This is a genomic window from Nocardioides sp., from assembly GCF_004803405.1.
GTDB classification, from domain to species: Bacteria; Actinomycetota; Actinomycetes; order Propionibacteriales; family Nocardioidaceae; genus Nocardioides; species Nocardioides vastitatis.
Genome location: NZ_SSXI01000284.1, coordinates 1 through 53962, shown reverse-complemented (window position 1 = coordinate 53962; position 53962 = coordinate 1). Strand labels below are relative to the sequence as shown.

The following is a 53962-nucleotide window of genomic DNA, read 5'->3' as shown; positions in this document are numbered from 1 at the left end:
CCATCGCCGTCCTTCGGTGGTTGCGTGGCGCGCGAGACACGAGCGCGCGTACCGAAGATAGAACGTGTTCTACTACTGCGGCAACCCGCTACTCGACGGGGACGGCCAGTGGACGGACCCCGCCGAGCCGGCGCTGGTAGCGGACCTGGTCGTGATGGGCCTCGAGCAACTGCCACAGCACCTGGTGCGCCGCCCACGGGAGCGGCTCGTCGCCGTCGTACCAGCTCTCGCCGAAGCTGACCCACACCGGCGTCCAGCCGGCGGCGACGTCCCAGGCGCCGCGCTTGGCCATCAGCATCGTTCGCCGGACCTGGAACGCCGTGCGCGGCCCGTCGGTGCAGATCGGGGCCGTCGCGATCGGCCAGACGCGGAGGTCGAGCTCCATCAGCTCCAGCTCGACGTCCGCGAGCGCGCCCGGATCCACCAGGACGGTCGCGACGTTCTCGTGCCGAGGACGCATGTCGAAACGGTAGACGGTGGCAGCGAGGCGCGGAACCGGTTCGGCAGACTCAGGCGAGCAGCTCGGCGACCTGCCGGACCTCCGCGTCACTGCGGCAGCTGAGCAGGAGCGTGGTCACCCCGGTCTCCTCCCACTGCGCGACCCGCTCCTTGACCTCGGCGGCGGTGCCGATGATGTGCATGTCGTCGACGAGCTCGTCGGGGATCAGCGCGGTGGCCTTGTCCTTCTCCCCGCCCAGGTAGAGCTCCTGGACCTCGTCGGCGAGCTCCCCGTAGCCCATCCGCTCGAACACCTGCTTGTGGAAGTTCTGCTCCTTGGCGCCCATGCCACCCATGTAGAGGGACACGAAGGGCTTCATCGCGTCGACGACCCGCTGCCTCTCCTCGGCGTCCGCGACGACCTGCAGGTGGCAGGTCGCGGCGATCTCGAACTGCTCGCGCGTACGACGCGCGCCGGGCCTGGCGAAGCCCTCGTCGAGCCACGGCTGGTACATGCCGGCGCTCTTGGGGGTGTAGAAGATCGGGATCCACCCGTCGGCGATCTCCGCGGTCTGGGCCACGTTCTTGGGCCCCTCGGCGCCCAGCCAGATCGGCAGGTCCGACCGGAACGGGTGCACGATCGGCTTCAGCGACTTGCCCAGCCCGACCGAGCCGGGGCCCCGGTAGGGCAGCGGGTGGTGCGGGCCGTCGTTGGTGACCGGCTCCTCGCGAGCGAGCACCTTCCTGATGATCGAGACCACCTCGCGCGTGCGGGCCAGCGGCTTGGAGAACGGCTGGCCGTACCAGCCCTCCACGACCTGCGGGCCGCTCACCCCCATGCCGAGGATCACCCGGCCGTTCGTCAGATGGTCGAGGGTCAGCGCGTGCATCGCGATCGAGGTCGGGGTGCGGCCGGACATCTGCACGATCGAAGTGCCGAGACGGACCCGGGAGGTCTCGCGGCCCCACCAGGCGAGCGGCGTGAACGCGTCGCTCCCCCATGCCTCGGCCGTGAAGATCGCGTCGAAGCCGGCGTCCTCCGCCGCGGCGACCAGCTCCCCGACGCCCTGCGGAGGCTGCGCGCCCCAGTAGCCCAGCTGAAGACCCAGTTTCATGGTCCGAATCATGCACCCCGTTGCGAACCATTTCTAGAACGTGTTTCACTTTCGCCATGAGTCGCACCCTGTCGGCACCGGTCACGGTCGCCTTCGACTACACCCGATCCGTCGGCCCGGTGCTGGGCCGCTTCCTCACCGGGCTGCGCGATGGCCACTTCATCGGCGCACGTCTGAGCGACGGCCGTGTCGTCGTACCGCCTCCGGAGTTCGACCCGGTCACCCATCAGGCGACCGCCGACTTCGTCGACCTGCCGGAGACCGGGACCGTCACCTCGTGGACCTGGGTGAGCGAGCCGGTCGCGGGCCAGCCCTTCGACCGCCCCTTCGCCTTCGCCCTGGTGACGCTCGACGGCGCGACCTCACCGATCCTGCACGCCGTCGACGTGACCAGCGCGGCCGAGGTCAGCACCGGCATGCGGGTCCGCGCCCGGTGGGCGGCGGAGCGCACCGGCGCGATCACCGACGTGGTCTTCGTCCCGGATGCCCTCGGGGTGCCCACGTCGGAGGTCGAGGCGGCCGCGCAGCCGGCACGCAGCCTCGAGCAGCTCACCGGCATCGTGACGCCGGTCAGCCTCGACTACACCTACGCCGCCTCCCCCGAGGAGTCCGCCTTCTTCCAGGGACTCTCGGAGGGCCGGATCCTCGGCCAGCGGTGCCCGGCGTGCGAGAAGGTCTACGTGCCGCCGCGGCCGGCCTGCCCGGTCGACGGCGTGCCGACGGTGGAGGAGATCGAGCTCCCGGACGTCGGCACCGTCACCACCTTCTGCATCGTCAACGTCCCGTTCCTCGGCCAGAAGATCACGCCGCCGTACGTCTCGGCGTACATCCTGCTCGACGGCGCGGACATCGCCCTGCAGCACCTGATCCTCGAGATCCCGGTCGAGGAGGTCCGGATGGGGCTGCGCGTGAAGGCGGTCTGGAAGCCCCGCGAGGAGTGGGGCACCACCATCGAGAACATCAGCCACTTCGCGCCGACCGGCGAGCCGGACGCGGACTTCGACACCTACAAGCACCACCTCTGACGTGGCGAGCCCCAGCCCAAGCAGCAGAAGGACACACAGACATGCGTGATGTTGCCGTCGTCGGGTTCGCCCAGCGACAGATGCAGGACTTCGACGGATCTCCCACCTGTGCCGAGCTCCTGATCCCGATCTTCGCGGAGTGCTACGAGCAGACCGGGTGGACGAAGAAGGACGTCGGGTTCTGGTGCTCGGGGTCCTCGGACTACCTCGCCGGGCGGTCGTTCTCCTTCGTGAGCGCGATCGACGCCATCGGCGTGCTCCCCCCGGTCAACGAGTCCCACGTCGAGATGGACGCGGCCTGGGCGCTCTACGAGGCGTGGATCAAGATCCAGACCGGCGAGGTCGACACCGCCCTCGTGTTCGGCTTCGGCAAGGCGTCGGCGGGCGTGCTCCGGCGCACTCTCGCCCTCCAGCTCGACCCGTACACGCTGACGCCACTGTGGCCTGACACCGTCTCGATCGCCGCGCTGCAGGCGCGACTGGGCATCGACGCCGGGCTCTGGGACGAGGCCGCGATGGCGGAGGTCGTCAACCGGTCGTTGTCGGACGCGGAGAAGAACGAGTACGCCGTGCGCGCGGGCGGGTCGAGCGTCGAGGACCTCCTCGCGCGGCCGATGTACGCGGATCCGCTGCGCAAGCACGACGCCGCTCCGGTGACCGACGGCGCTGCGGCGCTCGTGCTCGCCGCGGGCGACAGAGCACGGGAGGTGCGCGAGCGCCCCGCCTGGATCACCGGCCTCGCACACCACACCGACGGGCTGCACTTCGGCACGCGCGACCTGACCCGCTCGGAGTCGGCCGCACGCGCGGTCGCGGCCGCCGGCGGTGTCGACGGCGTGGACGTCGCGGAGCTGCACGCTCCGTTCAGCCACCAGGAGCTCATCCTCCGCGCCGAGCTGGGCCTCGACGCCGGCGTACGGATCAACCCGTCCGGCGGCCCCCTGGCCGGCAACCCGATGTTCACCGGCGGCGCGATCCGGATCGGCGAGGCGGCCCGCCGGATCTGGGACGGCACCGCGGACAAGGCGCTCGGCCATGCGACCAGCGGTCCCGCGCTCCAGCAGAACCTGGTGTGCGTGATGGAGACCACCTCGGAAGGGACGGGGAACTGATGGGCAAGATGCCGGCCGCCGTGATCGGCGTGGGCCAGACCCACCACCGGGCGAAACGTGAGGACGTCTCGATGGCGGGCCTGTGCCGGGAGGCGATGGACCGGGCGCTCGAGGACGCCGGGATGACGCTCGAGGAGATCGACGCGATCGTCGTCGGCAAGGCGCCCGACCTGTTCGAGGGCGTGATGATGCCCGAGCTGTACCTCGCCGAGGCGCTCGGCGCGGCAGGCAAGCCGCTGCTGCGGGTGCACACCGCCGGCTCGGTCGGCGGCTCGACCGCGATCGTCGCGTCCTCCCTGGTCCAGGCGGGTGTGCACAAGCGGGTGCTCACGGTGGCCTTCGAGAAGCAGTCGGAGTCCAACGCGATGTGGGCCCTGTCGGTGCCTGTGCCGTTCGTGATGCCGGTGCACGCCGGCGCCGGCGGCTACTTCGCGCCGCACGTGCGCTCCTACATCCGCCGATCGGGGGCGCCCACGCACGTGGGCGCCATCGTCGCCGCGAAGGACCGCACCAACGCGCTGAAGAACCCCTACGCGCACCTGCGCGAGGAGAAGACCGTCGAGATGGTTCTCGCCTCCCAGATGCTGTGGGACCCGATCCGCTACGAGGAGACCTGTCCGTCCTCGGACGGCGCCTGCGCCCTGGTGATCGTGGACGAGGATGTCGCGAAGTCGTCGCCGAACCCGGCGTGGATCCACGGCACGGTCATGCGCTCGGAGCCCACCACGGCCGCCGAGCGCGACCAGGTGAACCCTCAGGCGGGCCGCGAGGCGGCGGCAGCGCTGTGGAAGCAGGCCGGGATCACCAGCCCGATCGACGAGATCGACGCCGCGGAGATCTACGTGCCGTTCTCGTGGTTCGAGCCGATGTGGCTGGAGAACCTCGGCTTCGCCGCCGAGGGCGACGGCTGGAAGCTGACCGAGGCGGGCGAGACGGCGATGGACGGCCGGATCCCGGTGAACTGCTCGGGCGGAGTGCTGTCATCGAACCCGATCGGCGCCTCCGGCATGCTCCGCTTCGGCGAGGCCGCGCTCCAGGTGCGCGGGGCGGCCGGCGAGCACCAGGTCGACGGCGCGCGGCGGGCGCTCGGTCACGCGTACGGCGGCGGGTCGCAGTTCTTCGCCATGTGGGTGGTCGGCGCGGAGAAGCCGACCAGCTAGGGGCGGCCGCCGGCTCACGAGGGTCGATGACGGCGCCGTACGCTTGCCCTGTGATCGAGCTCCGCACCCCGACCCAGATCGAGCAGATGCGTCCCGCCGGACGCTTCGTCGCCTCGGTGATCAAGGCCCTCGCCGAGAAGGCCGACGTCGGGGTCAACCTGCTCGAGCTGGACGAGCTGGCACACCGGATGATCAAGGACGCGGGCGCCGAGTCCTGCTACATCGACTACCACCCGTCGTTCGGCGCGAGCCCGTTCGGCAAGGTGCTCTGCACGTCGGTGAACGATGCCGTGCTGCACGGGCTCCCCCACGACTACGTGCTGCAGGACGGCGACCTGCTGTCGGTGGACTTCGCCGCGTCCGTGGACGGGTGGGTTGCGGACTCCGCGCTGTCGGTGATCGTCGGTACGCCGAACGAGCGGGACCAGCGGCTGATCGACGTCGCCCAGCGCGCGCTGGACGCCGGCATCGACGCGGCCCGGGCCGGCAACCGGCTGGGCGACATCTCCTTCGCCATCGGCTCGGTCGCGCACGGCGAGGGCCTCAAGGTGAACCTCCAGTTCGGCGGCCACGGCGTGGGCCGCACGATGCACGGCGAGCCGCATGTCCCCAACGACGGGCGTCCCGGCCGCGGCCTCAAGCTGCGGCCCGGCCTGGTGATCGCGATCGAGCCGTGGTTCCTGCACACCACCGACGAGATCGTCTTCGACCCCGACGGCTGGACGATCCGCAGTGCTGATGGCTCCCGCGGCGCGCACGTCGAGCACACCATCGCGATCACCGAGGGCGCTCCGGTCGTCCTGACCGCACGCCACTGAGCCGACCTCGCGGACCGACGCCTTCCACACCGTGGCCAAGGGAGGCGTGCGCGGCAAGTACGTCATCCAGCCGTGACCGCCGGCTACGTGTCCCACGCGCGCTCGGGACCACGACGTCCGGCGCGGAGCCGCGGTCAGACAGTGGCCAGTGTCTCGAGCAGGCCCTGACCGTGGCGCCAGGGGCCCAGCCCGCTTGCTGAGTTGACATGTCCGACCTCGCCCACCATGTGCCACTCCGATCCCCAACGGCCGGCCAGGTGTTCCGCGGCGTCGAGATCGCAGTAGGGATCGTCCGCGCTGGCCACGACGATGCTCGGGCAACTCAGCGTGCCGGGTTCGACGCCCAGGAAGGTGGGCGCAGCAGTGCGCGGAAAGGCGCCGCCTCGCGGGTCGGGCGGGGCCACCAGGAACGCGCCCTTGACCTGCGCGCCCGGATTGCGGCGCAACCAGGCCGCCCCGGCCCAACAGCCCAGGCTGTGGGCCACCAGCACCACGTCGCGGTCCCGCGCGGAGGCAACGTCGAACGCGGTCTGCACGGAGTCGATCCAGTCCGCCAGGTCAGGTTCGGACCAGGATCGCGGCGCGATCCGCACGCCGAGAGCGCCCCAGCCGTTCTCCCACAGCGTCTGCCAGTGCTGCTCATCTGACCCGTCGATTCCCGGGATGACGACGTAGGACACCATGCTCCACCATCCAGATCACTTGTGGCCCGGACGATCACGCCGGGCAGGTAGGTCGAAGTGTGATGGAATCCCATGCCGCGGACGGGCGCAGCAAGTGATCTCAAGGAAAGTGGGAGAGAAGTCGATGGAAGCACTCGATCGGATCGACCGGAACATCCTCGAACTTCTTCAACACGAAGGGCGACTGACGGGGGCCGAGGTGGGACGCAGGGTGGGACTCTCCCAGCCCGCCGCAAGCGCCCGGATCCAGCGCCTCGAGAAGGCAGGCGTCATCACCGGCTACCGTGCGGTCGTGGACCCTTCGGCACTGGGGCTCAACATCCACGCCGTCATCCGACTGCGCACGACCCACGCCCAGCTGACGCCCGCACTGGAACTGGCGGCCCAGACGAAGGAAGTCGTATCCACGCTCAGGGTCACCGGCGAGGACTGCCTGATCTTCGACACCCACTGCTCCGACGCAGCACGGCTCGAAGAAGTCGTCGACTCCATCGCGCGCTTCGGTCCCGTCACGACTGCCCTGGTGCTGCGCACCTACTCGCAGAAGCCGATCACGGGTGGCCCAGGGAGCGCGTCCGCTTCCGCCCGACCAGGGTGACGGTGACGATCTTGCGACGCCTGTCCTCGGCGGCGCGATGCGCGGTGACCGCAGCATGCGGCAAGGCCATGTCGAGATCCCGGCCCTGGCTCCGTCCGAGCATCGAATCGGCAAACCACCCGCTGGAGGGAAGAGCACATGTCACACGTACAACGTTTCGACCACATCGGCATCACCGTCGGGGACCTCGACTCCGCGACGGCGTTCTTCGTCGGCCTGGGTCTCGAGGTCGAGGGCACCGGATACGTGGAGGGCGAGTTCGTGGAGACCGTGTGCGGCCTCCCGGGTGCGCGTTGTGAGATCGCGATGCTGCGGCCGCCCGACGGAGGGGCCCGCTTGGAGCTCGCGAGCTTCGTCACGCCCGACCACGTCCCCGGATCACCCGGAGCGATGGCCAACGAGCTCGGCCTGCGCAACGTGTCCTTCGAGGTCGCCGACCTTGAGGCGGCGGTGGATGCGGTGGCTGCGGACGGGTACGGGCTCGTTGGCGGCATCGGCGAGTACGAGAACAGTGTGCGGATGGCCTACGTGCGGGGTCCGGAGGGAATCATCGTCTCCCTGTTCGAGCGGGTCGGATGACGCGCGCCCTGCGCGGGCGTGCCATTCCGCCGCTGCGCCGGACCTAGCTGCCCACGCTCGACGCGTGTGCCAGGGCCGATGGCGTCAGGCGGCCGACGATGGCCGGCGCCTCCCGCACAAGCGACTCGTCGTCGATGGCGTGCACCATGAACAGCGCATAGTCGACGCGGCGGGTCAGGTTGCTGGCGAGCACGGGGTCGCCGACATGGCGGCTCCAGACCGGGAGACCCTGGCTCTCGCCCTCCTCCAGGTCGCTCCCCCGGACCACGGTCCAGCGTCGGTCGCTCGCGAAGATGCGGTTGGTCGCCTCCACTTGGTCGTCGATATCGACCATTCGGGTCAGCCGGGCGAGCCAGGTCGCGACGGCGACGAAGACCTTGAAGCGGCGCGAGTAGACGTCCTTGCCGTCCCGGGTGATGTGCCAACCGCAGGAGAAGACGAGCCGGGCGTCGAGTGGCGACAGATCCAGGACAGCCTGGGCGGTGCCCGACGCGTAGGTGGTGCATTCCCCACGGCACCAGCACGGTGAGGACGGCGTCGCAGTCGACGACGGCACGCTCGACGACCGCGCGGTCGTCGGTCATGCCCGGGACCACCGTGATCAGGCCCTCGAACCGTGCGAGCTTGTCGACGCTCTTCTCGCGACAGACCCCGACGACGTCGTAGCCGCGGTCCAAGCAGTGCTGGACCATGTAGCGCCCCAGCTTGCCCGATGCTCCGATGATGCAGACCTTCGTCACGGCTCCTCGGGAAACGCGTTGATCCGCCGCGATCCGCGTGCTCCGAGATCTTCTTTCCGCCGCCTGCGGGGCGCCCCGATCGTCACGATGAGCGAGCACTGCTCAGGAGACCCGCTAGGCCGAGTTGAGCACCGCGTAACCGACGAACAGAGCACATCCGCAGACCACGGCAAGGGTTCATCCGGCGGCGACGGCCACGGCTACCACCCACCGGCGCGAAGCCACGCCGGAGACGCCGCCGACGAGCGTCGTGCACAGCAGGCTCACCGCTAACCACTGTCCGAAGTCGGTGTTCGACCAAGCGCCGCCTTCGGGCGACTCGTCGTTGACCAGAAGCCATGCGAGGAGAGATCCGAGCGCCTGCGCGACGAACGCCGCAGGCATTAGCTTCGGAGTAGCGGAAGTCTGCGGACGCCCGATCCTGCGGACTTCTGCACACCTGTCCGCCCCGGGAGTGGTGATACCGGCGCCGTGAGTTCGGTGGCGACCTATGCGCCGAACGACCTTCTGATGTTGTCGCCGGGGTACCGCCACAGGTAGTAGCGCCATTCAGGGTGCTCCTTGTGACAGCGGAGGCACGCCTTGTAGCGCCCGCCGTCTTCGGTGTGGAACATGTGCCAGTCGTGGTGGAGGTTGAGTCGGCAGGTGGCTGGGCGTGCGGTGATCTGCTCGGACCGGTCGATGTCGCACGCGAGCACCCTACGAAGCCGCGGGGCGCTCGCGACGACCCCGAAGACATACCTCGCCGCCTGCCACCGGGTCATCGCATACAGCTCTGCCAGGAACTCCTGTTCGTAGCGTTCGCGGATCGGCCCCGCGGGAAGTCCGCGCGCGGCGAGGGCTGCCCCCTTGCTGGCCCACCACGGCGGTTTGCGCATCAGTGCTCCTCCCTCAGGGGCCGGAGCGGGAACGCACCGAGTCGAGTCGGACGGTAGGCCCGCGCGAGGGCGTCTCGCGCCTGCTCCGCACCGGCTCGGGTGACCCGGTAGAAGCGTCTCGCCGGCCGGCCCTCGGTACGGGGGTCGATGTCCTCCCACCGGGACTCCAGCCACCCCACGCTCTCCAAACGAGCCAGGATCGGATGCACAGTGCCGGTGGGCAGTCCGGCGGTCTCGGCGATCTGCATTCCGTACAGCTCCACTGCGCTGTCGTCGAGCAGTGCCCGCAGCACCCGCTGGGTGGGAAGGGTCATCCGAGGGTTGGCCATACTCGTACTCTAGTTAGCCCCATGCTAGAGATCAAGCGAGGGCCGGTTGAAGCACCCCACGGGCCGAAGGCGCGATCGGCCGGTGCTGGGCTCCTCAGCGGGTCGCGGAGTGTCAGGGCTCGCCGGTCAGCCCGGCGGGCCACGCCGCGTCCTACTGCGGCTTGGCGTAGGCCGCAACGCCGGTGTCATAGAGCACGCAGGGTTCGTCGCCGACGACCCAGGCGTCGTGTCCGGGCTCGATGAGAACGACATCGCCCGGGCCGACCGTCCCCTCGGCGCCGTCGTCCATACGAACGGTCATGCGGCCCGAGACACAGATTCCGGTGTGCCGGGTCTGGCATGAATCTGTCCCGGCGATCGGCTTGACGTCCTCCGACCAGCGCCAGCCCGGCTCGAATGTTCCCCTGCCGAGCGTGAAGTCGCCCAGGGTGACGACATCCATATGCCCGTGGTCACGGAAAGGCCTTGTCTCGTGGGGTGTGTCGATGTTCTGTGAGTCCAGCGACGGCATGATTCCTCCAGTTGTGTAGGGCGGCCCCCGAGCGCAACCTCCGGCGTCAAACAATGTAGGCCCGCTGCGCCTCCCACGGACCTGTTCTGCCAAGGAGAGCCGCCGCCCGAGCCTCGAAGGCCCATGCTCGTCGAGCAGTTCGAACGCCCGGGCCTCACCGCGTGCCCCTGAACTGGCGCGTCCTTCCGCCGCCAACCGGACGCACGCAGCTGACGACGGCGCCGATCAGCCCTTCCTGTGGATCGCGTCAACCAGTACCGTGACCTGCATGGGCGCCATTCGAGGATTGTTGGCCGGACTGGCAGTGCTGGCCGTCGTGGGTGGTTCGGCACCGGCCTTCGCCGATGATGCCGATGTGAACCTGGCTGCCGGTCTCAACGGACAGCGAGAGCGCCCGAACGCGGGCGATCCGAACGGCAGCGGCATCGCGCATATCACCGTCGACCCGGCGACCGGACTCATCTGCTACGAGCTGACCGTCCGGAACATCGACCCGGCCACGGCGGCCCACATCCACAGGGGCTCCCGCGATGTGGCCGGCCCAGTCGTGCAGGGTCTGGCGCCGCCCACCGACGGGACCTCCTCCGGCTGCGTCACGAATTCAGTCGTTGCTGCCGCCCTCGCCGAGGACCCGGCCGGCTACTACGTCAACGTGCACAACCCTGCGTATCCCGCCGGTGCGGTGCGCGGGCAGCTCGCAGGCGGCTGACCAGCCGCACCTCGTCCGCGGGGATGCGTCGCGTCGTCCAGCTGACCAGGTCGCGCGGCTGCCGTTGACGGTCAATGGGTACCGAGAGCCCATGTCCGTGCATCCCGAGGCGTCGCGCCCCCCATTGATGCCCTCGAGGGCGTCCGGCCTGCTGTACGGGCTCGGTCTCGGCGGGTTCCTCGACGGCATCGTGCTCCACCAGATCCTCCAGTGGCACCACATGGTGAGCCATGTCGAGGACTACCCGACGAACACCGTGGCAGGACTCGAGGTGAACACCCTGGCCGACGGCTTCTTCCACCTGGCCTCGTGGCTGTTCGTCGTGGCCGCCTCCGTCGCCGCCATCAAGTCGTGGCGCGATGACCGCCTGGCTCCGAGCTGGACGTTCCACGTCGGTCTGGTCCTCGCCGGGTGGGGCATCTTCAACGTGGTCGAAGGTGTCGTCGACCATCACATCCTGGGCCTCCACCACGTCCGCGACGACGTGGGATCGCCGTTGGCGTGGGACATCGGCTTCCTGATGTTCGGCGCACTGCTGATCCTGGGCGGGTGGATGCTGCACAGACGCGGCATCGCCGCGATGGAGAACCGGGAGGCGGGCATCGCGACTTCCTGGTAGATCAGAGGCATGGATCTCGTGGACGTGCTGCACGTTCTCGACGCCGTGCACTCGACCGGATGTCGGTTCTGGCTGGAGGGAGGATGGGGCGTCGACGCGTTGGTCGGCCGGCAGACCCGGCCGCACCGGGACGTCGATATCGACTTCGACGCGGACTACGAGACCGACGTACTCGATGTCCTCGCCGACGCGGGCTACACCATCGAGACCGACTGGCGGCCGAACCGGGTGGAGCTGTCGGCGCCGGGGGCCCGATGGGTCGACCTGCATCCGCTGGTCATCGACCACACCGGCGACGCTAGGCAAGCCGCCCTCGGCGGAGGCTGGCACACCTTCGACAGGTCCTTCTTCACGACGGGAGTCCTGGGCGGGGTGACCGTTCCCTGCGTCTCGGCGGAAGCGCAGCGCCTCTTCCACTCCGGCTACGAGCTGCGCGCTGTCGACCATCTCGACCTCGCTCAGCTCGATCGCTGTGAGACGAGGAGTTCACCTCTCCGCGGTCGGCCCGTTCACCCTGAGGGCGGGCTGCGGCCTCGATAGCGTGCGGGCATGCCGCTCTCGCCCGAGGACTTCTATGCCCACGCCCTTGCCGCTGCCGACGACCAGCAGCGACTGCCGCTGGCGCGCATGACCGGCTGGGACATCACCCCGTTCGAACCCGATGGCCTCCGGGTCTCGCGACTTCGACCGCCGGTGATCCCAGAGCCGCCGCGCCACGGCGAGGATCCCGCGGACTGCGAGTCGTGCGATCGCCGCGACGAGGGTCTGTGGCTGGACGACCGCTGGCGCCTGACCAAGGTCACCGGCGTGGGGGTGCCGCTTGCCCTCATGCTGCATCCCCGTGACCACCACGACCTCCACGACCTCACCGATGAGCTCGCGGCGGAGCTGGGCGTACTGAGCACCCATCTCGTGCGGCATGTCGAGGCCCTCCCGCACATCAGCCGGTGCCACCTGTACCGGATCGGCGACGGCGGGGCCTACCTCCACGTCTGGTTCTTCGCTCGACCCGAGGGACAGTCCCAGCTCTTCGGGTCGTGGCTGGTGGTCTGGGACGACCTCCTGCCCCAGTACCCCACCGCTCCCGCCCGCGAGGACGCCGCAGCAGTGGCAGACGCTCTGGTCGCCTCCTACGGCGGCCAGCTGGGTCCAGCGGCCCGCTGACCGCCGCCAGCGCCGCTGGCGAGGGAGATGCGCGCGATCCGCCGACCTTCTAGCGTGGAGCCATGGCATGGCTGCACGCCGTGATTGACGTCCCGAGTCACCAGCACACCGTCACCGCCGGATTCTGGGAGAGGACGCTCGGGTGGCAGGTCGGTACCTCGTGGTCCGGCCATCCCGAGCTGAGGAGTTTCGAGCCGCCGGCCGGCACGGCGTACGTCCATCTCCAGGAGATCGACGGCCCGCCCCGAGTGCACCTGGACGTCGAGGCCGAGGACGTTCGTACGACCGCCGGCCGCGCTGTCGAGCTGGGCGCGCTGCACGTGGGCGAGCAGGACCGCTGGGTGACGTTGCGCTCGCCGGGTGGGCTCCCCTTCTGCGTGGTCGCGGCTGCGGAGCGCGAGCTGCCCGAGCCCGTGACGTGGCCCGACGGACACCGGAGCCGGATGGTCCAGGTCTGCATCGACTCGCCCACCGCCGTCCACGACGACGAGGTGGCGTTCTGGCGGGCGTTGCTTCCCGGCGGATGGGCGAGCTCGGAGGCCCCCGAGTTCGCCGGCAGGTGGCACACGGACGGATCCCCGCTCCAACTGCTGTTCCAGCGGCTCGACGAGCGGTACGGCTCGGTCCGGGCCCACCTCGACCACGCCGCCGACGACCGTGCCGCGGAGGTCCGCCGGCTCCTGGCGCTCGGCGCCGATGACATCGCGCGGGGCCGTGGCTGGCACGTCCTGCGCGACCCGGCCGGACTACTGTTCTGCGTCACCCGGAACTCCCCGGCGAGCACCCGAACCCGCGACGTGACCTGAGGGCCCCCGAGACGGATCTGCGCCTAGGTCGTTGGAGCGCCGAACCACGTCGTCAGCGCCTCCCGCAGTCCGGACGAGGCGGCCTCGTCGGGTTCGTCGACCGTGGCCGCCCACGCGATGCAGGCATCCGGCCGGATCAGGAGCGCATCGGCCGGTCGCTCGTCGATCGCCGCGCCGAGGACGGCGACGCGGCCAGCCCAGGCATCCGCAAGCTCGCGCAGGTGCCCCCTGTCAGCGAGGTCGAGGAGCACCGGGTGGCCGCCACGCAGCAGCCCCGCGAACCGAGGATCCTCATGATCGACGCGCAGGGCTCGGTCGGTCGCGAACGAACCGACGAGGGGATGCGCGTCGGACGTCGAGGACCCCACGTCGGTGCCGGCCATCAGCGCCCCGAGGCGCCGGAGCGGCTGCTCGTCGGCGGTCAGCTCGAGGAAGAGCGCCCGGAGGGCGTCGCCGCCCGGACCGTGCCCGCGGCGCAGAGCCACCTGAGCACGCGTGTGGAGCAGAGTGCGCTCGGCGGCGGCCCGGCGCTCGTCGGAGTACGTATCGAGCAGACCGGGCGGCGCCCAGCCCTGGACGCTTCCGGCGACCTTCCATGCCAGGTTGGCGGCATCGAGCATGCCCGCGTTGATCGCGACCCCGCCCGCGGGGAACAGGTGGGCTGCATCGCCCGCCAGGAAGACGCGTCCGACGCGGTACGTGTCCGCCTGCTTCGCCGAGTACCCGAACCGCGTCATCCGGAGCGGCGCGCCCAAGGGCAGGTCGATGCCCAGCACCCGGGTCACGCTCGCGCTCAGCTCCGCGACGGTCATGGGCACGTCGTCGCCGTACTCCGTCTCCTCCACCTCGGCGGTGTAGACGCCCATCGTGTCGCCCATGCCCGAGCAGGCGAACACGCCGCGTTCGGTCGCGGTGTAGCCGAACGGGATCCTGCCGGTTCCGGCGATCTCGAGGCCTCCGTCGTCGAGCACCGTCACCGCGTCAGGCACGGTGAGCGAGGCCAGCCGTTCGACCTCAGGAAAGGACGTACCTGGGAAGGGGATACCGGCGAGCTCCCGGATCCGACTGCGGCCGCCGTCGCAGCCGACCAGGAACCTCGCAGACACCGCATCCGGTCCGTCCGGACCGCGAAGCTCCACCGTCACCGCGTCCTCGTCCTGACGCAGGCCGACTGCCTCGTGTCCACGGCGTACCTCGACACCACGCTCGATCGCACGTTCGGCGAGGAGGCCTTCGAGCTGCGGCTGCGGGAGCAGCATCGCGCCCATCGGAGGATCCTCGAGCCGGGTGAAGTCAAGGTGCAGGCCTCCGAACGGGAACCGCGCCGGCGGCGCGGGACCAGTGCTCGCCTCGCGGAAACCCGCCAACTCCCCGCGATAGTGCAACAGCTGCAGGATCTGCCCCGCCAGCCCGCCCGCCTTCGCCGTCCCGGACGGCTCCGGCCGCCGTTCCAGCACCATCGTTCGCACTCCCGACTGGCCGAGCTCACCGGCCAGCATGAGCCCGGTCGGCCCGGCGCCCACCACGACCACGTCCACGTCCGTCAACTGCTGTCCCCCGTAGCGCTCGATCCGGTCCGACCTCGGGCGCCGATTGTGCGGGAGGACAGGGGTCTTGCCGCAAGACCCCCAGTGCCGTATACGTTGGCAACGGAGGGGCATCCTTCGCAGCTGCGCACGAGTCTCCGACCGGATCGGCGCCGACCGACTGGCCGGAGCGTTCGGCCTATGCCACTCCCCTCGTCTCCGGCGGGCCCGCCAGGAGCCGGTAGCGCAGCAGCATCGCCCCTCCGGGATATGACCTGGGTGGTTCGACCTGCTGGAACCGGCTGGCGACTGTGCCGTCGGGAAAGAGCTTCTTGCCCTGACCGATCACGATCGGATACACCCACAGGTTCAGCTGGTCGACGAGGGACTCGCGGAGCAGGGTCTGCAATAGATCGGCGCTGCCCCATGTATGGATCTGCTCGTGTCGCTCACGAAGGCCACGAACCTCGGTTCCGACGTCGGTGATCTGGATGCTCGTGTCCCACGACAGTGTCGGCGTGCCGCGAGACGCGACGTACTTGGGGACCCTGTCGAAAGCCTGCCCGATCTCGTCGGACCTGCCCGGCCAGTAGCTCCGGAAGATGTCGTACGTCGTGCGGCCCAGGAGCAGCGCGTCCGAGGCCTGCACGTCCGCGACGATCCGGGCGCCGGACTCGGCGTCCCCGAACGGGGTCTCCCAGCCGGCGTACTCGAAGCCCGCGTCCGGCTCGGTCGGGCCACCGTTGGCCTGGATCACGCCGTCGAGCGTGACGTGCATGTTGACATGTAGCTCACCCACCGGCGTCCTCCTCCTCCCTTGTGTGGTCCCGTCTGGGATCACACCAGGGTCGACTCCCGCTGGCTGGCGGTCTCATCGCTCGCGCTGGGTCCGTGCTGCGTACGCAGCGGCCTCGGCGCGGGAACGCAGCGCGAGCTTGGTGAGAATGCTGCTCACATGATGAGCCACGGTCCTGCGACTGAGGAACAGCCGCTCCGCGATCTCCGGGTTGGTCAGCCCGTCGGCGACCAGGGCAAGGACGTCCTGCTCGCGCCGGGTGAGCACGCCGGGATCGCGGGGCGCGGGCCTGGGAGTCACCCCGAGCGCGCGGAGCAGCGCTGCCGCCGCGGCCGCCTGGTCCGCCGCCCCCAGGCGCCTCAACTCGTCCAGCGCTCCCGCGGCGTGGCCGGCAGCAGCCTCAGGATCCAGGGCTGCGATCGTCCTGGCCAGGTCCAGTCGGGTCCGTGCGGCCTCGAACGGCAGGTCGTGTCGCTCGAATGCGGCGAGGGCATCGGCAAGCTCTCGCACCGCGCTCGTCACGTCACCCGCGGACGCCGCGACCAGCCCAGTGGCGCGTGCCAGATGGGCGCTACCGCGGGGCAACGCCGTCCGCGGCAGGTCACCTCGACGGCCGATGAGGACTGCCTTGGCGCCGGTCACGTCGCCGGCGGCCAGACACGCCTCGCTGAGGATGGCGACGAGCAGGTCGCCTCTCGGGTCGTTCGCGTCGAGCAGGGCCAGTGCCGCGCGCAGCAGCGCCCCGGCCTCGTCCGGACGGTTCTCGGCCAGACGCACCTCCGCGGCGACGAGGGCGGCATCCGGGACGCTCGTGTCGAGCCCCTCGACCAGCTCGGCGGCCTCGGTCATCCGGCCCTGCCGGAGCCGAAGGGCAGCCAGCGCGGTTCTCGCCTCGACCAGGGGCTGATGCCCAACGTCCTCCGACATCGACAGTGCCCGCCGAAGCTCGGGCTCCGCGAGTCCCCACCGCCCCGCGGCGACCAGGACCGAGCCGTAGTGGGCTCGGCACCGCGCCTGGAGGAACGGGCAGCCGTAGGTCTGCGTGAACTCCTCCGCCGCCCGGCACCACTGCGTCGCCCGTCGCAGGTCGTCGACCAGGCTGCACGCGGCGAGCATGGTGCAGCTCGACCAGACCACCACCTCCAGCCGACCGTCGTAGCCCCCGAGCGTGGTCGCCATCGCCTCGTCCAGGAGCGCCATGCCGTCCACCACCTCCCCGGCGGCCACCAGCAGCAGCCCCAGGTCAGCCAGCGCCATCGCGTAGAGCCCGTCATCGGACGCTTCGAGCGCCAGCCGGCGCGCCTCCTCGAGCCGCTGGCGCTGCTCCCGGAGGTCGGTCGACAGGTACGCCCCGATCAGCACCAGCCAGCCCCGGACATCCGGGGTCGTGGTGTGCTCGGCTGCCCGGGCGGCGCGAGCGAACCATCCCCGGGCCGCCGCGTCGTTCTCGAGGTTCGTCAGGTGCCAGACGCAGAGGTCGAGGGCGACCATCGCTGCCTCGTCGTCCCGTCCGGCCTGGCGCAGCAGCGTGAACGCCCGTCCCCGATGGCGGATCGCCGAGCGGACGTCGCCCAGCCACCAGCACGCCCGGCCGAGGCCGTCGAGCGCATCGGCGGACTCGTCCACGGCAGCCGACGCCGCGAAGGCCGCTCGGGCCTCGTCCCAGTGGCCGACCTCGGCGGCAGCCCGCCCCGACGCGAGGTGGTCGATCGTCGCCATCCGTCCATGATCGCCACGGAATCGCGTCGGTGGATAGGTCAGGTGACCGATGTCCCGATCGCGCGCCCGGTCGACCCTGGAGAGGTTCCCCAATCCAGGAGGCAGACGATGACCGAGACCTTCCAGATCACCCGCGAGCAGGCGCAGACCTACGACGACCAGTTCGTACCGGCCCTGTTCGCGCAGTGGGCGCCGCAGTTGGTGGACTGCGCTCGGGTGCGCCCCGGCCAGTCCGTGCTCGACGTGGCCTGCGGCACCGGGGTGGTGGCCAAGGCGGCCCGCGCCGTCGTCGGGTCAGCCGGCCGCGTCGTGGGGGCCGACCTCAACCCGGCGATGCTCGAGGTCGCACGCGACGCCAGGCCCGACCTCGAGTGGGCGCAGGGCGACGCCGAGGACCTCCCGTTCGCGGACGCCGAATTCGACGTCGCGCTCTGCCAGTCCGGCCTCTTCTTCTTCGCTGACCCGGGCCGGGCCGTGGCCGAGATGGCGCGCGTGGTCGCCCCCGGTGGGCTGGTCGGGCTGCAGACCTACGCCTCCCTCGCCGAGCAGCCCGCCTATGGTCCGTTCGTCGATCTGATCGCCCGACACACCGGCCCCGAGGCCCGAGCGCTGCTCGGCACGTACTGGTCCCACGGCGACCTGGACGACCTGCTCCGGCTCACCTCGGCTGCCGGACTCTCGCTGGTGGAGTCGCGTTCGAGCCTCGGCGTCGCGGTCTTCCCGACCGCGGGCGCAGTCGCCGACACCGAGATCCAGGCCACCCCCCTGGCCGATCGGATCACGCCCGAGACGCATGCGCTGATCGTCGCCGACACCGAGAAGCTCCTCGGCCAGTACGCCGACGAGTCCGGCCGGGTGCAGGTCCCGATCCGGGCCACGCTGGTCGCGGCACGCAAGCAGTAGAGCAAGACCCGGACATGTCCGCGCGGCACCGGAGATGGGTAGCCGAAGCCGTTGCCTGGGCCCAGGTCGAGGGTGAGAATCAGGTGGTGGGTGGTGACCCGGTTCCGACCTATTGTCCGCTGTGCGTCTCGCGCTGCGGAGCGCGCGCCGAGGTGCACGACGGAACCTTCCTGGCGCTGCTTCCGGACCCGTCCCACCCGACCGGCAAGGCCCTCTGCTTGAAGGGCAAGGCGGCGCCGGAGATCGTCTACCACCCGAAGCGGCTCCTGCACCCGCTCAGACGAACGACGCCCAAGGATGCCGCTGACCCCGGGTGGGAACGGGTCACCTGGGACGAGGCACTGGACACCGTCGCCGAGCGACTCAGAACGGCAGCATCGGTCGACGGGCCCCAGTCGGTCGGGTTCAGCTCGAGCTCGCCCTCGACCTCGGCGATCAGCGACGCCGTCGACTGGATCCAGCGGCTCATCCGTGCGTTCGGCAGCCCGAACTACTGCAACTACATGGAGCTGTGCGGGTGGGGCCGGTACCTGGCCCCCCTCTACACGTACGGCGCCTCGGTGCCCGGCGTGTACCTACCCGACCTCGACAACGCGGGGTGCATCCTGTTCTGGGGGTACAACCCGTCGGTGGCCCGGCTCGCGCACGCGACCAGCACCGTCGCTGCAGTGGCGCGCGGCGCGAAGCTGGTCGTGGTCGACCCACGCAAGGCAGGACTCGCCGCCAGGGCGCATCACTGGTTGCGGGTGAGGCCCGGCACCGACGCCGCGCTCGCCCTGTCCCTGGCGCACGTGATGATCGAGAACGGCTGGTACGACGCCGACTTCGTCCGCGACTGGACCAATGCGACCGACGAGGTCGACGGCGAGAGCGTCTGGAACCTCCTCGCGGCGCACTGCGCGCAGTTCCCGCCTGACGTGGCCGAGAGGATCACCGGGGTGCCCGCGACCACGATCGTCGACACCGCACGGACGCTCTGGGAGGCCCGGCCGGTCGCGTTCTACACCTGGAGCGGGCTGGAGCAGCACAGCGGTACGACGCAGGCCGTCCGCGCCATCGACGTCCTCTACGCCCTGACCGGCAGCCTGGACGTCCCCGGTGGGAACGTGCTGTTCGAAGCAGTGCCGTCGAACCCGGTCGACGGCATGGAGTTCCTGTCCGACACGCGCCCGCCCGCGGTCGGGGTCGACCATCGGCCGCTCGGACCGGCCCGGTTCGAGTTCGTCACCGGTGAGGACTTCTACACCGCAGCCCTCGACGGGCGGATCAAGGCGCTGGTGAGTTTCGGGGGCAACATGGTGATGGCCCACGCCGACACCGCTCGCGGTCGCGAGGCGCTGCGCGGTCTGGACTTCTTCGTCCAGGCCGACCTGTTCATGACCCCCTCGGCCGAGCTCGCCGACATCGTGCTGCCCGTCGCCACGCCCTTCGAGTCCGAGGCCCTCAAGATCGGCTTCGAGTACAGCCAGGAGGCACAGTCGCTCGTCCAGCTGCGACAACCGTTGGTCCCGCCGCGTGGCGAGGCCCGCTCGGACCTGCAGATCGTCTTCGACCTCGCGACGCGACTCGGCCTCGGGGCGCACTTCTGGGACGGCGACATCGAGGCCGCCTTCCGCCACCAGCTGGCGCCGAGCGGGATCACCCTGGAGGACCTGCGTGCTCATCCCGAGGGGGTCCGAGTGCCGCTGACCACCCGCTACCGCAAGTACGCCGAGACCGGGTTCGCCACGCCCTCGCGGAAGGTGGAGCTCTACTCGACCACGCTGGCCGCCCACGGCTATCCACCGCTGCCGACCTTCGAGGAGCCACTCACCAGTCCCCGGTCCCGGCCCGACCTCGCCGTCAGGTACCCGCTCGTACTCAGCTGCGCGAAGTCGCTGTTCTTCTGCGAGACCCAACACCGCCAGGTCGCCGCCCTCCGCAAGAGCGCCCCCGACCCCCAGGTCGAGATGCACCCCAGCACCGCCGCCGACCGCGGCATCGCCGCCGGGGACTGGGTCTCCATCGATACCCCGCACGGGAGCGTCCGGGCCCGCGCGAAGCTCAGCGCCAGCCTCGACCCGCAGGTCGTCTTCGGCCAGCACGGCTGGTGGGAGGCCTGCGACGAGCTGGGACTGCCCGGCTACCCGCCGTACGGGCCGGACAGTGCGAACCTCAACCTGGTGCTGCGCCAGACGCCGAGCGATCCGATCAGCGGCAGCTCACCCATGCGAGCGTCCGTCTGCGAGGTCTCGCTGCTCAGCGCAGCGGCCCACGGGGCTTGAATCGACCCTGGAGGGCGAACGGCTCCCGACGAGACGTGATGCGGGCGGCGGCGTCTACTGCTCGGGAAGGTCGTCGCCGTCCCGCTGCTGCTCCCCCCGACGCGTCCGCTCGCGGACCCGACGGCCGACCACGCGGGTGAAGGCCACGCTGGCGACCACGCCGGCGATCACCGCTCCCGCCGCGACCGCACCCATCAACGCTGGGTCCTCCGAGCTCTTCGGGACGACACCACTCAGGTAGAGCACCAACCCGAGGGTCAGGAGTAGGAAGCCGACCCGCTTCTCAGCGAGCAGCTGGGCATGTGTGGAGAGCGCGTCGGGCTCCCCCAGCGCCGCACCCTCCTCGCCGATCTCCTCGCGCAGCTCGACGATCGACTCCGCGTTGTGGGCATGCGCGAGGACGCCGGCACCGACCAGGTCCAGGGCCACGCCGCTGACGAGAAGCACCTCGACGACCACCGACACGAGCGCCCTCCCCCTGTCGGCGCGATCCAGGGGGACAGTCTGTCAGCCTGATCCGCGCCTCGTGGCCGTTCAGGTACGACGCCGGCGACTGCTCCCCGAGCGTCGTCAGCCGATCGCGGGCGACGGATCGGGCTCCGGCTGCGCGGCAGACAGGCGGGCGAGAACTGCCCTGATGAGGACGGCGGTGTCGGCCTCATCGTGTCCGAAGCTACGGAGATAGGCCGTCATCCCGTGGCGGGCGATCTCCAGCTCAGCGTCTGTGAGATGGATGGTGTACATGCCCCCAGCGTAGGTCGGCCGCAGGCAAGAGGTTGTCGTACGCAAGCATCGTTGTCGGCCACGCCGATCTTCGCTAGACCTGAGTCCTACGAGGCGCCCGGAGGAACTCCCTCACGCAGCCGAGTCCCTCCGAGCGCCTCGTCACACCGCTGCAGTTGCCCTTCCGTGGGTATGGCGCCTTCGAGTTAACCGGAGTAAGCAGGAAGCTACCGGCGGTACCGACCGGGCACCGCCCTGTCGCAGAGAGGAGTGGGCCGTGTACGCACGTTCCACCACGTTCCACGGGAGGCCCGAGAACATCGACGCGGGCATCAAGTTCGTCAAGGACGAGGTCGCGCCCATGCTCGAACAGATCGAGGGCTGTCGCGGCCTCTCGCTTCTGATCGACCGCGACACAGGGCGCTGCATCGCCACAACCTCCTGGGAGAGCGAGGAGACCATGCACGCCAGCGAGGACCGGCTCCGCCCGATGCGCGATCGCGGGCGGGACATCCTCGGCGCCACCATGCAGGTCGACGAGTGGGAGATCGTCGCCATGCACCGCACCCAGCACGGCGAGTGCTGCCGAGTCAGCTGGCTACAGGGAGACCTCGACGCCCTGACCGAGACGTTCCGGGTGGGCATCCTTCCCCAGCTCGACCAGACGGCTGGGTTCTGCGGCACCAGCCTGTTGGCCAACCGGTCCACCGGCCTGGCCTGCGCCACCACGGTCTGGGAGTCCCGCGAGGCGATGGAGGCGAGCCGCCCGGCGGCTGCCGAGATGCGCAGCCGCGCCGCGAGCGACGCCAACGGCGAGATCCTGGACGTGGTCGAGTTCGACCTCGCCTACGCACACCTGCACGTCCCCGAGATGGCCTGAGGACCATCTGACCACCTGGTTCGACCGAGCTCGCCCTGATCCGAGCTCGGCCGAACGGATGGTCGCCTCCGAGACCGGATCGCCGTCACCGTACGGTGGACGTCGTGAAGGCGCTCCTCCTCGAGAACATCCATCCGGCCGCGGTCGAGGTCCTGGAAGGTCGCGGCTACCACGTGGACATCCGTCCTGGCTCGATGTCCGAGGACGAGCTGATCGCCTCGCTCACCGACATCAGGCTCCTGGGCATCCGGTCCAACACCACCGTGACGAGACGGGTCCTGGACGAAGCGCCACAGCTCGTGGCCATCGGCTGCTTCTGCATCGGCACCAACCAGGTCGACCTGGCCGCGTCCACCGAGCGGGGCATCGGTGTGTTCAACGCCCCCTACTCCAACACCAGAAGCGTGGTGGAGCTCGTGATCGGCGAGATCATCGCGCTCGCGCGGCGACTTCCCGAGAAGACCCAGCGCATGCACGACGGCGTGTGGGACAAGTCGGCCCGGGGCAGCCACGAGGTGCGGGGCCGGACCCTGGGGATCGTGGGCTACGGCAACATCGGCACCCAGCTCTCGACCGTCGCCGAAGCGCTCGGGATGCGCGTCGTCTTCTACGACAAGGCCGACCGGCCGGCCCACGGCAACGCTCGCCGGACCGGCTCGCTGGCGGAGCTCCTCGAAGTCGCCGACGTCGTCAGCCTTCACGTCGACGGACGATCCGGCAATGCAGGGTTCTTCGGCGCATCCGAGTTCGCCGCCATGAAGCCCCGCGCACTCTTCATCAACGCGTCACGAGGCATGGTCGTGGACTACGACTCCCTGCGCGACCACGTCCTGTCGGGACACATCGCCGGAGCAGCCGTGGACGTCTTCCCGGCCGAGCCCAAGGCCCAGGGCGACCCGTTCGACTCCGTGCTGCGCGGCCTCGACAACGTCATCCTGACCCCCCACATCGGTGGCTCCACGCAGGAGGCGCAGCAGGAGATCGGCTGGTTCGTGGCCGAGAAGCTCGTCCGTTTCGCGCTGGAGGGCAGTACCGCATTGTCGGTCAACCTGCCACCGGTCCTCCCGCCCGCGCTCGTCCCTGGACGCAGACTGGGACTCCTCCATCACAACGTCGCCGGCGTGCTGGCCGAGCTCAACGCGACGTTCGCCGCGGCGGGCGACAACGTCATCGACCAGCACCTCTCGACCAGGGACGGCCTCGGCTATGTCGTCACCGACGCGTCCGAACCGCTCTCTGCCGAGTCCATCGAGCGCCTTCGGCGCTCCGAGTACTGCCTGTGGGCGCGTACCTGGTAGGAACCGTGGACGATCCCGCCCACTGGTGACAGCCTGAGCCGGTGAGCGACTGGTTCCTACCCACCGCGGAGCGCCCGTGGACCTCGGGGAACCTGGTGACGCCGCGCGTGCACGGAGCCGACTACTTCGCCCGGCTGCTCGAGGTGATCGGTGCGACCCGCACCGGCGACCGGATCTTCCTGACCGACTGGCGCGGGGACTCCGACGAACGGATGACGCCGGCCGGTCCGACCGTCGGCGAACTCCTCTCGTCGGCAGGGGGACGCGGCGTCGAGGTGCGCGCCCTGTTGTGGCGATCGCACCCCGGCACCCTCAACGCGGAGGAGAACGACCACCTCGGGGCTGTCATCAACACCACCGGCGGGCAAGCGCTCCTCGACGAGCGGATCCGCCGCGGTGGCTCACACCATCAGAAGCTCCTGGTCGTACGACGCAAGGGGATGCCCCACGAAGACGTCGCCTTCGTCGGGGGCATCGACCTCTGCCACGGTCGGCGGGACGACTCCACCCACCTCGGGGACCTGCAGGCGCCGCCACTGGACAAGCGGTACGGGCCGACCCCGCCGTGGCACGACGCCATGGCGGAGATCCGCGGGCCTGCGGTGGCCCACGTGCTCGACACGTTCGCCGAGCGCTGGGACGACCCGACACCGCTCGATCACCGCAATCCGTACCGGGCGGTCCTCCACCGGCTGGCGCGGATGCCACGTCACCCCGAGGAGCTGCCCGAGCGCTGGGACCCGCCTCCGGCCGCGGGCCCGCACGCGGTGCAGATCCTGCGTACCTACCCGGCCAAACGGCCGCCGTACCCCTTCGCGCCCGACGGGGAGCGCACCATCGCGAGGGCCTACTCGCGGGCGTTCGAGCGGGCGCGGCGGCTGGTCTACGTCGAGGACCAGTACTTCTGGTCCGACGTCGTGGCCACGGCACTGGCGGACGCACTGCGACGCGAACCCGAGCTGCGGGTGATCGCGGTCGTCCCGCGCTACCCGGAGGAGGACAACCGCGTCAGCGGGCCCCCGATGGTCTACGGCCAGCGGCTGGCGTGGGAGCGGCTTCGGGAGGCGGGCGGTGACCGGTTCGCGATGTACGACCTCGAGAACGCCGCCGGGACACCGATCTACGTGCACGCCAAGGTGTGCGTCGTCGATGACCAGTGGATGACCATCGGCTCGGACAACCTGAACCTGCGCTCGTGGACCCATGACTCCGAGCTCACGTGCGCGGTCGTCGATCCCGACGGGGTGCTCCCCCGCAGCACCCGGACCACCCTGTGGGCCGAGCACCTCGGCCTGTCGCCGGACGACCCGCGGCTGCTCGACCTGGACGACCCCCAGCGGCTGTGGGCCACGCGGGCAGGCGCACCGGGAAGCCGCATCCGTCAGCACGTGCCCCCGGCCCAGTCGGCGCGAACCCGGCGCTGGGCCGGGGTCGCGTACCGCGCGCTCTACGATCCGGACGGCCGGCCACGGAGGCTGCGCGGCACTGACCGCTTCTGAGCCCGGCCGCGCCGGACCGCCGCGGAGCACCGACCGGCTCAGGCAGTGCCACGCATCTTCGCGAGCCGAGCACGCAACGCCGGCGCCCGGTCCGCGTTCGCACGCAGCTCGACGTACGTGTCGCCGTAGGCCCAGAGCAGAGCATCGTCGAGGCGTCGCACGGCACCCGGCGGGTAGCGGTAGTCCATCCGTTCGGCGAGCGTCGCCGCGTCCACGGAGCGGAGCGTCGCGCCGAGCTCGGCCAGCGAGGAGATGCCCAGCTCCAGGACCAGCCGAGAGATCCACACGTAGTGCTCGGTCCGTGACCAGCCGGCGTCGGCGTACTGCCCGGCGAGGAAGGCGGCCAGCTCGCGCGGGCTCAGTCGCGGGTCGTCGTCCCCGGCCTCGCGGCTGGGGTCGGAGGTCCCTTCCCGGAGCCGGTCCCTGATGGTGGAGAACTCGCGATCCGCGAGCTCGAGCAGCCCGGCGGCGAGCGTGAACCGGCGGTCGAACTCGGGCACGTGCTCGTCCGGGATGGATCCCTTGTAGCGGATGTCGTGCTCGAACTCGGCCCAGGCGTGCTGCAGCACGGTACGGATCTGCACCTGCGCCTGCCGCCCGCGCAGTACCTCGTCGGCTGGGTCGCGCTCGTGCGCAGGGTCGAGTCCGATGAGCAGGTGACGGCTGGCGTAGCCGAATCGTCCTTCGCTCGCCGTCTCGCGGCCCAGGTCGCGGTCGTCGTGGACGACCACCTGGTCGCTCAGGAGGTCGGCGACCGCCTGCACGTCGCTGTGCACGTAGGTGATCACCCGGAGCCCGATCTGGTCGGTGATCTCGCGGAGCGGGTCGGTGAACACCGGCCGGCCGTCGACGGTACGGGCCGCCTTCGCTGCGAACGACGCCACGGACTTCGCGCGCCCGGTGACGCTCAGGTAGTTGATGCCCGCATCGTCCAGGATCGAGGTCACCAGGCGCACGAACTGGGCGGCGGCCAGGCGCAGCTCAGGCTGCTGCTCGGCGTACTCGCGGACGGTGGAGCCGTGGTCCCGGACGACCGGCGCGGTCCGTGGACCACGCGGCGTCGGCAGCAGGTCGTCCGGCAGCGTCGGGGTGATGATGTAGCCGGTCTCGAGGTCGCCGTACGTCGTGACCTGCTCGGGCCTCCGGGTCGCGAACAGCGCGATGTAGGCGCACATCACCGCATCGACCTGGTCCTCGACGACGCGAAGCTCGCTCTTGCGTCGCGAGCTCTCCACCGCGGTCCTCAGCTCGCTCCACGCCGACCTGTTCGGATCGGACCGATCGCCCTGCACGAGGAGGGGTGGGTCGGCGGTGGCCAGGCCCTCGATCAGGCCGAGCAGCCTGAGCAGCTCGCCTCGGAGCTGCTCGAGGTCGCGGCCGGGCTTGTCCTTGTACTTCAGAATCCGCCCCAGGCGGAACAGGGCGACCATCGCGGGGTGCGGGTACACCTCGATCGCGCGACGGGGACGGCCTGAGCGCGGGTTGATGTCCAGCCCGAGGCGGGCCGCGATCCGCGCGCCACGTGGCTGCTCCCGCAACTCCGCCTTGGCGGTGTTCGAGGGGTGCGCGCCGGCGTCGAAGCGGGCGAAGTCCTGGTTGAGCAGGCCCTCCGCCGGCCGGTTGCCGGTCGGGTTGGTGACGATCAGCGGCGCGTCGATCGCGACCAGACACTCGGCCTCGACGTACGGCGCCAGAAGGCCCACGATCTCCTCGTCGGTGTTCACGGCCGAGACATGGAGCAGCTGCCCGTCGCGGTCCAGGACGGCGACGCCCGTGGGTCTGCGGTCGCCCCAGGCGAGATCGACTCCGACGAAGTGCATGACCGCAGCCTGCCCTATGCCACCGGCGACCCGCTGAACGTCAGCTCGCGCGCTTCCCGGTCGGGTTCGGGGACGCGAGAAGCATCATCCCGCGGTCGGCCCGAGCGACTCCGTCGATGCGACGCGCTCGGGCGAGGTGGCGAGGTCGTGGAGGAGTGCGTCGACGGTGGTGCGAAGGTCGCTGTGGGTCGTCGCGCCCGTGCGGGCGGCCTCGACGAGGCGCTCCGCGAGGTCACGCACCTTCACGTTCTTGTTGCGCGACCACCAGTTGAGCATGGCAAACGCCTGGTCCGCGTCGACCCCGTAGGCGAGCATCAGGCTGCCCTTCGCCTGCTCGATGGTCGCCCGGTTCGCGGCGGAGGCTGTGATCGCCTCACGGACGAGCTCCTCGCTCTCCTCCCGGAAGTCCTCGGTCAGGTCGATGAAGTACCCGTCGACCGCCGTGATCGGGCCGTCCTCGCAGACCCCTCCCTCGCACACCACGACGACCTTGCGCTCGACCCCGTCGGCGGCCAGCACGCGGTACGAGACGCTCAGCGCCTCGCCCGTGGCCGCCGCGTGCGCGAAGGCGGCCGCCACGCGATCGCGGTCCTCGGGGTGCTTGCACTGCAGCATGTAGTCGGTCGTGGGCCGCACGGATCCGACGGCGAGGCCGTAGATCCGGAAGACCTCGTCGTCCCACTCCCAGACGCCCTGCGGGATGTCGTAGGAGAACCGGCCGATCCGCGGCTGGCCCGCCGTCGGCTTGCCCGGTCGCTCCTTCTCAGCGGCTGACACTGCGACTCCGGCTTCCCGGTTCCTGGGCGGCGCGGATCAACGACCGCGCCACCTCCGTCAGAGGCTGTCCGGTCTCCTTCTCCAACTCCAACAGCTGCCGGTAGGCATCACCCAGGTCCAGCGCCCGCTGCTCGGCGAGGACGCCCTTCGCCTGCTCGATGACGGCTCGGCCCGCCAGCGCGTTCTCGAGTCGCTCGCGTGCCGCTCCGGGGCTGACCGGGTCTGAGTTGATGATGAACAGGGTCAGGATGTCGCCGTACACCTGGGCCTCGACCTCCAGCTCCCGCACCTCGCCGGGCAGGCCGGTCCAGAACAGGTTGAGCCCGCCGAGCGTGGTACCCCGCCAGCGCAGCGGCGCGGCGATGATGTCGGTGTAGCCCGCGGCCTCCATCAGCTCGGCGAGCGGCCGCCAGCGCTCCGTCACCTCCGCGAGACCGAAGCTCACCGATGCCTCCTGGCGCATGCATTCCTGGCACGGTCCCTCGCCGCTGAGGGCCTGGTAGGTCTCGAGCGCGGCGGCGACGTGGGAGGTCGCCGACAGCAGCTCGAGCTCTCCCGCGCGATTGGTGACCAGGAGGCCCGCTGCCGCCGCACCGAGGTGGTCAGCAGCCTCGGAGACGGTCTGGACGAGCCTTCCCGTCAGGTCGTAGTCCTGGACGAGGGCGGCGGAGGAGCCGGCGAAGCTGTCGTGCGAGGGCGTGCGCGTCATGAGCTGTACCACCAATCAGTGGACGGAAACTTGATGCGGCGCCCGACAACCGCCGTTGCGACGTTGGAGAGCGTGGTCTGCTGTCCGTAGGCGTGGGCCCTGAGGAGGGCCAACGCGTCCTCGGGGCTGATGTGCAGCTGGGCCACCACCATGCCGGTCGCCTGATGGATCTGCGCGCGGGAGGCCCAGGGGCCGGAGGTCACCTCGTCGGAGGCGTCGGTGTCGGTGATCAGCGCGGCACCGACGACGTTGGCGAGGAACTGGAGCTCCTTGCGCTCCAACGCGAGCGGATGGTCGGTTCTCGGGCTCTGGTAGAGCGTGATCACCCCGAAGGCGTGGCGGTCGGGATGCATCGGGACGGCGAGGATCTGCGCGCTGTCGACGACGTCCTGCGCCGCGTCGACGAAGATCGGCCAGCGCGGCGATGCCGGGGCCGGCACGACGCAGCTCTCGATCTGCCCCGACGCCGAGGCGGTGTGGCCCGGTCCCTCGCCGAGCACGTCCTGCAGGTCCTCGAGTCGGTGGGCGACCTGGTTGGTCGTGCACAGGGTCACCCGGTTGGCCGTCTCGTAGTGGACGGTGATCGCGGCACCGTCGGCGCCGGCGAGCTCGCGATAGGAGTCGCACAGGCGGCCGCTCAGCGGCTCTTCCCGGTCCCGCACCGACAGTGCACCGGTGAGCCGATTGAGCAGCTCCCCCATCTGACCCACTGTTCCGCCCTGCCTCCTCGGACGCCTCAGCTCGGCGCACGCCGGCACAGCCTCGATCCTAGTACCAGCCTGCTAGACCCGCGTGCGGGAGCGCTCGCGCCGATGCGCGGCCGACCGGCGAGGTCAGCCGCGCACCGGCGGGCGGTCAGGCGCGGTAGAGGCGGGGGGACAAGCGGAGCGCCGACCCGGTGCCGACGCGAAGGCCGTCATCGACGTGCGCGGCGTCCGCCCCCACGGACTGGACACCGACGCCCGCCCGCACCCAGCGCGGGCGCCCGAGGCAGGAGCGCGGGACCGAGACGATCACCGTCGCCCGCGCCCGATCGATCGACCAGTCGATGCCCCGACAGCGGATCTCCTTCTCCCCCTGATCGAGGAACAGGCCGTTGTGGCGGAGACCGTCGGCCCGGAAGCGCACCAGCCAGAACTGGTTCCGCGGCGTGCGGATGGCGTGCACCAGACCGTGGTTGGCGCCGAACGTCTCCCGCATCGTGTACCGGATCCGCACGCGGGTGCTGGAGTGGGTGATCCGGACCCGCCGGATATCGCCCCTCTCGACCTCCGGCGCCGGTGTCTCGGCGCCCTCGTCGTCGAAGGCCACCACGTCGCGGGCGGGGTCGGTGTGCGTCCAGGAGTCGGCATGGGCGACACCTGGAGCGAGGATCAGCGTGGTGATGGCGGCGACGGTCGCGACGGCGTGTCGTGCCGTACGGCGCAGACGACGATGGGAAATGAGGGGGGTCATGCCGGGACCCTTTCATATGCGAGCAGGCCCGCACAGAGCACCCCGCCCGAAATGGCGAAGCCTCACCCGTAGCGGACCTGGAGGTCCTTGATCCCGTTGATCCACCCGTGCCGCAGCCGCTTCGGCTGGTCCAGCTTGGTGATCCCGGGGGCGTGGTCGGCCAGCGCGTTGAAGATCATCCAGATCTCCTGGCGCGCCAGGTTGGCGCCGAGGCAGTAGTGCGCCCCATGCCCGCCGAAGGCGACGTGCGGGTTGGGGTCGCGGGTGATGTCGAGGCGGAACGGGTCCTCGAACACATCCTCGTCGAAGTTCGCGGAGGCGTAGAACATGCCGACCCGCTGGCCCCGCCGCACGGGCACTCCCCCGACCTCCACGTCGTTCAGCGCCGTCCGCTGGAACACCGTCACGGGGGTCGCCCATCGCACGACCTCGTCCACCATGGTCTCCGGTCGCTCGTCGAGCCACAGCCGCCACTGCTCGGGATTGTCCAAGAGGGCGTTCATGCCGTGGCTGATCGCGTTCCGCGTCGTCTCGTTGCCGGCGACGGCGAGCATGATCACGAAGTAGCCGAACTCGTCGTCGGTCAGGCCGCGGCCGTCCTTGTCGGCGTTGATCAGCTTGGTGATGATGTCGTCTCGCGGGTTCGCCTGCCGGTCGGCGGCCATGCCCATCGCGTACATCAGCACCTCCGCGGCGGCCTCTTGGCCGTCCACGCCTGCGTAGTCGGGATCCTCGTGCGCCAGCATCGAGTTCGACCAGTGGAACAGCTTCTTCCGGTCCTCCTGCGGGACGCCGAGCAGGTCGGCGATCGCCTGCAGGGGCAGCTCGGCGGCCACCTCCTCGACGAAGTTGCCGGTGCCGCGCTCAACGGCCTCCTTGACGATGCGTACGGCGCGCTCGCGCATGATGTCCTCGAGCTGCTGGATCGCCCGGGGCGTGAAGCCGCGGGAGACGATGTGCCGCATCGCCGTGTGGTCCGGCGGGTCCTGGTTGAGGATCATCACCCGCTGGAGCTCGATATCGTCACGGGTCATGCCCGCGGCGAACCGGATGATGGCGCCGTTCTCGGCCGAGGAGAAGTCCTTGCTGTTCTTGGAGACGGCGGCGACCTCGGCATGCTTGGTGAGCGCCCAGTAGCCGCTGCCCGACTCCGGTGCGAAGCCGTCGTACGAGCCGGGCTGCTGCTCGATCCAGGTCACCGGCGCGCTCTGCCTGAGCGCACGGAACTGCTCGTGCGGCAGTGCCGACCAGTTGACGTCGGGGTCGGTGAAGTCGAAGCCAGGGGGCAGTGCGACGGTCAACGCGGTCTCCTTGTCGGGGACAGGCCGGCTACTTGTAGCTGACCTGCAGCTCCTTGATGGCGTTCAGCCAGCCCGACCGCAGTCGACGCGGCTCGCCGGCTTGGCTGATGTCCGGCGCGATGTCGGCCAGTGCGTCGAAGATCAGCTTGATCTCCATCCGCGCGAGGTTCGCGCCGATGCAGTAGTGGGCGCCGTGTCCGCCGAAGGCCACGTGCGGGTTCGGGTCGCGGAGGACGTCGAACCTGAACGGGTCCTCGAAGACCGCCTCGTCGAAGTTCGCCGAGGCGTAGAAGAGACCGACCCGGTCACCCTTCGCGATCGGCTGGCCGGCGAGCTGGGTGTCCTGCCTGGCGGTGCGCTGGAAGACCGTGATCGGGGTCGCCCAACGGATCACCTCGTCGATCATCGTGTCCGGCCGCTCCGCCTTCCACAGCTCCCACTGGTCGGGGTGCTGGAAGAACGCGTGCATCCCGTGGCTGATCGCGTTGCGGGTCGTCTCGTTGCCGGCCACGGTCAGCAGGATCACGAAGAAGCCGAACTCATCGTTGGTGAGGGCTCCGTGGGCGTCGTCCTCGCCGGCGTGGATCAGCTTGGTGACGATGTCGTCCTGAGGGTTCGCGCGCCGGTCGTTGGCCAGCGCGTCGAAGTACGCGAGGATCTCCATGGACGCGATCGCCGGGTCGATCTCGAAGTCCGGGTCGTCGTAGGCCATCATCTGGTTGGACCATTCGAAGAGCTTCTTGCGGTCCTCCTGGGGCACGCCGAGGAAGTCCGCGATCGCCTGGAGCGGAAGCTCCGCGGCCAGGTCCTCGACGAAGTCGCCCGAGCCCTTGGCCACCGCCTCCTCGACGATCCGGTGGGAGCGCTCCTGGAGGTCCTCCTTGAGTCCTGCGATCGCGCGCGGGGTGAAACCACGGGAGACGATGCCCCGCATCTTGGTGTGGTCGGGTGGGTCGTGGTGGATCAGCATCGCGCGCTGGACCTCGACCTGGTCGCGCGTCATGTCCGGCGCGAATCGGATGATCACGCCGTTCTCGGCCGTCGACCAGTTCTCGTTGTCCTTCGAGACGTCGCGGACCTCCTGGTGCCGCGTGCACGCCCAGTAGCCCGAGCCGAAGAAGCCGGCGCGCGCCTCCGGCACCTGCTCGACCCAGTGGATCGGCTCGGTCGCGCGGAGCGCACGGAACTCATCGTGCGGCAGCGCAATCGCGTTGATGTCGGGGTCCGTCGGGTCCCAGCCCTGCGGGATGAGGCGGTCGGTCACGCATCGAACCTTTCGGTGGGCGGCACTGCAACACGTTCTAGTTGGCCACACTACAAAGCATCGCCCTCTGGCGAAAGGGTTTCGTGGCCAGAACAGGAACGTGTTCTAGTTCGGTGGTAGATTGCGGCCATGGGAACCCCAGTCATCGTGGAAGCCGTCCGCACTCCCCTCGGCAAGCGGAAGGGCTGGCTGGCGGGCCTGCACCCGGCCCAGGCCCTCGGCTTCGTCCAGGCCGAGGTGCTGCGGCGTGCGGGCGTCGATCCAGCGCTCGTCGAGCAGGTGGTCGGCGGCTGCGTCACGCAGGCCGGCGAGCAGTCCAACGACATGGTGCGCCGCGCCTGGCTCCACGCAGGCCTGCCGCAGGCCACCGCGGGCACGGCGATCGACGCACAGTGCGGCTCCGGCCAGCAGGCCGCGCACCTGGTCAACGACATGGTCTCCGCGGGAACCATCGACGTCGGGATCGCCTGCGGCGTCGAGATGATGTCCCGGGTCCCGCTGGGCGGCAACGTGCCACCGGGACTGGGTGACCCGCGGCCCGACGACTGGTCGATCGACATGCCGAACCAGTTCGAGGCTGCCGACCGGATCGCGAGGAACCGAGGGCTCTCCCGCGCCGACCTCGAGGAGCTCGGCCTCCTCTCGCAGGCGCGGGCCAAGGTGGCGGTCGAGGAGGGCCGCTTCAAGCGCGAGATCGCGCCCATCCAGGCACCGCTGCTCGACGACCAGGGCAAGCCGACCGGAGAGACCCGCCTGGTCGACACCGACCAGGGCCTGCGAGACACGACCCGCGAGGGCCTGTCCGGCCTGAAGCCGGTCCTCGACGGGGGCGTGCACACGGCAGGCACGTCCTCGCAGATCTCCGACGGAGCCGCCGCCGTACTGATCATGGACGAGGACAGGGCCAGAGCACTCGGCCTGAGGCCGCGGGCACGGATCGTGTCGCACTGTCTCGTGGGCTCCGACCCCTACTTCCACCTCGACGGGCCGATCGACGCCACCCAGCGGATCCTGGACCGGACGGGCATGACCATCGGCGACTTCGACCTGTTCGAGGTCAACGAGGCGTTCGCGGCCGTGGTCCTGTCCTGGGCCGGGCAGCACCGGGTCGACCTGGACAAGGTCAACGTCAACGGGGGCGCGATCGCGCTCGGCCACCCCGTCGGCGCGACCGGCGTGCGCCTGATCACCACCGCGCTCCACGAGCTGGAGCGCCGTGACCAGACCACCGCCCTGATCTCGATGTGCGCCGGCGGCGCGATGGCGACCGGAACGGTGATCGAGCGCATCTGACGCTCCTACCGCAGCCCCAACGCGAATGGTCGCGATCCGAGGGATCGCGACCATTGCGTTGACCATGCCTCAGCGGTAGGAGACCGGCATCTCCTTCACGCCGTTGATCCACGCGCTGCGCAGCTTCACCGGCTCGCCGAGGAGGCTGATCTTCGCGTCCCGGTCCGCGAGGGCGTTGAAGATCAGCTTCACCTCGAGCCGGGCGAGGTTGGCACCGATGCAGTAGTGCGCACCGTGCCCGCCGAACGCCTGGTGCGGGTTCTCCTCGCGCATGATGTCGAAGGTGAACGGGTCCTCGAACACGTCCTCGTCGAAGTTGGCGCTGGCGTAGAGCAGGCCCACCCGCTGGCCGGCCTTCACCAGCTGGCCGCCGACCTCGACGTCGTTGATCGCGGTGCGCTGGAAGACGGTCACCGGGGTGGCCCAGCGGATGATCTCGTCGACCGCGGTGTCGGGGCGCTCCGCCTTGAAGAGCTCCCACTGGTCCGGATTGTCGATGAACGCCTTCATCCCGTGCGTGATCGCGTTGCGCGTGGTCTCGTTGCCGGCGACCGCGAGCAGGATCATGAAGAACCCGAACTCGTCGTCGGTCAGACCGTTCCCGTCGACGTCCGCCGTCACCAGCTTCGTGATGATGTCGTCCTGCGGGTTCCGTCGACGCTCGTCGGCGAGCGCCATCGAGTACGCGAGGATCTCCATGAAGGCGGTCATCTGGTCGCCGCCGAGCTCGGGGTCGTCGTACGACAGCATCTGGTTGGACCAGTCGAAGAGCTTGCCCCGGTCCTCCTGCGGCACGCCGAGCAGGTCGGCGATCGCCTGCAGCGGGAGCTCCGCGGCGATGTCGGTGACGAAGTCGCCGCTCTCCTTGGCGAGCGCGTCGTCCACGATCCTCTCCGCACGAGCCTTGAGCTCGTCGTGCAGCGAGGCCACCCCGCGCGGCGTGAAGGCCCGCGAGATGATCTGCCGCAGCTTGGTGTGCTCGGGCGAGTCGTGGTTGATCAGCAGGAACCGGGTCTGCTCCAGCTCCTCACGGGTCATGTCGGGCGCGAAGCGGATGATCACGCCGTTCTCGTAGGTCGAGAAGTCCGCCTGGTTCTTGGAGACCGCAGCGACCTCGGCGTGCTTGCTCAGCGCCCAGAAGCCGGTGTCGAGGAAGCCCGCTCGCGCGCTCGGATCCGGCTGCTCGATCCAGGTCACCGGCGCGGTCCTGCGCAGCGCGAGGAGCTCCTCGTGCGGCATCCGCTCCCGCAGGAGGTCCGGATCGGTGGGATCGAAACCGGCCAGCTCGACGTCGGCGTCGACAACAGTCATGCGAAGGACCTCTCGGGTGCGGCGTCACGGACTTCACCGTGACGCTACACACATTCCGAATAAAACGAAAGCCTTTCGTAACGTGTCTCAGACGCCCACGCCATAGACGGGCTCCGGCCTCGGCGCCTGAGCCAGCAGCTTCCGCAGGGCGGGACCCACCTCGACGGCCGCCCACCGCGTGCCGTTGTCCTGGGACGGGCCGTGGGCCCAGCCGTTCTCGACGGTGATCGTGCTGCCGTCGATCTCGATCACCCGGCCCGTGACGTCGCCCGCGTCCTCGGAGGCCAGCCAGGCGACCACCGGTGAGTTGTCCTCGGGCAAGGCCATCGCCGAGGTGTCGAAGGCACCTTCGGTCATCCGCGTCTTCGCAACGGGGGCGATCGCGTTGACCGTCACGCCGTACCGGCCCAGCTCAGCCGCGGCGACGAGCGTCAGCCCGGCGATACCCGCCTTGGCAGCCGAGTAGGTGCCCTGCCCGATCGAGCCCTGGAGGCCCGCACCCGATGACGTGTTGATGACCCGGGCCGCGCGCTGCCTGCCCTCCTTGGCCTCCGTGCGCCAGTACGCCCCGGCGTGCCGCAGCGGCGCGAAGTGGCCCTTCAGGTGCACGCGGATGACCGAGTCCCACTCCTCCTCGGAGGTGTTGACGAGCATCCGGTCACGCACGAAGCCGGCGTTGTTCACGAGGATGTCGAGCCCGCCGAACGTGTCGATGGCCTGCCGCACCATCGCCTCCGCAGCGGCGAAGTCCGCGACGTCGGCATCGTTGGTCACCGCCTCGCCGCCCATCGCCCGGATCTCGGCGACGACCTCCTCGGCCGGCGTCTCCCCCGTGCCCTCCCCGGCCAGCGAGACGCCGTAGTCGTTGACCACGACCTTCGCCCCCTGCCGCGCGAGCTCCAGCGCGTGGGCGCGTCCGATGCCTCGTCCGGCGCCGGTCACGATCGCGACACGGCCCTCCAGCAGCTTGCTCACTCGGGCTCTCCTTGCTGATGTGCGTTCTGGATGATCTGGGCGTTCTGGGCGATGTACAGGAAGACCGGCTGCTCGCCGCCGCCGTGGCAGGCGACCCGAGCACCCGAGACGTACGACGACAGGTCGCTCGCCAGGAAGGCAGCGAGCCGGCCGATCTCCGCGACGTCGGCCATCCGGCCGAGCGGGATGGTGCGCTCGATCTCGGCGACGGTCGCGTCGCCGCCGTAGTGATCCGCCGTGTCGCTCGTCCGCACCAGGCCGACGTCGATGGCGTTGACGCGGACCCGCGGTCCCCACTCCTGCGCCAGCGAGGTGGTCAGCGCGTCGAGGCCGGCCTTCGCGGCGCCGTAGGCCGCCGTGCCCGGCGAGGGCCGCGTTGCCGAGACCGAGGAGATGTTGACGATCGAGCCGCCGCTCGACTGCTGCTGCATCTGCCGGTTCGCCGCCTGGCTGACCAGCAGAGTGGACATCAGGTTGAGGCCGACGATCTTGTCGTGAAAGCGCGGCGAGGCCTCCGCCGCCATGGCGTACGGCGCTCCGCCGGCGTTGTTGACGACGACATCGAGCGCGCCGTGCGCGGCGACGATGTCCGCGACCAGCGCCTCCACCGACGCGGGCTCCCGCACGTCGCAGGTGCGGTGCGTGGCGCCTGCAGGTGGCTCTGCCTCACTGCGTCCACAGGTGACCACGGTCGCGCCCGCCTCGAGCAGCACCTCCGCGATCCCGCGCCCGATGCCCCGAGCGCCACCCGTGACGAGGGCGACCCGCCCGGACAGATCGAGTGCCAGCACCATGGCCCACACCCTACCAAGCAAATGCTTGGTAGGCTTCGAGACGCCGCCACCGAAGGCAGACGCCGCCGCGACACCCCGGCGGCTCCTCAACCACCGAAGGAGTGCGATGACAGTCACCAGCGAGCTGCGCAGCGACGGCATCCGCGTCGTGACGATGAACGCTCCCCCGGTCAACGCGCTCACCGTCCAGGGTTGGTTCGACGTGGCCGCGGCGCTCGACGAGGCCAGCAGGGACATGGCGACCCACGTGGTGGTCCTGCGCGCAGAGGGCAAGGGCTTCAACGCGGGCGTCGACATCAAGGAGATGCAGCGCACGAGCGGCTTCGAGGCGCTGATCGGCGCCAATCGAGGCTGCTTCGCCGCGTTCAAGGCGGTCTACGAGTGCGCGGTCCCGGTGGTGGCGGCCGTCAACGGCTTCTGCGTCGGCGGCGGGGTGGGCCTGGTCGGCAACGCCGACTGCATCGTGGCGAGCGACGACGCGTACTTCGGCGTCCCCGAGGTCAACCAGGGCGCCCTCGGCGCAGCGACCCACATGGCACGCCTGGTCCCCCAGCACATGATGCGGATGCTGTACTTCACCGCGCGGACGATCAAGGCTGCCGACCTGGTGCAGTTCGGCTCGGTGCTCGAGGTGGTCCCCCGCGACCGGCTCGACGCGGCCGCGCTCAACGTCGCCGGCGAGATCGCCGCCAAGGACACCCGGGTGATCCGCGCCGCGAAGGAGGCGCTCAACGGGATCGACCCGATCGATGTCAACAAGTCCTACCGGTTCGAGCAGGGCTTCACCTTCGAGCTCAACCTCGCCGGCGTCAGCGATGAGCTCCGTGACGAGTTCGCCGGGACCAGCAAGGCAACCGACAAGAGTGGGGGCAGCAAGTGAGCCGCAAGCCGCGCGACAAGCGGATGTCGATCGACGACGTGATCGGCAGCCTGGAGAGCGGGATGACCATCGGCATCGGCGGCTGGGGTCCCCGGCGGAAGCCGATGGCCCTGGTCCGGGCGCTGTACAACTCCGACCTCACGGACCTGACCATCGTCAGCTGGGGCGGCGCCGATGTCGGCCTGCTCGCGCGGGCCGGCAAGATCCGCAAGCTCGTCTACGCGTTCGTGTCGCTGGACTCCGTCCCGCTCGAGCCGAACTTCCAGCGGGCGCGGCAGACCAAGGCCGTCCCCGAGGTGGTCGAGCTCGACGAGGGCATGTTCCAGACCGGGCTGCGCGCGGCGGCACAGCGACTCCCCTTCCTGCCGATGCGCGCGGGGCTCGGCTCGGACGTCCTGGTCAACAACCCCTGGATCCGAACGGTCACCAGTCCGTACCCGGACCCGGACGGCGTGCGGGAGGACCTCGTCGCGGTGCCTGCACTCAACCTGGACGTGGCGCTGGTGCACCTCAACCGTGCGGACATGCACGGCAACGCCGCGTACCTCGGACCGGACCCGTACTTCGACGACCTGTTCGCGATGGCCGCCCAGCGGACCTACGTCAGCGTCGAGCAGGTCCTCGACACTGCCGGCCTGACGGTGGACACGCCCGTCCAGCGCCTCCTGCTGAGCCGGATGATGGTCGAGGGCGTGGTCGAGACGCCCAACGGAGCGCACTTCACGACCTGTACGCCCGACTACGAGCGCGACGAGCGGTTCCAGAGGGAGTACGCCGCGGCCGCCGGCGGCTCCGACGAGGACTGGCAGGCGTTCCACGACCGCTTCCTCGCCGGCGACGAGGCGTCGTACCAGGCAGCCGTGAAGGCATTCCACGAGGAGAGCGACCGATGACCGACTGGACCCGCGCGGACGTCTGCGCTGCCGCGATCGCCGACGCGTTCAGCCAGGACGGCGAGATCTTCGCCAGCCCGATGGGGCTGCTGCCGACTCTCGGCGTCCGGCTCGCGAAGCTGACGTCCAACCCCGACCTGGTGATCAGCGACGGAGAGTCGCTCTTCCTCGGCGGCGTGCCACCACTGGGGGGCACGGACGTGGTCGAGGGCTGGATCCCGTTCCGGCGGGTCTTCGACGTGGTGGCCTACGGCAAGCGCCACGTGATGATGGGCGCGACCCAGGTCGACCGCCACGGCAACCAGAACATCTCCGCGATCGGCGACTTCGCGCAGCCGAAGCGCCAGCTGCTCGGCTCCCGCGGCGCGCCGGGCAACACCGTCAACAACCGCACGTCCTACTGGGTGCCGAAGCACTCGCCCCGGGTCTTCGTCGAGCAGGTCGACATCGTCTCCGGCGTCGGTCCGGCACGGGCGAAGGCCGCCGGCCCGGCGGCGGCACGCTTCAACGACGTCCATCGGATCGTCACCAACCTGGCGGTCCTCGACGTCCGGGGGCCGGCGGACACCGTGCGGCTGCTGAGCGTCCACCCCGGCGTGACGGTCGACGAGGTGGTCGACGCGACCGGCTTCGACCTCGCCGTCCCGGCCGACGTGCCGAGCACCCGCGCCCCGTCGTACGAGGAGCTGATCCTCATCCGCGAGATGCTCGACCCCAAGGGGCTGCGCTTCCGCGAGGTGCCCGACGCCGCAGAGGCGGCGCAGCGGTGATCGAGCAGCTGCTCCGCACCCCGTTCACCGACCTCGTCAAGGTGCCGCACCCGGTCGTGCAGACCGGCATGGGCTGGGTCTCCGGGCCGCGCCTGGTCTCCGGCACCGCGAACGCCGGCGGCCTCGGCATCCTGGCGTCGGCGACGATGACGCTGGAGGAGCTGGAGAAGGCGATCGTCGAGACGAAGAGCCGCACCGACAAGCCGTTCGGCGTGAACCTCCGCGCCGACGCCACCGACGCGCCCACGCGGTGCCGGCTGCTCATCGAGTACGACGTCAAGGTGGCCTCGTTCGCGCTCGCACCCAAGCCGGAGCTGATCGCGACGCTCAAGGAGCACGACATCGTCGTGATGCCCTCGGTCGGCGCGGCCAAGCACGCGAAGAAGGTCGCCTCGTGGGGCGCCGACGCGGTGATGGTGCAGGGCGGCGAGGGCGGGGGCCACACCGGTCCGATCCCGACCACGCTGCTGCTGCCGACCGTCCTCGACGCCGTGGACATCCCGGTCATCGCTGCCGGCGGGTTCTTCGACGGGCGAGGGCTCGCGGCCGCGATCTCCTATGGCGCCGCCGGCATCGGCATGGGCACCCGGTTCCTGCTGACCAGGGACAGCGCGGTCCCCGACGCGGTCAAGCAGCTCTACCTCGACCGCGGCCTCACCGACACCGTGGTGACCGCGAAGGTCGACGGGATGCCGCACCGGATGCTGCGCACCGACCTGGTCGAGCAGCTCGAGGAGTCCAGCCTCGTGCGGCGGATGGGACCGACCCTGCGCCGTACCCTGGAGTTCAAGCGGACCTCCGGCATGTCCTGGGTCGAGCTGCTCAGGGACGGCCGCGAGATGAGGAGGCAGCAGGGCCGCACGCTCGGCCAGATGGCGCTCGCCGCCAACACCCCCACGATGCTGCGCGCCGGACTCGTCGAGGGCGACACCTCGGCCGGCGTGCTCGCCAGCGGTCAGGTCGTCGGTGTGATCGACGACCTGCCGACGTGTGAGGAGCTGATCGACCGAGTCGTCACGCGGGCCGCGGAGGAGCTGCGCCGGGCGGGGTCGTACCTGGTCTGAGCATGCCGGCGCCCCGGTGCAGAGCGCCTGGAGAGAACTGATGCTCCTCCCGGCCGTCACGTCGCCGCGGTCACCAGCTGGTGCGCGCTGCTCCCGTGAGCGAAGCGGCCTGCGTTCTACGATGCGGGCGTGGAGCATCGCGTTTTCTCATACGGCACCCTGCGCCAGGCCGACGTTCAGCAGGCCGTGTACGGACGGGCGGTTCCGACGGTCGCCGACACTCTTCCCGGGTTTCGACTCGACTGGATCACGATCACCGATCCGGTGGTGATTGCGGCGAGTGGATCGGATCGCCACCCCATCCTCCGCCGTGGCCCTGCGACGGGCTCGGTGGACGGCTCCTACCTGACGCTCAACGCCGACGAGCTCGCAGCGACCGACGACTACGAGGTCGACGACTACGTCCGGGTTGAAGTGACGCTCGGCAGTGGGGCGACCGCATGGGTCTACGTCGCTGCGGCGGACGCGAGCTGAGCTGCGGGCGGTTCTGACCTCCACTGTCGGAGGGTGCGGCTAGGGTCTCTCAGGTGACCAGCCGATGAGCAAGCCATGAGCAAGATGGACGCCCTGCGCGCGATGCGCGAGGCGCGCTACGCGCAGGACCAGGCCCGCGCCGCCCAGCGCAGCGCCCCGCCGAGGGTGAGGCCGCAGCCGACGCCGAGGCCGGCCGAGGCGTCGACGCCACCGGCCCACGACGCCGAAGCGCAGCCCGACGACGAGCTCTGCGGCCACCGGAACATGAGCGGCCGCACCTGCACCCGCGAGCGCGGGCACGCCGCGAAGAGTCACCGCTACTCCTGACCTGGGTGATCCGCACGGCGCGAGCGGATCAGTGGGCGCCCAGCTCGACCACCAGCACCCCGGTCGCGATGAGGGTGATGCCGGCGACCATCAGTGGCGTCAGCGGCTCCTTGAAGAGGACCCGCGACGCGATGGACGTGAGCGCCACTCCGACGGCTGCCCAGATGCCGTAGGCGACCCCCAGAGCCAGTCCTTCGTCGAGCGCAAGGGCCAGCGCGGCGAAGGCCGCGACGTAGCCGACGGCGACAGCGGTGTACCAGGCTCGTCGGCCGGTCGCGGCCATGCGGAGCGAGAGAGTGCCGAGCACCTCGAACAGGATCGCTCCGGCGAGGAGCAGCCACTGCATCAGATCGCTCCGCTCTCGATCCGGGCGCGCGCGCCCTCGGCGCCGATCTCGACCATCAGCACACCCCCGATGATCATGGCCAGCCCGACCCCCATGACGGCAGTGAGCGGCTCGCCGTAGATGGCGGCGGACAGGACGGCGGTGCTGGCCACGCCCAGGGCCGCCCAGATGCCGTAGGCGACACCGAGACCCATGCCGCGCCGGAGGACCGCCGCGAGCAGGACGAACGACGCCAGGTAGCCGACGGCAACCACCGCGTAGAGGACGGGTCGGTCGAGCGCCGCCTTCAGCGAGAGCGTGGCCGTGACCTCGCTGGCGATCGCACAGCCGAGCAGCAGCCACTTCGTCATGCCTGGACCCCGTCGAGCAGCTCGAGGACGGCGGCGAGCAGCGCAGCCCGGTCGCGGGCGGGAACCGGAAGGATCCCGGTGACGTCGGCGAACCAGCAGCCGTCCGCCACGAGCCGGACGGCGGTGAGGCGAGCCCGATCGGTCTCGGGCACGGAGGCGGGGATCTCCAGCCAGGGGCGCAGGCGCTCGGACCATCGCTGCGTCATCCGCTGGCGCAGTCGCGGGTCGGTGAGCATGAGGAGATCCGCGGCATCGTGCTCGTAGTCGACCGCCCATCGCGCATAGGCGGCCAGGCGCTCCCTGACCGAGGTCCGGTCAGCGGGCTCCGGAACCAACTGCTCGAGCTCACGCTCGCAGTCGTCGAGTCGGTGCTCGACGAGTGCGCTCATCAGCGCTTCCTTCGTCGCGAAGTGGTACATCAGGCCGGGCTTGGTCACACCGGCCGCCCTGGCCACCGAGTCGAGGGAGATCGCACCGCCGTCGCGGAGGAAGCCCAACCCGGCGTCGAGGATCGCGGTCCTCTGGGAGGGGCGGTGCGCAGCGGGCATGAGAGTTACTTTACCAGATGGTCAAGTAACAAGGATCGGTCCTCGAATGCGTAGCCTTCACCGGTGACCAGGACTGCCACGTACCCGCACCATCCCGCCGAACCCTCAGTGATGACGGCTCTCCGGTCGCCGCGGCAACTGCGCATCGAGGTGTTGGCCGGGCTCGTGGTCGCGCTCGCCCTGATCCCCGAGGCGATCTCGTTCTCGATCATCGCCGGTGTCGACCCCCGCGTCGGCCTGTTCGCGTCGTTCACCATGGCGGTCGCGATCTCGTTCCTCGGCGGCCGGCCCGCCATGATCTCCGCAGCGACGGGCGCGATCGCCCTGGTCATCGCCCCGGTGATGCGCGACTACGGCTACGACTACCTGATCGCCACCGTGCTCCTCGGCGGCGCCATCCAGGTCGCGCTCGCCCTGGCCGGTGTGGCGAGGCTGATGCGGTTCATCCCGCGCTCGGTGATGGTCGGCTTCGTCAACGCGCTGGCGATCCTGATCTTCGAGGCCCAGCTCGACCACATGATCGACGTGCCCTGGCTTGTCTACGTGATGATCGCCGTCGGCCTCGCCGTGATCGTCGGGTTCCCGCGCGTCACCAAGGTGATACCGGCTCCCCTGGTCGCGATCGTCGCCCTCACCGCGTTCACGATCATCGGCGCCATCAACGTGCCCGACGTCGGGGACGAGGGCGACCTGCCCGACAGCCTCCCCACCCTCTTCCTCCCCGATGTGCCGCTGACGCTGGACACCCTGGAGATCATCGCGCCCTACGCGCTCGCCATGGCGCTCGTCGGCATCCTGGAGTCCCTGCTGACCGCGAAGCTGGTCGACGACATCACCGACACCCACTCCGACAAGACCCGCGAGGCGTGGGGTCAGGGCGGGGCCAACCTCATCACGGGGTTCTTCGGCGGGATGGGTGGCTGCGCCATGATCGGCCAGACCATGATCAACGTGAAGGTGTCCGGGGCGCGCACTCGGATCTCCACGTTCCTGGCCGGCGTCTTCCTGCTGATCCTGGTCGTCGGCTTCGGCGACGTCGTCGCGCTGATCCCGATGGCGGCACTCGTCGCGGTGATGATCATGGTCTCGGTCGGCACCTTCGACTGGCACTCGGTCCGGCCAGCCACCCTGCGCCGGATGCCCAAGTCGGAGACCACCGTCATGCTCTCCACCGTCATCGTCACCGTCCTCAGCCACAACCTCGCGATCGGCGTGGCCGTCGGCGTCCTGGTCGCGATGACCCTGTTCGCGCGCCGCGTCGCCCACGTGACCGCCACCGACCGCGAGCTCGTCGAGGACGAGCACGGCAACGTCACCGCCGTCTACCGGGTCACCGGCGAGCTCTTCTTCGCGTCCAGCAACGACCTCTACACGCAGTTCGAGTACGCCGACGACCCGGACCGGGTCGTCATCGACCTGTCGGCGTCCCACATCTGGGACGCATCCACCGTCGCGTCGCTCGATGCCATCACCACCAAGTACGAGCGCAAGGGCAAGGCGGTCGAGATCGTCGGCCTCAACGAGGCGAGCGCCGACCGGCACGGGCGACTCACCGGGCAGCTGCCCGCCCACTGACCGCGGCGAACGCTCATCCGTCGTCGCACCCCGACACGGCTACAGCGCGCGCTGGTAGGAGTACTCGCGGCCCATGACCCGGTAGCCCAGGAGCTCGTTGACGCCGATCATGTGGTCGTTGGACTCGGCGTTCCAGGTGTCGACGGTCTCTACCTGTGGCTCGGCCTCGCGGATCCAGCGCATCGTCGCGACCTTGAGCAGCAGGCCGAGCCGGTGCCCACGGTGGACGCGCATCACCGAGGTGTCGTGCTGCTCCCCCCACGTGGGCTCGTCAGCCGACACCACCACCACGGTCTGCGCGGCAAGCGACGCACTCGGGACATGCCGCGCCACCATCCGATACAGCCGCTCGTCGCGTCCCGCGACGGCGGTCTCGTACGCCGCCATCCGCTCCGCGGTGAAGACCTCGTCCTCAATGTCGAGGTCGTCGTGCGGGGCATCGTTGATCGCCGACGCCATCTCGGCGAGCTCGTCGAGCCGCTCGGCCGGCGTCGCCCCGCGCCAGCGCTCCAGCTCGTAGTCGGTCGCGTGGGCGACCGCCTCGTCGTACCGCCGGTCGAGCTCCGCCCAGTCGACGTCCGCCAGGAACTGGCGCCGGTTGATCGCCGCCAGCTTGCGCTCGAAGCCGTGGCGCTTGGCGAACGCCGCCGCGGCGTCGGCCTCCCACCCCCCGATGCCGACGCTGGTCCTGCCGCGTCGGCCTGCCTCGTCGAGCAGCACCTCCAGGATCGCGCTGCCGTGCCCGTGGCGCCGATGCTCCGGATGCACCTGCACGCCCAGCCAGGCGAGGTGGAGGTTGTCCCGCTCACTGGTGGCGACGGTGCCTGCACCGACGACTCGGCCGTCTCGGCGGGCGAGATAGGGGGTCGAGGGCTCGCCGTCCCAGCCATGCCGGAACTGCGCGGCCGCCAGCTTCGCGGTGACCGGGCGCTGCCATGGGGCGTCGTGGCGCGCGACCGCGTTCGCCAGGTCGGCCCAGGCCTCGAGCTCGGCCGCGTCGTCGGGACCGAAGGGGGCGATGTCCATACCACCAGCATGGGGTGACCCGACGAGGGGTTCCACTGGATATTGTGACCGCGTGAGCCAGCAGCCGCCGTCGGGATCCCAGAGCGGTTCTCCCACCACGACGCGCCGGCACCTGATGGACCCCACCGCACCGCGGCGGCCACCCGCTCCCGAGGACCATGCCCGACTGCAGCGAGTGCAGCGCCGGGTGGTCTCGGTCCTGGTGATCACCACCGTCCTGCACCTGGTGGCCGGGCTCGTCATCGCCGCCGAGCACGTCCCCGAGGACCGGATCGACGCGAAGGTCGCCCTGAACCTGATCGCCGCCGCCTTCATGGTCGGCGGCATCGCAGGCACGCTCGCGATCAACGGGCGCACGCTCCGCTCTCCCTGGCTACTACTCGGGCTGGTCCCCGGGGTCGTGGGGATCTGGTGGACCTGCTTGTGATCGGGTCGCTCAGATGAGGCGGCGCCGTGCCGACAGGTCGTACATGCGTGCGACTTTGCGGCCCCGCGGGACCGGGTCCCACCCTCACCCCGAGGTGATGCAGACCGTCGAGCTGACCGTACGTCGCACTGTGGGTCGCTCGCTCGTTTTCCAGACGAAGGTCCTCGAGGTCGACGCGAACCGGGACGATCCGACGATCGTGGTCGCCTGCCCCGAGGGCCTGGATCCCCTGGAGCACCACTTCGACGCGTCGATCGCCTGGACCTCTGCGCTCGGACGGATGGAATACGCCGTGACGACCCGACCGGAGCGACGTGGCAGGGGCCGGGTCTGGCTGCTCACCTTGACCGGACCTTTGACCGGCGTCCAGAAGCGTGAGTACTTCCGCGCCGACGTGTCCATACCGGTCGTGGTGAGCTGGACCGACGGACCACCCGCCGTCTCAGCCTCGACCAACGGCACCGAGCCGCAGACCCACCGCCTGGCCGGCGTCGTGCTCGACCTGAGCGAAGGAGGGGTGCTCGCCTCCGTGTCCGGCGTCCCGCCCCCTGTCGGCACCCAGGTCCAGTCCGTGCTGCGTATCGACGACGACGAGATCGTCCATGCCGCGACCGTCGTGCGGCACGTCAGCCTCGCCGGCGGCACCGGCGTGGCTCTCGCGTTCGCCGACCCGTCGCTGCACGGCGATCGCCTGCGTCAGGTCGCGTTCGAGGCGGAACGCAAGCGACGCAGGGGGGACTGAGCCGCAGCTCAGCCCAGGCGCTCGATGATGGTGACGTTCGCCTGCCCGCCGCCCTCGCACATGGTCTGCAAGCCGTAGCGGCCGCCGGTGCGCTCGAGCTCGTTGAGCATGGTCGTCATCAGGCGGGTCCCGGTGGCTCCGATGGGATGGCCCAGTGCGATGCCGCCGCCGTTGACGTTGACCTTGTCGTGCGGTGCTCCGGTCTCCTTCATCCATGCCAGGACGACCGACGCGAACGCCTCATTGCACTCGAACAGGTCGATGTCGTCGATCGACATCCCTGACTTCTCCAGCGCCGCCCTGGTCGCGCCGATCGGGCCCGTGAGCATCCAGACCGGGTCGTCCCCGCGCACGGAGAGATGTACGACGCGGGCGCGAGGCGTCAGCCCGTGCCTCTCCACAGCGGCCTCCGAGGCGATCAGCATCGCCGACGATGCATCGCAGATCTGTGACGCCACCGCGGCGGTGATCCGACCGCCTGGAGCGAGCGGTTCGAGGCCGGCCATCTTCTCCAGCGAGGTCTCCCGCGGGCACTGGTCGGTGTCGACGACCGTGCCGTCCTCGAGGGTCAGGGGCGCGATCTCGTTGGCGAACCGACCCTCGGCGATCGCTGCGCGTGCGCGCTCGTGAGAGGCGAGCGCGAAGGCCTCCATCTCCTCACGCGAGATCTCCCACTTCTCCGCGATCATCTCGGCCGAGCGGAACTGGCTCACCTCCTGGTCGCCGTAGCGCTTCAGCCAGCCCGGAGACTCGGCGAAGGGAGTGGAGAAGCCGTACTGCTGGCCGACGAGCATCGCGGCCGAGATCGGGATCGCGGACATGTTCTGCACGCCGCCGGCCACCACGAGGTCCTGCGTCCCCGACATGACGCCCTGCGCGGCGAAGTGCACCGCCTGCTGCGAGGAACCGCACTGGCGGTCGATGGTCACCCCGGGCACGTGATCCGGCAGGCCCGCCGCCAGCCAGGCCGTGCGAGCCACGTCGCCGGCCTGCGAACCGATGGTGTCGCAGCAGCCGAGGATGACGTCATCGACCGCCCCGGGGTCCACGCCGGTCCGCTCCACCAGGGCAGCGAGGGTGTGGGCGCCGAGGTCGGCGGAGTGCACCCCTGCGAGCGCGCCACCGCGCTTGCCCACCGCGGTTCGCACGGCGTCGACGATGTAGGCGGGGGTCGTGGCCATGTCATCTCCTCCTGGAGGGCTGAGCGATCCCGTCCAGCAGGATCCGTACGTACTGGTCGGCGACGTCGCTGTGGGTGAGCCCGCGTCCGGGTCGGTACCACCGCACGGCGACCCACACGGTGTCGCGGATGAAGCGGTAGGTCAGGGTCACGTCGAGATCGGGACGCAGCACGCCCGTGCGCATGCCCTCCTCGATGAGGGTCACCCAGACCTGCCGGGACTGTGTGTTGCGGTCCGCGAGGTAGCCGAACCGCGAGAAGCTGCCGAGGTGGTCGGCATCGTTCTGGAAGATCGCCACCTCGTGCGGGTGCTTGTCGATCGCCTCGAACGACACCCGCACGGCCCGCTCGAGCTTGGCGCGGGCGTCCTCGGAGCTCGCGAGGATCTCGTCGTACTGGCCGAACAGCTCGTTCTGGAAGGTGGACAGGATCTCGTCCACCATCGACTCCTTGGAGTCGAAGTGGTGGTACAGGCTCCCGGACAGGATTCCGGCCGCGTCGGCGATGTCACGGACGGTGGTGTTGCGGAACCCCTTCTCCGCGAACAGCCGCGCCGCGATGGCGAGCAGCTCCTCGCGCCGGCTCGGCACTGCGGTGCTCACGGTCGCTCCACCGCTCCGGGGCTCAGGCATGCTGGCTGCTCACCGAGATGACCTCGCCGGTCAGGTACGACGCGTAGTCGCTGGCCAGGAACACCATCACGTTCGCCACCTCCCACGGCGCCGCGGCCCGCCCGAATGCCTCGCGCTGCTTGAGCTCCACGAGCAGCTCGGGCGAGGTGACCTTCTCCAGGAACGGGTGCATCGCCAGGCTCGGCGACACCGCGTTGACCCGGATGCCGTGCGGCGCCAGGTCCAGCGCCGCACAGCGCGTCAGCGCCATCACGCCGGCCTTCGCGGCCGCGTAATGCGCCTGGCCCTCCTGGGCCCGCCAGCCGATGACCGAGGCGTTGTTGACGATGACACCCTTCCTGCCCGCCGCCACGAACCGCTGGCCGACCGCACGGGTCGCGCGGAACGTGCCGGTCAGCGTGATGTCGAGGACCCTGCTCCACTCGTCGTCGGTCATGTCGAGGATGCTCGCAGTGCCGCCCAGGCCGGCGTTGTTGACCATCACGTCCACGCCGCCGAACTCCTCGGCCGCGTCGAGGACCGCGGCGATCTGGTCCTCCTGGGTCACGTCGCAGACCAGCTGCCGGACGCGATCGGCGCCGAAGTCGGCGGAGAGCGCCTCCTCCGCCTCCTTCAGCCGACGCTCGTGGGTGTCGCTGAAGACCACGGCCTTCGCGCCCTCCTCGAGGGCCCGCCGTACGACGGCGGCGCCGATGCCGGCTCCGGCCGCCGCCGTCACCACGACGACCTTCCCGGCGAGGAGGTCGTGGCCGGGCACGTAGTCGGGCGTGGGCTGCTCTGCGCGGGTTGCTGTCATCAGGACCCCTTGGGTTCGCGAGGAAGGCCGAGCACACGCTCGGCGAGGATGTTCTTCTGGATCTCGTCGCTGCCGCCGTAGATGGTGTCGGCCCGGGAGAACAGGAAGAGCCGCTGGTGCTCGTCCAGGTCATATCCGCCGGACGACGCCACCTGGTCGTCGGATCGCCGAGCCAGGAGCCCCGAGGGACCGGCCACGTCCATCGCGACCTCGCCCAGGGTGCGGTGCCAGTTGGCCCAGGCGAGCTTGAAGATCGAGTCCGCGCCCGCGACCTGGGGCGTCCTGTCTCCGGGACCGCTCTCGACGAGGGCCAGGGACCGCAGGGCGAAGCTCCTGATCACGGTCAGCTCGGTCTTCAGCCGGGCGAGCCGGTCCCGGACGATCGGGTCGTCGAACGCGCCGTTGTCCTTGGCCCGGGCGACCACGCTGTCGAGCTCACGCGCGAACCCGACGGTCTGCCCCAGCGTCGACACGCCACGCTCGAAGCCCAGCAGGCCCATCGCCACGCTCCAGCCCTGGCCCGGCTCGCCGACGACCATGTCGGCCGCGGTCCGAGCCCCGCTGAAGAAGACCTCGTTGAACTCCGACCCGCCGGTCAGCTGCTCGATCGGCCGGACCTCCACGCCGTCCTGCCTCAGCGGGACCAGGAGGAACGACAGGCCCCGGTGGCGGGTCGACCCGGCTTCGGTGCGGGCGACGACGAAGCACCAGTCGGCCAGGTGGGCCAGCGAGGTCCACACCTTCTGGCCGTCGATCACCCATCCGTCGCCGTCGATCCGGGCCTTCGTCTGCACGTTGGCGAGGTCGGAACCGGCTCCCGGCTCCGAGTAGCCCTGCGCCCACAGCTCCTGTACCGCGACGATCTGCGGCAAGAAGCGCTCCCGCTGGGCCGGGGTGCCGAACGCGATCAGCGTCGGCCCGAGCAGCTGCTCACCGAGGTGGTTGACGCCCGCCGGCGCTTCGGCGCGGGCGTACTCCTCGTGGAAGATGACCTGCTGCCACAGGGACAGCCCGCGGCCGCCGTACTCCCTCGGCCAGCCGAGTGCTGTCCAGCCGTGCTGGGCCAGCAGCCGGTTCCAGGCCAGCCGCTCGTCGTGCGCCTCGTGCTCCCGACCGGGTCCACCGAGCCCGCGCAGGGCGGCCCACTCACCGGTGAGATGGTCGCCGAGCCACTCCCGGATCTCCGCACGGAACGCGCGATCCTCCGCGCTCTCGGTCAGGTCCACGACGACAGTCTACCAAGCAAATGCTTGGTAGGTCAGCCTAGGCCTTGTGCGGGACCTGACTGACCGTGCCACCGTCGATCACGAACTCCGAGCCCGTGGCGTACGACGACTCCTCGCTGGCCAGGAACAGCACGAAGGCGGCCACCTCCTCGGGCCGGCCGGGACGGCCGAGCGGGATCGGGATCATGTCGTCGGGAACCCCCTCGGTGAGAGCGGTGCGGATCAGACCGGGATGGATGGAGTTCACGCGGATCCCGTGCGGAGCGAGCTCCATCGCCACCGACTTGGTCAATCCCCGCAGACCCCACTTCGTGGCGACGTAGCCGTGAACCCAGGGCGTTCCCCGCAGCCCCTCGATCGAGGAGGTGTTGATGATGGAGCCGCCTCCGGCCGCGATCATCGCGTCGGCCGAGGCGCGCATCCCGAGGAACGGGCCGGTGAGGTTCACATCGAGGATCTCCTGCCACCGGTCCATCCTGAAGCTCTGCAGCTGCCCGCCGTTGACGATGCCGGCGTTGTTGACCAGGACGTCGAGCCTGCCGAACCCTTCGGTCGCGCCGCGGACCGCCGCGGTCCAGTCCTCCTCGACCGTGACGTCGAGGTGGACGTAGCGCGCCGGGGGGCCGAGCTCGTCGGCGAGCGCGCTGCCCTCCTCGTCGAGCAGGTCACCGATGACGACCTTGGCACCCTCCGCGACCAGCAACCGTGCGCTGGCTGCGCCGATCCCCCGCGCGCCGCCGCTCACCAGTGCGACCCTGCCGTCCACGCGACCCATCGACCCTGCTCCCCTGCTCTCAGCGCGACGCCCCTGTCGCCGACCGACCCGAGGCGTGGCCAGCCTGCCACACCAAGCAAATGCTTGGTAGGGTCTGGGGACAGGCACTCGGCGAACGTGGAGGAGCGATGGCGGACACGATCCCCACAGCGCTGCGGGCGGCAGCGCAGCAGTACGGCGACAAGCCTGCCTACGTCGAGGGCGACCGCGTGGTCAGCTTCGCCGGCCTGCTCGAGGCGGTGCGGGAGACCGCCCGCGGCTACATGGCCGCCGGGCTCGGGCCAGGAGACCGGCTGGCGCTCTGGGCGCCGAACAGCATCGACTGGGTGGTGGCCGCGCTGGCCGCGACCTACGCCGGCGGCACCCTGGTCCCGCTGAACTCGCGCTACACCGGCCACGAGGCCGCCGACATCGTCGACCGCTCCGGCGCCACGCTGGTGGTCCTCGCCGACGGGTTCCTCGGGCGTTCGCAGGCCAGTGAGCTGCGCGCGGCCTCGCCGCTCGACAACGTGCGCGAGGTGGTCGACATCGCCGACCTGCCCGCGCTCGCCGTACGCGGCGCCGCCGTCGACGCCGGCGAGGTCGAGGCCCGCGCCGACGGCGTCTCGCCCGACGACGTCGCCGACATCCTCTTCACCTCCGGCACCACCGGGCGCCCCAAGGGAGCGATGACCGCCCACCGCCAGACCGTCAACGTGTCGAGGATCTGGGGCGAGATCGGTGGGGTGACCGCGGAGGACCGCTACCTGGTGATCAGCCCCTTCTTCCACTCGTTCGGCTACAAGGTGGGCATCATCACCGGCCTCACGACCGGCACCACGCTCTTCCCGATGGCCACGTTCGACGTCGACCAGGCGTTCGACCTGATCGAGAGGGAGCGGATCAGCGTGCTCCCGGGCGCGCCGACGATCTATCAGTCGCTGCTGACCGCGCCGACGCGTGCCGACCGTGACCTGTCCAGCCTCCGACTGGCGGTGACCGGCGCGGCCGTCGTACCCGTGGTGCTCGTCGAGCAGATGCTGGCCCCGGACGGGCTGGACTTCGACACCGTGGTCACCGCCTTCGGCATGACCGAGGCCGTGGTCGTGACCATGGCCCGTCACGGCGACCCGCCCGAGCTGATCGCAAGCACCTGCGGGCGCGCGATCCCCGGCATGGAGACCCGGATCCTCCGCCCGGCCGGGCGGAGGTCGGACCAGGACGGCCCGGGCGAGCTGCTCGTGCGCGGTGACTTCGTGATGCTCGGCTACCTCGACGACCCCGCCGCGACGGCTGAGGCGATCGACGAGGACGGATGGCTGCACACCGGCGACGTCGGGACTCTCGACGAGCAGGGGAACCTGCGGATCACCGACCGGCTCAAGGACATGTACATCTCGGGCGGCTTCAACGTCTACCCCGCCGAGGTGGAGCAGGCGCTGCTGCGGATGGACGGTGTCGACGACGTCGCCGTGATCGGCGTGCCCGACGACCGGATGGGCGAGGTCGGCAGAGCGTTCGTGGTGGGTGCTGCCGGACCCGACGACGTGATCGCGTTCGCCAGGGAGCGACTGGCCAACTTCAAGGTGCCGCGGTCGGTGGCGAAGGTCGACGCGCTCCCCCGCAACCTCGGGGGCAAGGTGCTCAAGGACCAGCTGCGAGCCGTGGCTGAGGTGCGAGTCCCGAAGCCCCCCAAGGAGATCTGATGGACCTGACCCTGTCCGAGTCGGAGCTCGCCCTCCAGGCCGAGGCCCGCGCATGGCTGGCGGCCAATGTGCCGGCCGAGCCGCTGCAGTCCATGGACACCGAGGCCGGCTGGGCACTTCACCAGGAGTGGGAGGCCCGGCTCGCGGCTGACCGGTGGTCGGTGGTGTCGTGGCCCAGGGAGTACCACGGCCGCGAGGCATCGCTCGTCGAGTGGGTGATCTTCGAGGAGGAGTACTACCGCGCCGGGGCCCCGGGCCGGGTCTCGCAGAACGGGATCTTCCTGCTCGCGCCGATCATCTTCGAGCACGGGACGAAGGAGCAGCAGGACCGCTTCCTGCCGACGATGGCGACCGGCGAGCGGATCTGGGCCCAGTGCTGGAGCGAGCCGGAGGCGGGCTCGGACCTCGCGTCCCTGAAGTCGACCGCCCGCCGCGACGAGGAGCGCGGCGGCTGGGTCCTCAACGGCCAGAAGACCTGGTCGTCCCGCGCGGCCCTCGCCCATTGGGGCTTCGGCCTGTTCCGCTCCGATCCGGAGCAGGTGCGCCACCACGGCCTGACCTACTTCCTGTTCCCGCTGGACGCCGACGGCGTCACCGTCCGGCCGATCGCCCAGCTCGACGGCGAGGCCGGCTTCGCCGAGGTCTTCTTCGACGACGTGTTCGTGCCCGACGCCGATGTCCTGGGCGCACCGGGCGACGGCTGGCGGGTCGCGATGAGCACGGCGGGCAACGAGCGCGGTCTCTCGCTGCGCTCCCCCGGCAGGTTCACCGCTGCCGCGGACCGGCTGCTCGCCCTGTACGCCGATCGCCCGGACCCGCGCCTGGCAGACCGGGTGGTCGATGCCTGGATCAAGGCCGAGGCCTACCGGCTCTACACCTGGGGCACCGTCACCAAGCTGGCGAGCGGTGGCGACATCGGCGCGGCCGGATCGGTCAACAAGGTCTGGTGGAGCGAGCTGGACGTCGACCTCCACGAGGCTGCGCTCGACCTCCTGGGCCCGGAGGCCGAGCTCGGGTCGTCCTGGCTCGACGGCTACACCTTCGCCCTGTCCGGACCGATCTACGCGGGCACGAACGAGATCCAGCGCAACATCATCGCGGAGCGGATCCTCGGTCTGCCCCGCGAGGCGAGGGGAGCCCGGTGAACGCCGCACACGAACGGCCCGCGCGACCGCTGCCGGGCGGACCGAGCCGAGCGCACGGACACAGCGAGGCGAGGGGAGCCCGGTGAACGCCGCACACGAACGGCCCGCGCGACCGCTGCCGGGCGGACCGAGCCGAGCGCACCAACACAGCGAGGCGAAGGGAGCCCACACGTGAGGTTCGAGCTCACCGCCGACCAGCGGGACTTCGCCCGCTCGCTGGACGCGCTGGTCACCGCCAGTGATCCGGTCGGCATCGCCCGGGCGTGGGCGGACGGGGACACCGGCCCCGGTCTCAAGCTGTGGCAGCGGATCGCCGAGCAGGGCGTGCCCGCCCTCCTCGTGCCCGAGGAGTACGGCGGGATGGGCGCCACGCCGGTCGAGATGGTGATCGCCTTCGAGGCGCTCGGGCGTCACGCGGTGACCGGACCCTGGGTGGAGACGGCCGCCTACCTGCCGGCCGCGCTGGCGGACGAGGCGGCGCTCGGCGCGATCGCCGAGGGCGCGGTGGCG

General features: G+C 70.3%; 62 protein-coding genes (1 of these 62 cut by a window edge). 29 read left to right on the top strand and 33 right to left on the bottom strand.

What is annotated here, in order from left to right; genetic code table 11:
• The 3 genes from fadD8 to E7Z54_RS20170 all read right to left on the bottom strand — a co-directional run.
• On the bottom strand, positions 1-4 hold the beginning of the coding sequence (gene fadD8, locus E7Z54_RS20180) for a fatty-acid--CoA ligase FadD8 (RefSeq protein ID WP_136436512.1). Its footprint begins 1610 nt before the window's first position; only the first 4 of its 1614 coding nucleotides appear in the window; the start codon lies at positions 2-4; its stop codon lies beyond the left edge, outside the window.
• 84 nt (positions 5-88) lie between these two features.
• Positions 89-460, bottom strand: coding sequence for a hypothetical protein (locus tag E7Z54_RS20175; protein WP_136436510.1), 372 nt, complete (start codon positions 458-460; stop codon positions 89-91).
• Positions 461-509: 49 nt separating this feature from the next.
• A complete protein-coding gene (locus tag E7Z54_RS20170; RefSeq protein WP_136436509.1) occupies positions 510-1553 on the bottom strand; it encodes an LLM class F420-dependent oxidoreductase in 1044 nt (347 codons plus the stop codon).
• A 56-nt stretch (positions 1554-1609) separates the two neighbouring features.
• Between E7Z54_RS20170 and E7Z54_RS20165 the strand changes: the two genes are divergently transcribed.
• The 4 genes from E7Z54_RS20165 to map are packed head-to-tail and all read left to right on the top strand — an operon-like array spanning position 1610 to position 5668.
• Positions 1610-2578 carry a Zn-ribbon domain-containing OB-fold protein gene (locus E7Z54_RS20165; protein ID WP_136436508.1) on the top strand — a complete coding sequence of 323 codons (969 nt, stop codon included), beginning with the start codon at positions 1610-1612 and terminating at the stop codon, positions 2576-2578.
• 41 nt (positions 2579-2619) lie between these two features.
• A complete protein-coding gene (locus E7Z54_RS20160) occupies positions 2620-3690 on the top strand; it encodes a thiolase domain-containing protein (protein WP_136436507.1) in 1071 nt (356 codons plus the stop codon).
• Positions 3690-4850, top strand: a complete 1161-nt coding sequence (locus tag E7Z54_RS20155; RefSeq protein WP_136436506.1) for a thiolase domain-containing protein — start codon at positions 3690-3692, stop codon at positions 4848-4850. Before E7Z54_RS20160 ends, E7Z54_RS20155 begins: the two co-directional genes overlap by 1 nt.
• A 50-nt stretch (positions 4851-4900) precedes the next feature.
• On the top strand, positions 4901-5668 hold the full coding sequence (gene map, locus E7Z54_RS20150; RefSeq protein WP_136436505.1) for a type I methionyl aminopeptidase: 768 nt from the start codon (positions 4901-4903) through the stop codon (positions 5666-5668).
• A gap of 134 nt (positions 5669-5802) precedes the next feature.
• Here map and E7Z54_RS20145 read toward each other — a convergent pair whose 3' ends face one another.
• Positions 5803-6351 carry an RBBP9/YdeN family alpha/beta hydrolase gene (locus E7Z54_RS20145; RefSeq protein WP_136436504.1) on the bottom strand — a complete coding sequence of 183 codons (549 nt, stop codon included), beginning with the start codon at positions 6349-6351 and terminating at the stop codon, positions 5803-5805.
• 124 nt (positions 6352-6475) lie between these two features.
• Between E7Z54_RS20145 and E7Z54_RS20140 the strand changes: the two genes are divergently transcribed.
• Together E7Z54_RS20140 and E7Z54_RS20135 are read left to right on the top strand one after the other, a co-directional pair.
• Positions 6476-6949: an Lrp/AsnC family transcriptional regulator gene (locus tag E7Z54_RS20140; RefSeq protein WP_136436503.1), complete on the top strand. Its 474-nt coding sequence runs from the start codon at positions 6476-6478 to the stop codon at positions 6947-6949.
• A 138-nt stretch (positions 6950-7087) separates the two neighbouring features.
• A complete protein-coding gene (locus E7Z54_RS20135; protein ID WP_136436502.1) occupies positions 7088-7528 on the top strand; it encodes a VOC family protein in 441 nt (146 codons plus the stop codon).
• Here the strand turns inward: E7Z54_RS20135 and E7Z54_RS24110 are convergent.
• The 5 genes from E7Z54_RS24110 to E7Z54_RS20110 all read right to left on the bottom strand — a co-directional run bounded on the left by E7Z54_RS24110 (position 7474) and on the right by E7Z54_RS20110 (position 9986).
• Positions 7474-8220 carry a hypothetical protein gene (locus E7Z54_RS24110; RefSeq protein WP_378527811.1) on the bottom strand — a complete coding sequence of 249 codons (747 nt, stop codon included), beginning with the start codon at positions 8218-8220 and terminating at the stop codon, positions 7474-7476. The two genes, E7Z54_RS20135 and E7Z54_RS24110, sit on opposite strands and share 55 nt — an antisense overlap.
• A 225-nt stretch (positions 8221-8445) precedes the next feature.
• Entirely contained in the window at positions 8446-8652 is a 207-nt protein-coding gene (locus E7Z54_RS20125) for a hypothetical protein (protein WP_136436501.1), read from the bottom strand.
• Positions 8653-8756: 104 nt separating this feature from the next.
• On the bottom strand, positions 8757-9146 hold the full coding sequence (locus tag E7Z54_RS20120) for a hypothetical protein (RefSeq protein WP_136436500.1): 390 nt from the start codon (positions 9144-9146) through the stop codon (positions 8757-8759).
• A complete protein-coding gene (locus tag E7Z54_RS20115; protein WP_206056424.1) occupies positions 9146-9475 on the bottom strand; it encodes a PadR family transcriptional regulator in 330 nt (109 codons plus the stop codon). Before E7Z54_RS20115 ends, E7Z54_RS20120 begins: the two co-directional genes overlap by 1 nt.
• A 151-nt stretch (positions 9476-9626) precedes the next feature.
• On the bottom strand, positions 9627-9986 hold the full coding sequence (locus E7Z54_RS20110) for a cupin domain-containing protein (protein ID WP_136436499.1): 360 nt from the start codon (positions 9984-9986) through the stop codon (positions 9627-9629).
• Between the two features lie 268 nt (positions 9987-10254).
• On the opposite strand from E7Z54_RS20110, the gene E7Z54_RS20105 reads away from it, so the two are divergent.
• The 5 genes from E7Z54_RS20105 to E7Z54_RS20085 all read left to right on the top strand — a co-directional run bounded on the left by E7Z54_RS20105 (position 10255) and on the right by E7Z54_RS20085 (position 13284).
• Positions 10255-10695, top strand: a complete 441-nt coding sequence (locus tag E7Z54_RS20105; protein WP_136436498.1) for a CHRD domain-containing protein — start codon at positions 10255-10257, stop codon at positions 10693-10695.
• 91 nt (positions 10696-10786) lie between these two features.
• On the top strand, positions 10787-11314 hold the full coding sequence (locus tag E7Z54_RS20100; RefSeq protein ID WP_136436497.1) for a DUF2243 domain-containing protein: 528 nt from the start codon (positions 10787-10789) through the stop codon (positions 11312-11314).
• 9 nt (positions 11315-11323) lie between these two features.
• Entirely contained in the window at positions 11324-11854 is a 531-nt protein-coding gene (locus E7Z54_RS20095; protein ID WP_136436496.1) for a nucleotidyltransferase domain-containing protein, read from the top strand.
• Positions 11855-11863: 9 nt separating this feature from the next.
• A complete protein-coding gene (locus E7Z54_RS20090) occupies positions 11864-12478 on the top strand; it encodes a hypothetical protein (protein ID WP_136436495.1) in 615 nt (204 codons plus the stop codon).
• A 62-nt stretch (positions 12479-12540) separates the two neighbouring features.
• Positions 12541-13284, top strand: coding sequence for a VOC family protein (locus E7Z54_RS20085; protein ID WP_136436494.1), 744 nt, complete (start codon positions 12541-12543; stop codon positions 13282-13284).
• Positions 13285-13307: 23 nt separating this feature from the next.
• Here the strand turns inward: E7Z54_RS20085 and E7Z54_RS20080 are convergent, their stop codons facing one another.
• From E7Z54_RS20080 to E7Z54_RS20070, 3 genes are all read right to left on the bottom strand, one after another.
• Positions 13308-14822 carry an FAD-dependent monooxygenase gene (locus E7Z54_RS20080; protein WP_240769807.1) on the bottom strand — a complete coding sequence of 505 codons (1515 nt, stop codon included), beginning with the start codon at positions 14820-14822 and terminating at the stop codon, positions 13308-13310.
• 187 nt (positions 14823-15009) lie between these two features.
• Positions 15010-15609 (bottom strand): dihydrofolate reductase family protein, encoded by a 600-nt coding sequence (locus E7Z54_RS20075; protein ID WP_136436492.1) that lies wholly within the window; start codon positions 15607-15609, stop codon positions 15010-15012.
• A gap of 72 nt (positions 15610-15681) precedes the next feature.
• Positions 15682-17325, bottom strand: coding sequence for a LuxR C-terminal-related transcriptional regulator (locus tag E7Z54_RS20070; protein ID WP_136436491.1), 1644 nt, complete (start codon positions 17323-17325; stop codon positions 15682-15684).
• Between the two features lie 108 nt (positions 17326-17433).
• Between E7Z54_RS20070 and E7Z54_RS20065 the strand changes: the two genes are divergently transcribed.
• A complete protein-coding gene (locus tag E7Z54_RS20065) occupies positions 17434-18228 on the top strand; it encodes a class I SAM-dependent methyltransferase (protein WP_136436490.1) in 795 nt (264 codons plus the stop codon).
• An 86-nt stretch (positions 18229-18314) separates the two neighbouring features.
• A complete protein-coding gene (locus E7Z54_RS20060) occupies positions 18315-20492 on the top strand; it encodes a molybdopterin-containing oxidoreductase family protein (protein WP_206056423.1) in 2178 nt (725 codons plus the stop codon).
• A 54-nt stretch (positions 20493-20546) separates the two neighbouring features.
• On the opposite strand, the gene E7Z54_RS20055 is transcribed toward E7Z54_RS20060, so the two are convergent.
• Positions 20547-20957, bottom strand: a complete 411-nt coding sequence (locus E7Z54_RS20055; protein ID WP_136436488.1) for a hypothetical protein — start codon at positions 20955-20957, stop codon at positions 20547-20549.
• A 105-nt stretch (positions 20958-21062) separates the two neighbouring features.
• Positions 21063-21236: a hypothetical protein gene (locus E7Z54_RS23530; protein ID WP_168798432.1), complete on the bottom strand. Its 174-nt coding sequence runs from the start codon at positions 21234-21236 to the stop codon at positions 21063-21065.
• Between the two features lie 256 nt (positions 21237-21492).
• Between E7Z54_RS23530 and E7Z54_RS20050 the strand changes: the two genes are divergently transcribed.
• The 3 genes from E7Z54_RS20050 to E7Z54_RS20040 all read left to right on the top strand — a co-directional run bounded on the left by E7Z54_RS20050 (position 21493) and on the right by E7Z54_RS20040 (position 24892).
• Entirely contained in the window at positions 21493-22095 is a 603-nt protein-coding gene (locus E7Z54_RS20050) for an antibiotic biosynthesis monooxygenase family protein (protein WP_136436487.1), read from the top strand.
• A 104-nt stretch (positions 22096-22199) separates the two neighbouring features.
• Positions 22200-23393, top strand: coding sequence for a phosphoglycerate dehydrogenase (serA, locus tag E7Z54_RS20045; RefSeq protein ID WP_136436486.1), 1194 nt, complete (start codon positions 22200-22202; stop codon positions 23391-23393).
• A gap of 41 nt (positions 23394-23434) precedes the next feature.
• The gene (locus E7Z54_RS20040) at positions 23435-24892 is read left to right on the top strand and encodes a phospholipase D family protein (protein WP_168798431.1); all 1458 of its coding nucleotides are present in this window, start codon (positions 23435-23437) and stop codon (positions 24890-24892) included.
• 38 nt (positions 24893-24930) lie between these two features.
• On the opposite strand, the gene E7Z54_RS20035 is transcribed toward E7Z54_RS20040, so the two are convergent.
• From E7Z54_RS20035 to E7Z54_RS20005, 7 genes are all read right to left on the bottom strand, one after another.
• The gene (locus E7Z54_RS20035; RefSeq protein ID WP_136436485.1) at positions 24931-26712 is read right to left on the bottom strand and encodes a DUF429 domain-containing protein; all 1782 of its coding nucleotides are present in this window, start codon (positions 26710-26712) and stop codon (positions 24931-24933) included.
• An 84-nt stretch (positions 26713-26796) separates the two neighbouring features.
• Positions 26797-27489, bottom strand: a complete 693-nt coding sequence (locus tag E7Z54_RS20030) for a PAS and ANTAR domain-containing protein (RefSeq protein ID WP_136436484.1) — start codon at positions 27487-27489, stop codon at positions 26797-26799.
• The gene (locus E7Z54_RS20025) at positions 27476-28198 is read right to left on the bottom strand and encodes an ANTAR domain-containing protein (protein WP_136436483.1); all 723 of its coding nucleotides are present in this window, start codon (positions 28196-28198) and stop codon (positions 27476-27478) included. The genes E7Z54_RS20030 and E7Z54_RS20025 overlap by 14 nt, the downstream gene beginning before the upstream one ends.
• Entirely contained in the window at positions 28195-28899 is a 705-nt protein-coding gene (locus E7Z54_RS20020) for a GAF and ANTAR domain-containing protein (protein WP_136436482.1), read from the bottom strand. Before E7Z54_RS20020 ends, E7Z54_RS20025 begins: the two co-directional genes overlap by 4 nt.
• A 154-nt stretch (positions 28900-29053) precedes the next feature.
• Positions 29054-29653, bottom strand: a complete 600-nt coding sequence (locus E7Z54_RS20015; RefSeq protein WP_136436481.1) for a hypothetical protein — start codon at positions 29651-29653, stop codon at positions 29054-29056.
• Between the two features lie 62 nt (positions 29654-29715).
• Positions 29716-30954: a cytochrome P450 gene (locus tag E7Z54_RS20010; RefSeq protein ID WP_136436480.1), complete on the bottom strand. Its 1239-nt coding sequence runs from the start codon at positions 30952-30954 to the stop codon at positions 29716-29718.
• Between the two features lie 28 nt (positions 30955-30982).
• Positions 30983-32218, bottom strand: a complete 1236-nt coding sequence (locus E7Z54_RS20005) for a cytochrome P450 (protein ID WP_136436479.1) — start codon at positions 32216-32218, stop codon at positions 30983-30985.
• 129 nt (positions 32219-32347) lie between these two features.
• Between E7Z54_RS20005 and E7Z54_RS20000 the strand changes: the two genes are divergently transcribed.
• Entirely contained in the window at positions 32348-33511 is a 1164-nt protein-coding gene (locus tag E7Z54_RS20000) for a steroid 3-ketoacyl-CoA thiolase (RefSeq protein ID WP_136436478.1), read from the top strand.
• A 69-nt stretch (positions 33512-33580) separates the two neighbouring features.
• On the opposite strand, the gene E7Z54_RS19995 is transcribed toward E7Z54_RS20000, so the two are convergent.
• From E7Z54_RS19995 to E7Z54_RS19985, 3 genes are all read right to left on the bottom strand, one after another.
• Complete coding sequence (locus E7Z54_RS19995) at positions 33581-34822, bottom strand: cytochrome P450 (protein WP_136436477.1); 1242 nt, start codon at positions 34820-34822, stop codon at positions 33581-33583.
• Positions 34823-34909: 87 nt separating this feature from the next.
• On the bottom strand, positions 34910-35797 hold the full coding sequence (locus E7Z54_RS19990) for an SDR family oxidoreductase (protein ID WP_136436476.1): 888 nt from the start codon (positions 35795-35797) through the stop codon (positions 34910-34912).
• Positions 35794-36591 carry an SDR family oxidoreductase gene (locus E7Z54_RS19985; protein WP_136436475.1) on the bottom strand — a complete coding sequence of 266 codons (798 nt, stop codon included), beginning with the start codon at positions 36589-36591 and terminating at the stop codon, positions 35794-35796. Before E7Z54_RS19985 ends, E7Z54_RS19990 begins: the two co-directional genes overlap by 4 nt.
• 106 nt (positions 36592-36697) lie before the next feature.
• Here E7Z54_RS19985 and E7Z54_RS19980 point away from each other — a divergent pair, with 106 nt between their 5' ends.
• From E7Z54_RS19980 to E7Z54_RS19955, 6 genes are all read left to right on the top strand, one after another.
• Positions 36698-37471 carry an enoyl-CoA hydratase family protein gene (locus E7Z54_RS19980; RefSeq protein WP_136436474.1) on the top strand — a complete coding sequence of 258 codons (774 nt, stop codon included), beginning with the start codon at positions 36698-36700 and terminating at the stop codon, positions 37469-37471.
• Positions 37468-38364, top strand: a complete 897-nt coding sequence (locus tag E7Z54_RS19975) for a CoA transferase subunit A (RefSeq protein ID WP_240769804.1) — start codon at positions 37468-37470, stop codon at positions 38362-38364. The genes E7Z54_RS19980 and E7Z54_RS19975 overlap by 4 nt, the downstream gene beginning before the upstream one ends.
• Complete coding sequence (locus E7Z54_RS19970; protein ID WP_136436473.1) at positions 38361-39134, top strand: CoA-transferase subunit beta; 774 nt, start codon at positions 38361-38363, stop codon at positions 39132-39134. The genes E7Z54_RS19975 and E7Z54_RS19970 overlap by 4 nt, the downstream gene beginning before the upstream one ends.
• Positions 39131-40198, top strand: coding sequence for an NAD(P)H-dependent flavin oxidoreductase (locus E7Z54_RS19965; protein ID WP_136436472.1), 1068 nt, complete (start codon positions 39131-39133; stop codon positions 40196-40198). The genes E7Z54_RS19970 and E7Z54_RS19965 overlap by 4 nt, the downstream gene beginning before the upstream one ends.
• Before the next feature lie 129 nt (positions 40199-40327).
• Positions 40328-40672 (top strand): gamma-glutamylcyclotransferase family protein, encoded by a 345-nt coding sequence (locus tag E7Z54_RS19960; protein WP_136436471.1) that lies wholly within the window; start codon positions 40328-40330, stop codon positions 40670-40672.
• A 75-nt stretch (positions 40673-40747) separates the two neighbouring features.
• A complete protein-coding gene (locus tag E7Z54_RS19955) occupies positions 40748-40999 on the top strand; it encodes a hypothetical protein (protein WP_136436470.1) in 252 nt (83 codons plus the stop codon).
• A gap of 28 nt (positions 41000-41027) precedes the next feature.
• Here the strand turns inward: E7Z54_RS19955 and E7Z54_RS19950 are convergent, their stop codons facing one another.
• Genes E7Z54_RS19950 through E7Z54_RS19940 form a run of 3 tightly spaced genes read right to left on the bottom strand, consistent with a single transcriptional unit; the run spans position 41028 to position 42243 of the window.
• On the bottom strand, positions 41028-41345 hold the full coding sequence (locus E7Z54_RS19950) for a DMT family transporter (RefSeq protein ID WP_136436469.1): 318 nt from the start codon (positions 41343-41345) through the stop codon (positions 41028-41030).
• Positions 41345-41695: a DMT family transporter gene (locus E7Z54_RS19945; RefSeq protein WP_136436468.1), complete on the bottom strand. Its 351-nt coding sequence runs from the start codon at positions 41693-41695 to the stop codon at positions 41345-41347. The genes E7Z54_RS19950 and E7Z54_RS19945 overlap by 1 nt, the downstream gene beginning before the upstream one ends.
• Positions 41692-42243 (bottom strand): TetR/AcrR family transcriptional regulator, encoded by a 552-nt coding sequence (locus E7Z54_RS19940; protein ID WP_136436467.1) that lies wholly within the window; start codon positions 42241-42243, stop codon positions 41692-41694. The genes E7Z54_RS19945 and E7Z54_RS19940 overlap by 4 nt, the downstream gene beginning before the upstream one ends.
• Before the next feature lie 63 nt (positions 42244-42306).
• Between E7Z54_RS19940 and E7Z54_RS19935 the strand changes: the two genes are divergently transcribed.
• On the top strand, positions 42307-43818 hold the full coding sequence (locus tag E7Z54_RS19935; RefSeq protein WP_240769803.1) for a SulP family inorganic anion transporter: 1512 nt from the start codon (positions 42307-42309) through the stop codon (positions 43816-43818).
• Between the two features lie 39 nt (positions 43819-43857).
• Here the strand turns inward: E7Z54_RS19935 and E7Z54_RS19930 are convergent, their stop codons facing one another.
• Positions 43858-44844, bottom strand: a complete 987-nt coding sequence (locus tag E7Z54_RS19930; protein WP_168798430.1) for a GNAT family N-acetyltransferase — start codon at positions 44842-44844, stop codon at positions 43858-43860.
• Positions 44845-44896: 52 nt separating this feature from the next.
• Between E7Z54_RS19930 and E7Z54_RS23525 the strand changes: the two genes are divergently transcribed.
• Together E7Z54_RS23525 and E7Z54_RS19925 are read left to right on the top strand one after the other, a co-directional pair.
• Positions 44897-45271: a hypothetical protein gene (locus E7Z54_RS23525; protein WP_168798429.1), complete on the top strand. Its 375-nt coding sequence runs from the start codon at positions 44897-44899 to the stop codon at positions 45269-45271.
• Positions 45272-45368: 97 nt separating this feature from the next.
• A complete protein-coding gene (locus E7Z54_RS19925; protein WP_206056422.1) occupies positions 45369-46013 on the top strand; it encodes a PilZ domain-containing protein in 645 nt (214 codons plus the stop codon).
• Positions 46014-46021: 8 nt separating this feature from the next.
• Here the strand turns inward: E7Z54_RS19925 and E7Z54_RS19920 are convergent, their stop codons facing one another.
• The 5 genes from E7Z54_RS19920 to E7Z54_RS19900 are packed head-to-tail and all read right to left on the bottom strand — an operon-like array spanning position 46022 to position 50622.
• Complete coding sequence (locus E7Z54_RS19920) at positions 46022-47194, bottom strand: acetyl-CoA C-acetyltransferase (protein ID WP_136436464.1); 1173 nt, start codon at positions 47192-47194, stop codon at positions 46022-46024.
• 1 nt (position 47195) lies between these two features.
• Complete coding sequence (locus E7Z54_RS19915; protein ID WP_240769802.1) at positions 47196-47795, bottom strand: TetR/AcrR family transcriptional regulator; 600 nt, start codon at positions 47793-47795, stop codon at positions 47196-47198.
• Between the two features lie 22 nt (positions 47796-47817).
• Positions 47818-48621, bottom strand: coding sequence for an SDR family oxidoreductase (locus E7Z54_RS19910; protein WP_136436462.1), 804 nt, complete (start codon positions 48619-48621; stop codon positions 47818-47820).
• Complete coding sequence (locus E7Z54_RS19905; RefSeq protein ID WP_136436461.1) at positions 48621-49847, bottom strand: acyl-CoA dehydrogenase family protein; 1227 nt, start codon at positions 49845-49847, stop codon at positions 48621-48623. Before E7Z54_RS19905 ends, E7Z54_RS19910 begins: the two co-directional genes overlap by 1 nt.
• Positions 49848-49884: 37 nt before the next feature.
• Positions 49885-50622, bottom strand: a complete 738-nt coding sequence (locus E7Z54_RS19900; protein WP_136436460.1) for a glucose 1-dehydrogenase — start codon at positions 50620-50622, stop codon at positions 49885-49887.
• A 128-nt stretch (positions 50623-50750) separates the two neighbouring features.
• Between E7Z54_RS19900 and E7Z54_RS19895 the strand changes: the two genes are divergently transcribed.
• The 3 genes from E7Z54_RS19895 to E7Z54_RS19885 form a co-directional block, all read left to right on the top strand.
• Complete coding sequence (locus tag E7Z54_RS19895; protein ID WP_136436459.1) at positions 50751-52307, top strand: FadD3 family acyl-CoA ligase; 1557 nt, start codon at positions 50751-50753, stop codon at positions 52305-52307.
• Complete coding sequence (locus tag E7Z54_RS19890) at positions 52307-53452, top strand: acyl-CoA dehydrogenase family protein (RefSeq protein ID WP_136436458.1); 1146 nt, start codon at positions 52307-52309, stop codon at positions 53450-53452. Before E7Z54_RS19895 ends, E7Z54_RS19890 begins: the two co-directional genes overlap by 1 nt.
• A 171-nt stretch (positions 53453-53623) precedes the next feature.
• A partial coding sequence (locus tag E7Z54_RS19885; protein WP_136436457.1) for an acyl-CoA dehydrogenase family protein occupies positions 53624-53962 on the top strand: 339 nt, incomplete at its 3' end.

Excerpts from the sequence above, each read along its gene's own strand:
- E7Z54_RS20115 (WP_206056424.1), bottom strand. The coding sequence starts at position 9,475 with ATGGCCAACCCTCGGATGACCCTTCCCACCCAGCGGGTGCTGCGGGCA.
- E7Z54_RS20125 (WP_136436501.1), bottom strand. The coding sequence starts at position 8,652 with ATGCCTGCGGCGTTCGTCGCGCAGGCGCTCGGATCTCTCCTCGCATGG.
- E7Z54_RS19895 (WP_136436459.1), top strand. The coding sequence starts at position 50,751 with ATGGCGGACACGATCCCCACAGCGCTGCGGGCGGCAGCGCAGCAGTAC.
- E7Z54_RS19980 (WP_136436474.1), top strand. The coding sequence starts at position 36,698 with ATGACAGTCACCAGCGAGCTGCGCAGCGACGGCATCCGCGTCGTGACG.
- E7Z54_RS20070 (WP_136436491.1), bottom strand. The coding sequence starts at position 17,325 with ATGGCGACGATCGACCACCTCGCGTCGGGGCGGGCTGCCGCCGAGGTC.
- E7Z54_RS20100 (WP_136436497.1), top strand. The coding sequence starts at position 10,787 with ATGTCCGTGCATCCCGAGGCGTCGCGCCCCCCATTGATGCCCTCGAGG.
- E7Z54_RS20155 (WP_136436506.1), top strand. The coding sequence starts at position 3,690 with ATGGGCAAGATGCCGGCCGCCGTGATCGGCGTGGGCCAGACCCACCAC.
- E7Z54_RS20035 (WP_136436485.1), bottom strand. The coding sequence starts at position 26,712 with ATGCACTTCGTCGGAGTCGATCTCGCCTGGGGCGACCGCAGACCCACG.
- E7Z54_RS20065 (WP_136436490.1), top strand. The coding sequence starts at position 17,434 with ATGACCGAGACCTTCCAGATCACCCGCGAGCAGGCGCAGACCTACGAC.
- E7Z54_RS24110 (WP_378527811.1), bottom strand. The coding sequence starts at position 8,220 with ATGGTCCAGCACTGCTTGGACCGCGGCTACGACGTCGTCGGGGTCTGT.
- E7Z54_RS20160 (WP_136436507.1), top strand. The coding sequence starts at position 2,620 with ATGCGTGATGTTGCCGTCGTCGGGTTCGCCCAGCGACAGATGCAGGAC.
- E7Z54_RS23530 (WP_168798432.1), bottom strand. The coding sequence starts at position 21,236 with ATGTACACCATCCATCTCACAGACGCTGAGCTGGAGATCGCCCGCCAC.
- E7Z54_RS19930 (WP_168798430.1), bottom strand. The coding sequence starts at position 44,844 with ATGGACATCGCCCCCTTCGGTCCCGACGACGCGGCCGAGCTCGAGGCC.
- E7Z54_RS20000 (WP_136436478.1), top strand. The coding sequence starts at position 32,348 with ATGGGAACCCCAGTCATCGTGGAAGCCGTCCGCACTCCCCTCGGCAAG.
- E7Z54_RS20110 (WP_136436499.1), bottom strand. The coding sequence starts at position 9,986 with ATGCCGTCGCTGGACTCACAGAACATCGACACACCCCACGAGACAAGG.
- E7Z54_RS20170 (WP_136436509.1), bottom strand. The coding sequence starts at position 1,553 with ATGAAACTGGGTCTTCAGCTGGGCTACTGGGGCGCGCAGCCTCCGCAG.
- E7Z54_RS19900 (WP_136436460.1), bottom strand. The coding sequence starts at position 50,622 with ATGGGTCGCGTGGACGGCAGGGTCGCACTGGTGAGCGGCGGCGCGCGG.
- E7Z54_RS19985 (WP_136436475.1), bottom strand. The coding sequence starts at position 36,591 with ATGGTGCTGGCACTCGATCTGTCCGGGCGGGTCGCCCTCGTCACGGGT.
- E7Z54_RS20020 (WP_136436482.1), bottom strand. The coding sequence starts at position 28,899 with ATGGGGGAGCTGCTCAATCGGCTCACCGGTGCACTGTCGGTGCGGGAC.
- E7Z54_RS19920 (WP_136436464.1), bottom strand. The coding sequence starts at position 47,194 with ATGGCCACGACCCCCGCCTACATCGTCGACGCCGTGCGAACCGCGGTG.
- E7Z54_RS19890 (WP_136436458.1), top strand. The coding sequence starts at position 52,307 with ATGGACCTGACCCTGTCCGAGTCGGAGCTCGCCCTCCAGGCCGAGGCC.
- E7Z54_RS20085 (WP_136436494.1), top strand. The coding sequence starts at position 12,541 with ATGGCATGGCTGCACGCCGTGATTGACGTCCCGAGTCACCAGCACACC.
- E7Z54_RS20175 (WP_136436510.1), bottom strand. The coding sequence starts at position 460 with ATGCGTCCTCGGCACGAGAACGTCGCGACCGTCCTGGTGGATCCGGGC.
- E7Z54_RS20145 (WP_136436504.1), bottom strand. The coding sequence starts at position 6,351 with ATGGTGTCCTACGTCGTCATCCCGGGAATCGACGGGTCAGATGAGCAG.
- E7Z54_RS19940 (WP_136436467.1), bottom strand. The coding sequence starts at position 42,243 with ATGCCCGCTGCGCACCGCCCCTCCCAGAGGACCGCGATCCTCGACGCC.
- E7Z54_RS20135 (WP_136436502.1), top strand. The coding sequence starts at position 7,088 with ATGTCACACGTACAACGTTTCGACCACATCGGCATCACCGTCGGGGAC.
- E7Z54_RS20025 (WP_136436483.1), bottom strand. The coding sequence starts at position 28,198 with ATGACGCGCACGCCCTCGCACGACAGCTTCGCCGGCTCCTCCGCCGCC.
- E7Z54_RS19925 (WP_206056422.1), top strand. The coding sequence starts at position 45,369 with ATGCAGACCGTCGAGCTGACCGTACGTCGCACTGTGGGTCGCTCGCTC.
- E7Z54_RS19945 (WP_136436468.1), bottom strand. The coding sequence starts at position 41,695 with ATGACGAAGTGGCTGCTGCTCGGCTGTGCGATCGCCAGCGAGGTCACG.
- E7Z54_RS19970 (WP_136436473.1), top strand. The coding sequence starts at position 38,361 with ATGACCGACTGGACCCGCGCGGACGTCTGCGCTGCCGCGATCGCCGAC.
- E7Z54_RS20105 (WP_136436498.1), top strand. The coding sequence starts at position 10,255 with ATGGGCGCCATTCGAGGATTGTTGGCCGGACTGGCAGTGCTGGCCGTC.
- E7Z54_RS19910 (WP_136436462.1), bottom strand. The coding sequence starts at position 48,621 with ATGACAGCAACCCGCGCAGAGCAGCCCACGCCCGACTACGTGCCCGGC.
- E7Z54_RS19955 (WP_136436470.1), top strand. The coding sequence starts at position 40,748 with ATGAGCAAGATGGACGCCCTGCGCGCGATGCGCGAGGCGCGCTACGCG.
- E7Z54_RS20095 (WP_136436496.1), top strand. The coding sequence starts at position 11,324 with ATGGATCTCGTGGACGTGCTGCACGTTCTCGACGCCGTGCACTCGACC.
- E7Z54_RS19995 (WP_136436477.1), bottom strand. The coding sequence starts at position 34,822 with ATGACTGTTGTCGACGCCGACGTCGAGCTGGCCGGTTTCGATCCCACC.
- E7Z54_RS20165 (WP_136436508.1), top strand. The coding sequence starts at position 1,610 with ATGAGTCGCACCCTGTCGGCACCGGTCACGGTCGCCTTCGACTACACC.
- E7Z54_RS19950 (WP_136436469.1), bottom strand. The coding sequence starts at position 41,345 with ATGCAGTGGCTGCTCCTCGCCGGAGCGATCCTGTTCGAGGTGCTCGGC.
- E7Z54_RS20120 (WP_136436500.1), bottom strand. The coding sequence starts at position 9,146 with ATGCGCAAACCGCCGTGGTGGGCCAGCAAGGGGGCAGCCCTCGCCGCG.
- E7Z54_RS20015 (WP_136436481.1), bottom strand. The coding sequence starts at position 29,653 with ATGACCCCCCTCATTTCCCATCGTCGTCTGCGCCGTACGGCACGACAC.
- E7Z54_RS20140 (WP_136436503.1), top strand. The coding sequence starts at position 6,476 with ATGGAAGCACTCGATCGGATCGACCGGAACATCCTCGAACTTCTTCAA.
- E7Z54_RS20090 (WP_136436495.1), top strand. The coding sequence starts at position 11,864 with ATGCCGCTCTCGCCCGAGGACTTCTATGCCCACGCCCTTGCCGCTGCC.